At 67.8% G+C, this 43,319-nt stretch carries 40 protein-coding genes and 6 pseudogenes; 23 read left to right on the top strand and 23 right to left on the bottom strand.

Annotated elements, in window-relative coordinates; genetic code table 11:
- Nucleotides 1–86, top strand: a pseudogene (locus tag ACH4DZ_RS43500) (IS5/IS1182 family transposase); the annotation flags it as partial.
- A 160-nt stretch (nucleotides 87–246) separates the two neighbouring features.
- Here the strand turns inward: ACH4DZ_RS43500 and ACH4DZ_RS43495 are convergent.
- The 4 genes and pseudogenes from ACH4DZ_RS43495 to ACH4DZ_RS43480 form a co-directional block, all read right to left on the bottom strand.
- A complete protein-coding gene (locus ACH4DZ_RS43495; RefSeq protein WP_398295183.1) occupies nucleotides 247–969 on the bottom strand; it encodes a TetR/AcrR family transcriptional regulator in 723 nt (240 codons plus the stop codon).
- Between the two features lie 94 nt (nucleotides 970–1,063).
- Nucleotides 1,064–2,521 (bottom strand): annotated as a pseudogene (locus tag ACH4DZ_RS43490) (MFS transporter).
- Between the two features lie 358 nt (nucleotides 2,522–2,879).
- The gene (locus ACH4DZ_RS43485) at nucleotides 2,880–3,638 is read right to left on the bottom strand and encodes an SDR family NAD(P)-dependent oxidoreductase (RefSeq protein WP_398295181.1); all 759 of its coding nucleotides are present in this window, start codon (nucleotides 3,636–3,638) and stop codon (nucleotides 2,880–2,882) included.
- Between the two features lie 121 nt (nucleotides 3,639–3,759).
- Complete coding sequence (locus ACH4DZ_RS43480) at nucleotides 3,760–4,221, bottom strand: ester cyclase (RefSeq protein ID WP_398295179.1); 462 nt, start codon at nucleotides 4,219–4,221, stop codon at nucleotides 3,760–3,762.
- 280 nt (nucleotides 4,222–4,501) lie between these two features.
- Here ACH4DZ_RS43480 and ACH4DZ_RS43475 point away from each other — a divergent pair, with 280 nt between their 5' ends.
- From ACH4DZ_RS43475 to ACH4DZ_RS43465, 3 genes are all read left to right on the top strand, one after another.
- Nucleotides 4,502–4,777 (top strand): hypothetical protein, encoded by a 276-nt coding sequence (locus ACH4DZ_RS43475; protein ID WP_398295177.1) that lies wholly within the window; start codon nucleotides 4,502–4,504, stop codon nucleotides 4,775–4,777.
- Nucleotides 4,778–5,086: 309 nt separating this feature from the next.
- Nucleotides 5,087–6,163, top strand: a complete 1,077-nt coding sequence (locus ACH4DZ_RS43470) for a Kelch repeat-containing protein (RefSeq protein ID WP_398295176.1) — start codon at nucleotides 5,087–5,089, stop codon at nucleotides 6,161–6,163.
- Nucleotides 6,164–6,808: 645 nt separating this feature from the next.
- Nucleotides 6,809–7,204 (top strand): hypothetical protein, encoded by a 396-nt coding sequence (locus tag ACH4DZ_RS43465; protein WP_398295174.1) that lies wholly within the window; start codon nucleotides 6,809–6,811, stop codon nucleotides 7,202–7,204.
- A 190-nt stretch (nucleotides 7,205–7,394) separates the two neighbouring features.
- On the opposite strand, the gene ACH4DZ_RS43460 is transcribed toward ACH4DZ_RS43465, so the two are convergent.
- From ACH4DZ_RS43460 to ACH4DZ_RS43450, 3 genes are all read right to left on the bottom strand, one after another.
- Nucleotides 7,395–8,549, bottom strand: coding sequence for a M20 family metallopeptidase (locus ACH4DZ_RS43460; RefSeq protein WP_398295172.1), 1,155 nt, complete (start codon nucleotides 8,547–8,549; stop codon nucleotides 7,395–7,397).
- Nucleotides 8,546–9,751, bottom strand: a complete 1,206-nt coding sequence (locus tag ACH4DZ_RS43455) for a dipeptidase (protein WP_398295170.1) — start codon at nucleotides 9,749–9,751, stop codon at nucleotides 8,546–8,548. The genes ACH4DZ_RS43460 and ACH4DZ_RS43455 overlap by 4 nt, the downstream gene beginning before the upstream one ends.
- A gap of 411 nt (nucleotides 9,752–10,162) precedes the next feature.
- Complete coding sequence (locus ACH4DZ_RS43450; RefSeq protein ID WP_398295168.1) at nucleotides 10,163–10,987, bottom strand: CapA family protein; 825 nt, start codon at nucleotides 10,985–10,987, stop codon at nucleotides 10,163–10,165.
- Nucleotides 10,988–11,066: 79 nt separating this feature from the next.
- Between ACH4DZ_RS43450 and ACH4DZ_RS43445 the strand changes: the two genes are divergently transcribed.
- The gene (locus tag ACH4DZ_RS43445) at nucleotides 11,067–11,924 is read left to right on the top strand and encodes an IclR family transcriptional regulator (protein WP_398295166.1); all 858 of its coding nucleotides are present in this window, start codon (nucleotides 11,067–11,069) and stop codon (nucleotides 11,922–11,924) included.
- 30 nt (nucleotides 11,925–11,954) lie between these two features.
- Here ACH4DZ_RS43445 and ACH4DZ_RS43440 read toward each other — a convergent pair whose 3' ends face one another.
- Both ACH4DZ_RS43440 and ACH4DZ_RS43435 read right to left on the bottom strand, forming a co-directional pair.
- Nucleotides 11,955–12,899, bottom strand: a complete 945-nt coding sequence (locus ACH4DZ_RS43440; RefSeq protein ID WP_398295164.1) for a polysaccharide deacetylase — start codon at nucleotides 12,897–12,899, stop codon at nucleotides 11,955–11,957.
- Nucleotides 12,899–14,224: an MFS transporter gene (locus tag ACH4DZ_RS43435; protein ID WP_398295162.1), complete on the bottom strand. Its 1,326-nt coding sequence runs from the start codon at nucleotides 14,222–14,224 to the stop codon at nucleotides 12,899–12,901. Before ACH4DZ_RS43435 ends, ACH4DZ_RS43440 begins: the two co-directional genes overlap by 1 nt.
- 382 nt (nucleotides 14,225–14,606) lie before the next feature.
- On the opposite strand from ACH4DZ_RS43435, the gene ACH4DZ_RS43430 reads away from it, so the two are divergent.
- Both ACH4DZ_RS43430 and ACH4DZ_RS43425 read left to right on the top strand, forming a co-directional pair.
- Entirely contained in the window at nucleotides 14,607–15,695 is a 1,089-nt protein-coding gene (locus ACH4DZ_RS43430; RefSeq protein ID WP_398295160.1) for an NADH:flavin oxidoreductase/NADH oxidase, read from the top strand.
- A gap of 40 nt (nucleotides 15,696–15,735) precedes the next feature.
- Nucleotides 15,736–16,536, top strand: coding sequence for an alpha/beta fold hydrolase (locus ACH4DZ_RS43425; protein ID WP_398295158.1), 801 nt, complete (start codon nucleotides 15,736–15,738; stop codon nucleotides 16,534–16,536).
- 31 nt (nucleotides 16,537–16,567) lie between these two features.
- On the opposite strand, the pseudogene ACH4DZ_RS43420 reads toward ACH4DZ_RS43425, so the two are convergent.
- Nucleotides 16,568–17,046 (bottom strand): annotated as a pseudogene (locus tag ACH4DZ_RS43420) (transposase family protein); the annotation flags it as partial.
- Nucleotides 17,047–17,627: 581 nt separating this feature from the next.
- On the opposite strand from ACH4DZ_RS43420, the pseudogene ACH4DZ_RS43415 reads away from it, so the two are divergent.
- Nucleotides 17,628–17,981, top strand: a pseudogene (locus ACH4DZ_RS43415) (VOC family protein); the annotation flags it as partial.
- A 3-nt stretch (nucleotides 17,982–17,984) separates the two neighbouring features.
- Complete coding sequence (locus ACH4DZ_RS43410) at nucleotides 17,985–18,506, top strand: RidA family protein (RefSeq protein ID WP_398295187.1); 522 nt, start codon at nucleotides 17,985–17,987, stop codon at nucleotides 18,504–18,506.
- A 131-nt stretch (nucleotides 18,507–18,637) separates the two neighbouring features.
- Here the strand turns inward: ACH4DZ_RS43410 and ACH4DZ_RS43405 are convergent, their stop codons facing one another.
- Together ACH4DZ_RS43405 and ACH4DZ_RS43400 are read right to left on the bottom strand one after the other, a co-directional pair.
- On the bottom strand, nucleotides 18,638–19,804 hold the full coding sequence (locus ACH4DZ_RS43405; RefSeq protein ID WP_398295156.1) for an acyl-CoA dehydrogenase family protein: 1,167 nt from the start codon (nucleotides 19,802–19,804) through the stop codon (nucleotides 18,638–18,640).
- Nucleotides 19,805–19,835: 31 nt separating this feature from the next.
- A complete protein-coding gene (locus ACH4DZ_RS43400) occupies nucleotides 19,836–21,035 on the bottom strand; it encodes a CaiB/BaiF CoA transferase family protein (RefSeq protein WP_398295154.1) in 1,200 nt (399 codons plus the stop codon).
- Nucleotides 21,036–21,155: 120 nt separating this feature from the next.
- On the opposite strand from ACH4DZ_RS43400, the gene ACH4DZ_RS43395 reads away from it, so the two are divergent.
- The 3 genes from ACH4DZ_RS43395 (at nucleotide 21,156) to ACH4DZ_RS43385 (ending at nucleotide 24,017) form a co-directional block, all read left to right on the top strand.
- On the top strand, nucleotides 21,156–22,088 hold the full coding sequence (locus tag ACH4DZ_RS43395) for a LysR family transcriptional regulator (protein WP_398295153.1): 933 nt from the start codon (nucleotides 21,156–21,158) through the stop codon (nucleotides 22,086–22,088).
- 238 nt (nucleotides 22,089–22,326) lie between these two features.
- Nucleotides 22,327–23,196, top strand: a complete 870-nt coding sequence (locus ACH4DZ_RS43390) for a hypothetical protein (protein ID WP_398295151.1) — start codon at nucleotides 22,327–22,329, stop codon at nucleotides 23,194–23,196.
- Nucleotides 23,193–24,017: an HpcH/HpaI aldolase/citrate lyase family protein gene (locus tag ACH4DZ_RS43385; protein WP_398295149.1), complete on the top strand. Its 825-nt coding sequence runs from the start codon at nucleotides 23,193–23,195 to the stop codon at nucleotides 24,015–24,017. Before ACH4DZ_RS43390 ends, ACH4DZ_RS43385 begins: the two co-directional genes overlap by 4 nt.
- A 177-nt stretch (nucleotides 24,018–24,194) precedes the next feature.
- Here ACH4DZ_RS43385 and ACH4DZ_RS43380 read toward each other — a convergent pair whose 3' ends face one another.
- The 6 genes from ACH4DZ_RS43380 to ACH4DZ_RS43355 form a co-directional block, all read right to left on the bottom strand.
- Complete coding sequence (locus ACH4DZ_RS43380) at nucleotides 24,195–24,893, bottom strand: GntR family transcriptional regulator (protein ID WP_398295147.1); 699 nt, start codon at nucleotides 24,891–24,893, stop codon at nucleotides 24,195–24,197.
- Between the two features lie 62 nt (nucleotides 24,894–24,955).
- A complete protein-coding gene (locus ACH4DZ_RS43375; RefSeq protein ID WP_398295145.1) occupies nucleotides 24,956–25,393 on the bottom strand; it encodes a hypothetical protein in 438 nt (145 codons plus the stop codon).
- Complete coding sequence (locus ACH4DZ_RS43370; protein WP_398295143.1) at nucleotides 25,390–25,563, bottom strand: hypothetical protein; 174 nt, start codon at nucleotides 25,561–25,563, stop codon at nucleotides 25,390–25,392. The genes ACH4DZ_RS43375 and ACH4DZ_RS43370 overlap by 4 nt, the downstream gene beginning before the upstream one ends.
- A gap of 158 nt (nucleotides 25,564–25,721) precedes the next feature.
- The gene (locus tag ACH4DZ_RS43365; protein WP_398295141.1) at nucleotides 25,722–27,005 is read right to left on the bottom strand and encodes a hypothetical protein; all 1,284 of its coding nucleotides are present in this window, start codon (nucleotides 27,003–27,005) and stop codon (nucleotides 25,722–25,724) included.
- 181 nt (nucleotides 27,006–27,186) lie between these two features.
- Complete coding sequence (locus ACH4DZ_RS43360; RefSeq protein ID WP_398295139.1) at nucleotides 27,187–27,405, bottom strand: hypothetical protein; 219 nt, start codon at nucleotides 27,403–27,405, stop codon at nucleotides 27,187–27,189.
- Nucleotides 27,406–27,429: 24 nt separating this feature from the next.
- Entirely contained in the window at nucleotides 27,430–27,597 is a 168-nt protein-coding gene (locus tag ACH4DZ_RS43355) for a hypothetical protein (RefSeq protein WP_398295138.1), read from the bottom strand.
- Between the two features lie 1,005 nt (nucleotides 27,598–28,602).
- On the opposite strand from ACH4DZ_RS43355, the pseudogene ACH4DZ_RS43350 reads away from it, so the two are divergent.
- The 5 genes and pseudogenes from ACH4DZ_RS43350 to ACH4DZ_RS43330 form a co-directional block, all read left to right on the top strand.
- Nucleotides 28,603–28,905: pseudogene (locus ACH4DZ_RS43350) on the top strand (aldo/keto reductase); the annotation flags it as partial.
- Nucleotides 28,906–30,035: 1,130 nt separating this feature from the next.
- Complete coding sequence (locus ACH4DZ_RS43345) at nucleotides 30,036–30,950, top strand: methyltransferase domain-containing protein (protein WP_398295136.1); 915 nt, start codon at nucleotides 30,036–30,038, stop codon at nucleotides 30,948–30,950.
- 9 nt (nucleotides 30,951–30,959) lie between these two features.
- A complete protein-coding gene (locus ACH4DZ_RS43340; protein WP_398295134.1) occupies nucleotides 30,960–34,067 on the top strand; it encodes a LuxR C-terminal-related transcriptional regulator in 3,108 nt (1,035 codons plus the stop codon).
- A 109-nt stretch (nucleotides 34,068–34,176) separates the two neighbouring features.
- Complete coding sequence (queC, locus tag ACH4DZ_RS43335; RefSeq protein WP_398295132.1) at nucleotides 34,177–34,941, top strand: 7-cyano-7-deazaguanine synthase QueC; 765 nt, start codon at nucleotides 34,177–34,179, stop codon at nucleotides 34,939–34,941.
- Entirely contained in the window at nucleotides 34,938–35,717 is a 780-nt protein-coding gene (locus ACH4DZ_RS43330) for an FkbM family methyltransferase (protein ID WP_398295130.1), read from the top strand. Before queC ends, ACH4DZ_RS43330 begins: the two co-directional genes overlap by 4 nt.
- A gap of 78 nt (nucleotides 35,718–35,795) precedes the next feature.
- Here the strand turns inward: ACH4DZ_RS43330 and ACH4DZ_RS43325 are convergent, their stop codons facing one another.
- The 5 genes from ACH4DZ_RS43325 to ACH4DZ_RS43305 are packed head-to-tail and all read right to left on the bottom strand — an operon-like array spanning nucleotide 35,796 to nucleotide 40,042.
- Nucleotides 35,796–37,052, bottom strand: coding sequence for a glycosyltransferase (locus ACH4DZ_RS43325; RefSeq protein ID WP_398295128.1), 1,257 nt, complete (start codon nucleotides 37,050–37,052; stop codon nucleotides 35,796–35,798).
- A gap of 5 nt (nucleotides 37,053–37,057) precedes the next feature.
- The gene (locus ACH4DZ_RS43320; RefSeq protein ID WP_398295126.1) at nucleotides 37,058–38,266 is read right to left on the bottom strand and encodes a glycosyltransferase family 4 protein; all 1,209 of its coding nucleotides are present in this window, start codon (nucleotides 38,264–38,266) and stop codon (nucleotides 37,058–37,060) included.
- Nucleotides 38,267–38,326: 60 nt separating this feature from the next.
- Entirely contained in the window at nucleotides 38,327–38,920 is a 594-nt protein-coding gene (folE, locus tag ACH4DZ_RS43315) for a GTP cyclohydrolase I (RefSeq protein ID WP_398295124.1), read from the bottom strand.
- On the bottom strand, nucleotides 38,917–39,657 hold the full coding sequence (locus tag ACH4DZ_RS43310) for a 7-carboxy-7-deazaguanine synthase QueE (protein ID WP_398295122.1): 741 nt from the start codon (nucleotides 39,655–39,657) through the stop codon (nucleotides 38,917–38,919). Before ACH4DZ_RS43310 ends, folE begins: the two co-directional genes overlap by 4 nt.
- Before the next feature lie 19 nt (nucleotides 39,658–39,676).
- Nucleotides 39,677–40,042, bottom strand: a complete 366-nt coding sequence (locus ACH4DZ_RS43305; protein ID WP_398295120.1) for a 6-pyruvoyl trahydropterin synthase family protein — start codon at nucleotides 40,040–40,042, stop codon at nucleotides 39,677–39,679.
- A gap of 88 nt (nucleotides 40,043–40,130) precedes the next feature.
- Here ACH4DZ_RS43305 and ACH4DZ_RS43300 point away from each other — a divergent pair.
- The 6 genes and pseudogenes from ACH4DZ_RS43300 to ACH4DZ_RS43275 form a co-directional block, all read left to right on the top strand.
- Nucleotides 40,131–40,475: pseudogene (locus ACH4DZ_RS43300) on the top strand (hypothetical protein); the annotation flags it as partial.
- Between the two features lie 40 nt (nucleotides 40,476–40,515).
- The gene (locus ACH4DZ_RS43295; RefSeq protein ID WP_398295189.1) at nucleotides 40,516–40,812 is read left to right on the top strand and encodes an ImmA/IrrE family metallo-endopeptidase; all 297 of its coding nucleotides are present in this window, start codon (nucleotides 40,516–40,518) and stop codon (nucleotides 40,810–40,812) included.
- 174 nt (nucleotides 40,813–40,986) lie between these two features.
- A complete protein-coding gene (locus ACH4DZ_RS43290; RefSeq protein ID WP_161558258.1) occupies nucleotides 40,987–41,259 on the top strand; it encodes a hypothetical protein in 273 nt (90 codons plus the stop codon).
- Nucleotides 41,256–41,657: a hypothetical protein gene (locus tag ACH4DZ_RS43285; protein ID WP_398295185.1), complete on the top strand. Its 402-nt coding sequence runs from the start codon at nucleotides 41,256–41,258 to the stop codon at nucleotides 41,655–41,657. Before ACH4DZ_RS43290 ends, ACH4DZ_RS43285 begins: the two co-directional genes overlap by 4 nt.
- 151 nt (nucleotides 41,658–41,808) lie before the next feature.
- Entirely contained in the window at nucleotides 41,809–42,141 is a 333-nt protein-coding gene (locus ACH4DZ_RS43280; protein ID WP_398295118.1) for a transposase, read from the top strand.
- A 6-nt stretch (nucleotides 42,142–42,147) separates the two neighbouring features.
- Nucleotides 42,148–43,319 (top strand): DDE-type integrase/transposase/recombinase (locus tag ACH4DZ_RS43275; RefSeq protein ID WP_398295116.1); only part of this gene is annotated, 1,172 nt, incomplete at its 3' end.

The following is a 43,319-nucleotide window of genomic DNA, read 5'->3' as shown; positions in this document are numbered from 1 at the left end:
GGCAGATCTTCCGCAGATCCCGCATCAGCCCCAACCGCATGAGCGTCATCACCAAAGCCGTCCTCACCCTGGAGAGGCACCGCTGAAAACGCTCACTGTGCGAGCCCTCGACGACGTCGACGCGGTCGCGGGTGGCGGCATCGAGTCTGTGCGCGTCTCGCACGATGACGCGGACCGGCTCGTCGCGCTTGAGGAGGCGGGTGAGGGTCTGGCTGCCGACCTGGCCGGTGGGGGCGGTGACGACGATCATGTCTGGTTCCGTTCGGAGAGGGGCTGGGCGATGCGGTCGAGCCACTCCTGAAGGAGGGCGCGTTCGGCATCGGTCAAAGCAGTGATCTGCGGAAGCACGGCGCGCAGCGAGACGGCGATGCTGACGGGGCGGGTGCTGTCCTGGGGGGCAGGGGCGTCGGTGGTGATCGCGGCGATCACCGCCTCGCGGGCGGTGGATACCAGGGCCGGGTCGCGTTCTTCCTCGGTCTGCGACAGCAGCTCCAGGGCGACGCCGCGGCCGCTGGCGTGGACCATCTGGGTGGCGAGGGCTTCGCTGACGCGCAGGCGGCCCGCCGCCGCGATTCGGTGGATGGCGTCGGCCAGGATCTTTCCTGCGGTTTCGGCTGCCTCCATGTGGGCCCCGGGGCGTGGCTCGCCGTAGACGAGGGCGTACAGGGCGGGGCTCTGCAGAGCGAAGGAGATGTTGACGTCCCAGCCGGTGCGCAGATAGTCGACTGGGTCGCCCTGGCTGTCCATGGCCAGTTTGGCCGGGATGTGGGCGGCGAAGCCGTGGGCGGCGACGGCGTCGAGGAGCCCCTGCTTGTCGCCGAACAGCCGGTAGATGGTGGGTGCCTGCACGCCGGCTGCGGTGCTCACCGAGCGGGTCGAGACGGCCTCGCGGCCCTGCTCGTTGAGGAGCTGGAGGGCAGCGGCGATGATGCGCTCGCGTACGTCGGTCGTGGAGGCTCGAGTAACCATTTTCCCATGCTAACGGTGGACGCGTATCGGTGATAACTGCAGGACATCGGGCCCGGTGGGCCCAGCCTGGGTCTTCGTCGGTCCGTCAGGCGTATCAGGCGCGGCTGGTCAGCGCGGGCACCTGGGCTGGCGGAGTGGCGTGGCGGCTGGCGGATGCGGCCGGTGTGCCGGGGCGGCTGGAGTCGCTGTCGCGCACGCAGAGGGCTGCGATCAGGGCGGAGAAGGGTGAGTCCGCCGACCGCCCACCAGAAGGCGTGGCTGTAGCCGCTTGTCATGGCCTGGGCCTGGAGCAGTTCGCGGCTGGTGCCGCTGGCCGCACGGTCGGTGAGATAGCTGCTGGTGGCGGAGGCCACGACCGTGTTCAGCAGAGCCGTGCCGATGGTGCCGCCGACCTGCTGCGAGGTGTTGACCATCGCGAAGGCGATGCCCGTCTCGTGGAGAGCGACACCGCGCGTCGCGATCGACATGCCCGGGATAAGCACGGTGCCCAGGCCCAGGCCGAACAGGTACTGCACGGGCAGGATCAGGGTTGGGTAGGAGGAGTCGGGCGACAGCTGGGCCAGCAGCATCATGGCCGCGGCCGCCAGTAGGAGGCCCGGTGCCATCAGCCAGCGCGGCGACATGCGCGTCATCAGCCGGGCCCCGACCTGGCTGGTTCCGTCAACATGCCCGCGGTGACCGGCAGGAAGGCGAGACCGGTCTGCAGGGGACTCAATTCGTTGAAGCCGAGGCCCAGGGAGGCGTACGTGCCGCTGCGGGTGCGGTCGCGCACCACGTGCAGGGGCAACAGCGGGTGCTTGACCAGGGCCTCGATGGCGACGAACGCGGTCAGCAGTACGGCCGCGGCGGCGAACAGGCCCCGGGGTGGTCGCGTCCGACCAGCCTGCGGACTCGGCCCGGGTGAAGCCGTAGACAAGGCTGATCAGGCCGGGGGTCGACAGGAGGACTCCGGGGATGTCGAGGCGCGCGCGGTGAGGGCCCGCGGCCGGGTCACAGATGACGAACAGGGTCCCGGGACGGCGATGACCGCGAAGGGAATGGTGACGAAAAACGTCCAGCACCAGTTCAGGTACTCGGTGAGCAGGCCGCCGAGGATGAGGCCGACGGCACCGCCGCCGCCGACGATCGCCCCTGAGATCCCGAAGGCTTTCGCGCGTTCCTTGCCGTCGGTGAACGTCAGGGCGAGCAGGGAGAGCGCGGCGAGGGCGAGCAGGGCGCCGAACATGCCCTGCAGGGCACGGGCGCCGAACATCATGGCCTCGTTGGTCGCGGCGCCGCCGAGCGCGAAGCCGATCAGTCCGGTCATGAAGGTGTGCTTGCGGCCCCACAGGTCGGCGATGCGGCCGCCGAACAGCAGCAGGCCGCCGAAGGCGAGCGCGTAGGCGGTGATGACCCACTGGCGGTTGGTGTCGGAGATGCCCAGGGCGTGCTGGGCGGAGGGGAGCGCGATGTGCACGATCGTGGCATCGAGCACGACCATCAGCTGCGCGAGGGCGATGTAGACGAGCGCCTTCCGCCACCGCGGGTCGGGCACGGGCACGTCAGTAGCCACCCGGGCTCCAAATCAAGAACAGGTGTGCGGCGGGCGTCGGGTGACAAGGAGTCAGCCAAAGCCCGGGCGGGGTTCGAGGTTTCGAGTGCGGCGCGCTCTGCATGCGCGACGTGGACGCGGACTGCGCCGCAGCGCAGGACTCACGGGAAACGGGAGAGACGGAAGGGGGTGAGACGGGGCCTTCGGGCTGGGGGGGGGTGGGCCTGAAGGCCCCGTCTTCCGGCGCGGCGGACGCGCGGTCATCCACTCCGCGCCCGCCTGCTGTTACCGGGAGCGGGCGGTCCTGTCCGTCCCTGACGGCCCACCCGCCCTGCCAGCCGACCGTCCATTGCGACGGGCCGCCGGCGAATCGTGGAACTCAGCGGTTGGCGGGCATCAGGACGGACTGGCCGCCGTCGACCACGATGTTGGCGCCGGTGACGAAGCCGGCGTCCTCACTGGCCAGGAACAGCGCCACGCGGGCGATGTCCTCCGGGGTGCCGACCCGGCCCAGCGGGGTGCGGTCGGCGTCCTTGTGGGTGATGAACCGGTCGGTCTGGTTGGTGCGGGTCAGGCCGGGGCTGATGGTGTTGACGCGGATCCCGAACGGGCCGCCCTCGACTGCGAGGTGCGGAGCGAAGGAGGCGACCGCGCCCTTGCCGATGCCGTGGGCGCTCAGGTGCGTGCCGTTGGTCTGGTGCGCGGTGACCGACCCGGTGCTGATGATCGAGCCGCCCCGCTCCTTCATGTGACGCCAGACGGCACGCGTGGGGAAGTAGACGACGTCCACCTCGTTGCGTATCGACTCGTACCACTGCTCTGGCGTCTTGGTCTCAAAGGTGCCCGCCGGGCTGAAGCCGGCGTTGTTGTACAGCACGTCGATGCCGCCGAAGTGCGAGGCTGCGGCGTCCACCCAGGCTGTCACCTGCTCGCCGTCGGCCAGGTCGACCGGGGCGGTGGAGAGCATGTCGCCTCCGGCGTCCTTGACCAGGCGGGCGGTCTCGGCCGCCCGCTCGGCGTCGATGTCGCATCCGGCGATCTTGGCGCCCTCGCTGGCGAACAGCAGCGCCGCCGCCCGTCCAATGCCTGATCCGGTGCCGGTGATCAGGACTGTTCTCCCCTGGAGGCGCTCACCCATAGGATCACTTCCTTTCGTCTCCGCCCCTGCACAGGGGCGGACGGCTCCATGGCGCGGAGCCGGTGGGTGGCGTGGGGTGAGGAGAGCACCCCGCCCCACGCCGTTACTGCGGATGCGCAGGTCAGGCGCCGGTGGAGAACTGCGCCCCGAGCTGGCCGAGGAGGGCGAAGAAGTCCTCCAGGTGCCAGGACTGCACGATGCGGCCGTCTTCGAGGTGGTGGAAGTCGAAGGCGCGGTACTCGACCGTGCGGCCGGTGGCGGGGACGCCGAGGATTTCGCCCTTGTGCGTGCCGCGGCTGACCGAGCGGACGGCGACCGCCGTGCCGTCCGCCGAGGCGACGATGTCCTCGTGGCCGATGGTCAGGTCGGGGAAGACGCTGCGCAGCCAGCCGACGGTGGGCGCGAAGCTCTCACGGCCGGGCTGGCCGCCGGGCGCCAGCGGGTTGTTCTGCCAGTTCGGAGCGAGCAGGTCGGACACGACCTCGGCGACGACGGCCGCATCGCCGGTGTTCATCGCCTCGTAGAAGCGCAGAACTATTTTCTCAGCCTCGGCGGCCGCCGCTGTCTGAGTGGCTTCGGACATGGATTCCTCCAGGTGGGAGCTAGCTGTGGGGGTGTCGACCATTAGAGGGGCCAGACCCGGGGAAGACGTTCTCACGCCCGCCTTTCCACTGATAACAATAAACTGTTAGCAGTGGAAATCCAAATCGCCCGCAGTATCACCAACAGCCACCAATGGTGCATATCTCCGAGAGGGTTCCCCCAGACGACGCAGCGGTGCGGCCGGGCCGCGTGGACGCCTGCCGCATCCGGCGCTCCGCGTCGCTGCCCGCACCCAGAGAACCGGAAGGACGGACCAGCTCGTGCCGGCAGTTGCGAGGTGGGTACTGCGCGACCGGGACGGGCGGCAGCGAGCGGCCTACCTCGAACTTCTCTTCGCCCTGCTGTACGTCTACAAAGCCACCCGCCTGCCCCACGCGCTGCTGGGCGATCCGAGCCGGACCGGGGCCCGTATAGGCCGTCATCCTCACGCTCGCCGCCTGGCGGGCCCGGGTCCCCACGACGCGGCTGACCAACTTCTTCGACCTCACCTGTTCGCCCTCGCCGGCCTGGCCGCCCTGATCCCACTGGGCCGTTGAGTATCCCCGCTCGCCCTGGCCACCGCCGCTGCGGGTGCCCTGATGGCTATCTCCGTGACCTACGGCCATGTCGCGCATCTGTTCAGCGGGCCCGGTGGCCCGGCCCGCAGGTGTCCGGTTAGGTACCCCCTTGGATTTATCGACGCTAACGTGATTGAGTTATCGGTGATGTTGGCGCCGTGGTGAGGGCGCGCTGACCGACGAGTCGCGCGCCCTGCGACAGCTCCGCCCAACGTCTTCCTGGTCAGCTGCGGCTCGACGGCCACGGCGGGAGCCAGGCCCCAAGCCAGCGAAGAAGGAGAGGGACACATGCGGAAATACGTACGCGCCACTGTCGTTACGGCAGCTATCGCGGGAAACGTGGTGCTCGCCGGCCTGGGCCTGACGCCCACGGTCGCCGCCGCACACGCGGTGAACGCCACAGCCGGTACCCAGGCTGCCTGGCAGGACAGGGCACCGAGCCCGGACAAGCGTGCCGAAGTGGGCGTGGCCGCCCTGGGCGGCGACGTGTACGTGGTGGGAGGCACGCTGCAGCACGACGCCGGGCCGACCGCCTGGGCGACCACCTCGGTCACCAGTTACAACCCGCACCGCGACCGGTGGTCGCAGCATGCGCCGCTACCCCGGGCTCTGACCCACGTCGGCGTCGCCGCGCTGGGCGGAAAGCTGTACGCCTTCGGCGGGTTCACCAGTCCTGTGCACATGAACCCGCAGTCCGTCGCCTACGTCTACGACCCCCGGCTCGACCGCTGGGACCAGCTGCCCGACATGCCCGAGAACCTCGGATCGGTCACCGTCGCAGCCGTGGACGGAAAGCTCCACCTCCTCGGTGGACGCGACTCACACCAGATCGTGACGCCGCCCGGCTCCCCCTTCTCCATGGGATTCGGCACCGTCCGCACCCACCTGGTCTACGACCCTGCCCACCGCGGCTGGTCCACGGCCCAGCCGCTACCGGCCGCGGCCCGTGACCACGCCGGAGTCGCCGTTATCGGCCACCGCATTCACGTCTTCGGCGGCCGGGTCGCCGACGTGGGCGACAACCTGAACCGCCACGACGTCTACGACACCCGCACCGGACGGTGGACCCAGGCCGCACCCCTGCCCGTACCCCGCTCCTCCGGAGCCTCCGTGGTACTCAACGGCCAGATCGTGTACGCCGGAGGGGAATGCAGGCCGGGCAGCGACACCGACGCCTTCAACGACGTGACGGTGTACAACCCCCGCACCAACCGGTGGACCACCACCGCACCCCTGCCGCAGGCCAGGCACGCATTCGGTGCCGCCCGCGTCGGCAACCGGGCCTACTTCATCGGAGGCGCGCCCACGTGCGGCGGCGGCGCGAGCAGCGACACCCTGCAACTGACCCTTCGCCAGACGCACTGATCACGAACCTTGTCGGCACGCAGAAAACCAGCGAGGAGTGACGACCATGACTACCCGCGATCTTCGCGTCTACTTCCGATCGACACCACACGTTCGACGAAGACCTCCAAGTCGATGACATCGACGTCACGATGGATTCCACCGTGACAGTGCCGCAGATTTTCAAGAGGGTGATCCGCAGGAACGAGTTCGACGTCGCAGAACTGGGACTCACCTTCCACGTGCGGCTCCTGTAGAGCGGACTGCCCTGAGTAGCGATCCCCGACTTCCCCAACCGGGTCTTCCGGCACTCGTGCATCTTCGTCACACCCACAGCGGCATCACGGAAACGGGCGGCCTCGCAGGAAAGGTCATCGGCAAGTTCGGCACCCACGGGCAGGACTCCGGTGTCTGGGCCGAGGGGATCCTGATGGATGAGTACGGGTTCAGGCCCCAAAGGAGCCGATGGGTGATCGGTGGCCTCGAACGCCCCGCACCGCCCTTCGAGTTCATTCCGCGCCCTCACCCGGCAGATGTCGACGTGACCCTCGCGCCGCAAGGCCAGACGCTCAACGCGATGCTCGATGCAGGCGAGATCGACGCCTTGTTCACGGCCAACGTTCCACAGGGGGTGCGTCCGAGGCTCCCTGCCCGGAGTACAGGCCCGTGCTGGCCAACCAGATGTGGAAGGATCCGAAGGCGCGCCGTATCGGCAAGTGGGGCGAGCAGTACGACTTCCGCTGCCCCAGCCGGGACTGCGGGCACCTGCAGCTTTCACCACTGGCCCGCCCGGTCGGCGACGTCATCGACTGGGACCTTCTGGGTCAGCGGGTGGGCGACGGCCGGCCGGACCGCAAGAAGTTCACCGCGTGCGCGGACGCGACCCGCGCTCGCATCGCGGTGGGACTCGACGAGCGCTACGGCCCCGACCCCTACGTCGTGATGCTCCGCAATCACGGCGCCCGCTACACCCCAAACGGCCCTGGCTGGGCAGGAGGGGCTATCCGGCTGCACCGTCGCAACGGCCCGGAAGCTCGCCTGCGCTATGACGGCACGGAGTGAACCTCCAGGCCGTCACCGGGCTGACCGCGTCATACCGTATGTGAGCACCTGAAGATCCCCGTCCTGGCTGAACAGTCCCACCTCACGCGGATCCTTGACGGGCGGCATGTGTCGCGAGGACCTGGTGTATGTCACCTGACGTTGGTGACCGCACCGATGACTCAATAGGCAGGCATGCGCACGTTCTTCTTCAGGAGGATCGCTGCAGCAGACGAGCGCGAACCGACTCGGACTGTGCGACGTCCGCGATGGTGAGCGCCATGGCCAGGCCGGCATCGCGAACGAACCGGTCGCCCTCCGGGCCGCCGGCGGCGGCTGCGAAAGCGGCGGTGTGGTTCCCGTCCTCGGGCGGAAGGTTGAACGACAGCATGGGGTGCAGTGCGGGGATCCGCAGCGAAACGTTCCCCATGTCGGTTGAACCGAACATCTTGTCCGGATAGTCCGGAAACGTCCTCCCGACGGCTCGGGCGTTCTTTTCAAAAAGGGGAGCCAGGTCCTGGTCGTGGCGGAACTCGCGGTAGATGGAGGGCAAACACTCGTATCCCACGCTGGTGCCGGTGGCGACGGCTCCGGCGTCGAAGCACAGCTTCACCCGCTCCCACACCTCATCGACTTCGGCGATGGTGTCGCAGCGAATCATGCAGTCGGCCACGGCGTGGTCCGCGATGACGTTGACTGCCGAACCAGCCTCCCGCACGACGTGATGCACCCTGATGCCGTCGCGCAGCTGCTGTCGCAGCAGTCCGATGCCAGTCTGGGCGAGCACCGTCGCATCGGCGGCATTGAGCGCGCTCCACGGCCGGGACGCGTGCCCACCACGGCCTGTGTAGGTGACCCGCCAGGACCGCGAAGCACGCAGTTGCGGGATGACAACGTCCTTCACCTGCGGATGAACCATCATGGCCGCGTGTGTCCGGTCGAAGACGCCACGGTTCACCATGACTTCCTTGCCCGTTCCGCTCTCCTCGGCGGGGGTACCGAAGACCTGCACGGTCAGCCCCAGCTCGTCGGCGAACGGGGCCAGCGCCAGCGCGGCACCCACCGCGGCTGCAGCGATGACGTTGTGGCCGCAACCGTGACCGATGTCGGGGAGCGCATCCATCTCCGCGCAGAGGCCGAACGCCAGGTCACCGGAGCCCGCCGACGCCACGAACGCCGTCTCCAGTCCGGCTATCCCCCTTTCCGCCGTGAAGCCGCTGCCCTCAAGAACGCCAAGGATCGACGCGGACGTCTCGTACTCCTCGAAGGCCAGTTCAGGCGTGGCATGGATCGCGTGCGAGAGCCCCGTGACCTGATCCAGGTTCTTGTCGAATTCGCGCGTGATGCGCTCGGTGATATCACTCATCGCCCTACCCCATTCAGCAGTCGAAGGATGTTGCCGCTTAGCACGGCCTGGATGTCGCTGTCTCTGTAGCCGTGCTCGACGAGCCATCCGGCGACGTTGCGGAAGCTCTCACTCGGGTTTTCCATCCCATCGACATGAGCAATCCGGTCGTACCTGAGCTCTCCGGCGTTCGTCAGGGCCGACAAGCCGAGGTTCGCGCTCGTTGCGTGGTGGAAGCCCACGTGATCGCTGTAGAAGCCATCCGGCCCGAAGGCCACGTGCTCGATGCCCATCAGATCGACGGCGTACTGGAGGTGGTCCATCACGGACTCGATCGTGTGCGTCGTATGGTCGTGGGAGACCGTGGTGTGGGGGGCCTCGATACCGAGGACTCCGCCATGCCCAGCGCATGCCTTGAGTACGTCGTCGGGCTTCATTCGCGGGGTTGGCCAGACCGCGCGGGCGCCGGCGTGAGTGATGGCGATGGGCTTGGAGGACGCCTCGATCGCATCCAAAGAGGTCTGGTTGCTGGCATGTGACACGTCGATGAGGATGCCCAGTGCGTTCATGCGCTCCACTGCGCGGCGCCCGAACGTCGTCAAACCCGCGTCACGTGGCTCCTTTTGTCCGCTTCCCAGCGTGTTGGAGTCAGCGTCGACGAAGCCCATCTGACGGATGCCGAGTCCGTAAAGAACGTCGATGCGGTCGAACTCGTTCTCGATGGCTCCTGCGGATTCGATGCCCATGATGAACGCGATGTGACCATCACGCTTGGCGTCGAGGATGTCCTTGCCCGCTCGAGCTACCACGGCCCCATCCTGATGGGCCGGGTCCGCGAGACGCATACCGAGCGTCGTGGTCAGGTCATCCCACCTCCACCCCGACCATGTGGTTGCCCCGATAGCACCGAACAATTTGTCGAACAGGGCCGTCAAGCCGGCCCCTCGCAGCTCGGTAAAGGCGGTGAACTCATGCTTGGTCCGTACGTACGTGAAAGTCTCGGCCGGGTCCGACGGGAGCAGCTGCGGGTGATCGTGGAAGCTGATGATCACGTTCTCTGCGAACAGCCGCTCGACCCGTGCCGCCCGCTCCTCGTCCAGCACGGCGGCATAGGTGCTCCGCCGGTGGCTGGGGTCGGACAGCTCGACGCCTGGAAAGTCGACTCCGCGCTCCACATAGGGAAACGACTCGTAGCCGGACGGCCTGGCGACAGGGCTGGGCATGGGAAGCGACCCTTCTCAGGATGCACGTAGCTGCGATCTGGCTGATCTGCACCTTGTCTGTGCCGTAGATTAGCACGACGTTCCGCAATGTGATACGACATGCTGGGGCAGGGCTGTGATCTACTCATGGCGTTCAGTTGCCCGCGGGCTTCGATTGCGCAGTTCTTTTGCGCCCTAACCTTCAGTTCATTGCTCCCTGGCGCCGTACAGATCCGTCGACGTCCACCGTGATGGACGGGTCCAGCTCCCTTGACGCCTCCGAGAACCGGGCAAGTATCGATTGCGCCACCTCGGACCGAGGCATGATCGGCTGGCTGTCCGAGTCGAGCTCGATGGGATCAAGGCGCAGGTTGGGTCCATCGACCCCACCCAACTCCACGTGGAACACCGCGCTCTCGAACCACGGGCCTTTCAGCAGTGCCGCCTGACAAAGTTTCCCGTCGAATACAGAATCAGACCGCTCTTGTAAAACTCCACGGGATGAAGGCAGTGCGGGTGGCTCCCGATGATGAGGTCCGCTCCTGCGTCGACCAACCGCCACGCCAGTGGCCGCTGATACTGCGCGAGCGGTCCCTGCGTAGCAGGCAGGTAGCAAAATGGCACGCCCCAGTGCAGTGCGACGACAACGACGTCGTTGTGCTTCTTGGCCTCACGGATCAGGGCTTCGGCTGCCCGGACATCCGGCTCATGCGCACTCGAATGCACAAAGGGGGGTGTGCCGGGCGTCTCATCCAGGAAGGTACTGTCGAACTCGAAGCTCTGGCGTACACGAATCGCACCGATTCCCGCCCGGTCCGCGGTGGCGTTGTAGCCCAGCGGAAGGGCAGAGCAGAAGCTGAAGAAGGCCAGTGTGCTCTCGCCGACGGACACCACCCGCGGACGCGTCGCTTGGGCGACAGACTCTCCGAATCCAGCGTGCAGGACTCCTGCGGCGTCCAGCGCGCGTACCGTGTCGCGCATGCCGTCGGCCCCGTAGTCCATGGCGTGGTTCATGGCCAGCGACACCAGATCGAAGCCGAATTCCGCCAGTTCTGCAGCGCCTGACAGCGGCGCCCGCATCGCAACCAGCTTCTCGGCGCGCTCCCCGGATTCCGTGAGCGGTACCTCCAGGTTGCCGATCGTCAGATCGCCGCCCTTGAGAAGCCCGAACGCCGATTCGCCCGGGCCGGCGGGCTCCACCGTCGGACGCCGCGGCAGCCCCGATACAACTACATCGCCCACTACGGTCAGGTCCATAGCAATCCGTTCCGCTAGACGGTACGCCGTGCCGCAATGTAGTCCACAGCCTGCGTTGCAGCAAGGAGACTGTGCCGCCATGCGAGATGACCGGCGCGCCGAGTGGTACGCTCCGGTCGTATATTCGGAGATCGGGGAGGGCGGCGGAGACGTGACCGGGCAGGACAAGCCGGACAGCGGCATTAGGTCGATGAACAGCGTTCTCAGCACACTTCGCGTCCTTGAGGAAGTCGCCACGCGACAGCCGATCGGCGTCTCGGACCTGGCGCGCGCGACGGGAATTCCGAAGAGTTCGGTTCAGCGATGCCTTGTCACGCTTCAGCAGGCCGGCTGGTTGAGGGTCGTAGACCGTGATCACGCACGGTGGGGCGTGACGATGAAGGCTCTCGCCATCGGGCTACGGGGTGCTGGTGAGCAAGACCTTCGGGATCTGGCAGCGCCCGTCATCAAACGCCTCGCCGCAGAGACCGATGAAACGGTTCAACTTGGCCTGCCCGACGGGGACGAGTACGTCATCGTCGCGACAGAAGACAGCACGCAAGTGGTCCGTGTCTACCTCGAAGTCGGCACACGTGTGCCCCTTCGGGCCACTTCGGCGGGCGTAGCGATCATGTCACGCCTTGAACCTGCTGATGTGGACGATCTGCTGAAGTACGATCTCAAGGAGTTCGCGCATTCCCCCGTGCCGAGTTCCGCCGAGCTCCGCGAGGAGATCGAGCGGACCGCCGGGCGCGGATACGCACTCAACGTGTCCGGATGGTTTCGTCCGCACGTCGCTTCGATCGCCGCAGCCATCACGGACTCGTCCGGACGACCCATTGCAGGGCTCACGCTGTCCATCCCTCAGATGCGCTACGACAGCGCACAAGAAGGGGCCCTGGCACAGCTGGTCGTCGCGGCCGTGGACGAGATCAGCATGCTGATCTCGTCCACCTGAGCGCCTCACTGACCGCCGGCCGGACCCTGGTCAGACGTGGCTTTCCGGATACTGGCCGGCATTTCGCCACACATAGTCGGCGATCTCACCGTGTGTGGCGTACCACACGTTCTCGTGCGCCTTCATGTGCTCGACCAACCCGCGCAACGCCAGCATCCTTGAGCGATGCCCGATGATGTGCGGATGGCACACCAGCTGGAAGACCGCTCCGTCGGCATAGGCTGAGTCGAACTCGTCCTTCATGATCTCGACCCAGGCTCGGGGCGGGGTGTAGGGCCGGAAGGGGCCGTAGCGCGTCATCATGAAATAGGGTGCGTCGTCGCGGATCCACTCCATGGGCACCTCTACGATCCCCGTGGAGTGCCCGTTCGAGAGAATCTCGTAGGGCATGTCGTCGGCCATGAGCGACGAGTCGTATCTGAACCCGAGGTCTTGCAGGGTCTGCAGGGTCGAGTCGGAGAAGTCGGCACTCGGTGTTCTGATCCCGACCGGCCGCTGACCGACGAGATTCTCCAGGACATCCATACTGCGGCGGTTGAGATCGAGCTCGTCCTCCACCCTCAACAGCGCGTTCCGCTCGTGGATCCAGCCGTGCGCACCGATCTCATGACCCGCCGCGGCGTAGTCCTTGGCCTCCTGCGGGTGCAGCAGTGCGGACACCGCAGGAATGAAGAACGTGGCCGGGATCTGGAACTCCTCCAGAAGCCGCAGAATCCGACGGGATCCCACGCGCGACCCGAACTCGCCCCTGCTCATCGCACCGGGCGACGTCTCCCCTTCGCGAAGCGAGAGCGTCTCGTGGTCGGCGTCGAATGAGAGTGCTACGGCCATACGAGCGCCCCCCGGCCACACCCGCGGCGTCAGGTCGCGCCCCGCACGGACGCGCTCGGCGTGTCCCCGCCATGTGGCCTCGTCCCACTGCCACGGCTCCTGTTCGGTCGATACCTCTTGTCCCGAACCATGTGCTGCACTCATCAGTCGAGTGCTCCCTTCTTCGCGCCGTCGGGCATCGTCATGATCGTGACCATGCCGATCGCAGCCGAGGCAACGATGTAGATCCAGATTTTGTCCTGCTGCCCGATGCTGGCCAGCCAGGTGGTGAAGTACGGTGCGGTGCCGCCGAACAACGCGACTGCCGTCGCGTAGGGAAGTCCGGTCCCCGTCGTCCGTACAGAGGTGGGGAAGAGCTCGGCGTAGATGGCGGCCACATTCGCCGAGTTGCCGACGAGCAGAACCACCCCGGCTATTTCGACCAGTAGCAGCGTCCAGAAGCCGCCGCCGTCTAGCAAGCGGTAGGCCGGCCAGGAGAACAGCGCGAAACCGATCAGGAAGAACATGAAGGTGGAGCGCCTGCCCAGGCGGTCCGACAGGATCCCGCCGAACGGAAGCAACAGCATGAACAGGACGACCGCGAGGGAGTTTGCGAGAAGTGCCCTGTCCAGGTCGAGGCCGGACGTCGTACTGGCGTAGCCAGGCATGCTGGTGATCCACAGGTAGTAGATGATTGATCCGGGGACCGTGATCCCGACGACGCGGAGCATGCTCAGTTTGTGTTCGGCGAACAGCGTCGTGACCGGCTTGTGCGGCTTACCGGACAGTTCCGCGTTGTCGAAGTGCTGGCTCTCCTGCGTGCGGACGCGCAGCCACAGGACGATCAGCCCCAGGGCGGCGGCGACCGCGAAGGCGATCCGCCATCCGAACGCATGCATCTGCTCATCATTGAGAACCGAAGTCACGGCAAGCGCGAACAGCGAGCCGAGCAGCATCCCGCCCGCCGTCGACACCTGCTGGAACGACCCGGCGAATGCCCTCCTTCCCGGCGCCGCGCTCTCGATGATGTACGACACAGAGCTCGGCCACTCCCCGCCCGCGGAGAACGCCTGCACCAGCCTGGCCAACAGCAGCAGCAAGGGCGAGAACACGGCGATCTGGTCGTAGGTCGGGCACACCGCGATGGCCAGACCTCCGAACGACATCAAGCCGATGGTCAGCGTCAATGCCTTCTTGCGGCCGTATCGGTCGGCGTAGGCGCCCAGGACCAGGCCGCCGAGCGGACGCACGAAGAATCCGACAGCGAAGATCGCCAGTGTCGACAGCAACGCGGCGGTGGAATCGCCTTCCGGGAAGAACTGACTCGCGAAGACCGGAGCCAGGGACGCGTAGATGCCCCAGTCCAGGTACTCGACCGCATTCCCGAGCGATCCGGCGAAGATCGCCTTCTTCTGCCTGCGGGTCATCCTGGTCGGAGGCACCTTGCTGTCGGCGCATTCGACCACGACTGTGTGCTCTTCTGCTGACACGACTTTCTCCTTCAAATCGGAGTGAGGGAAAGAGTTCCGTCGTCAAGCCGGGACAAAGCCGGTTGCCCCTGCGGGCGCGATGTCGAGGCCGCGGAAGCAGCTGGCCCACGCTGCTCTACCGAGGAGGCAAGGGCGCTCGGCGAACCTGGTGATCCTGCCGAGGGATGTCGGTGCCGCGCCGCAGCCATCTGTCAGGCCTGCGGTCCGTGTTATGCCGGCCGCCCGTCGCGACGCATTCACGTCCGACTCGTTACGTGCCTTTCCCTCTCTTACCGGACCACTGCCGGACCGCATGTTGGCACGGAGTATCGTCTTGCGGTACGCTCGCTGTCAACCTCTTGTATTACCGGCATATGCATGGTGTGAGAAAGTGAGTCCAGCTGTGTCCAGCACAGAGTTCGCGGGCCCGGAAGTTACCCCGTTGCGGCTACGGGAGGTCACGATCCCCAACCGCGTATGGATGTCCCCCATGGCCCAGTACGCCGCCGGAACCGACGGGAAGCCGACCGACTGGCACCTCGTGCACTACGGTGCGCGCGCGGTCGGCGGGGTGGGCCTGGTCATGGTCGAGTCCAATGCCGTCGGTCCCCTGCACCGGACCACCTCGGCGGACCTCGGAATCTGGAACGAGGACCAGGCCGCCGCGCACCGGCGCCTGACCTCGTTCATCGCCGAGCGCGGCGCGGTTCCCGCGATTCAGCTGCTGGCTGCGGGCAGGAAGGGGTCACACCAGGTCCCCTGGGAAGGCGAGGGACAAAACAGCCCCGTGAGCGTGGCCGACGGCGGCTGGGAGCTGATCGCGCCGTCAGCGACCCCGTTCGGCGACCTGAGCGTTCCCCGGGAAGCCTCCCAGGCCGACATCGACGAGGTCGTCGAGGCATTCGTCCAGGCGGCCCGGATGGCCCATCTGGCGGGGTACGAGGTCGTCGAGATCCACGCCGCGCACGGATACATCCTGCACCAGTTCCTCTCCCCCTTGGCCAACCGCCGGACAGACGAATATGGGGGGAGCCTGCAGAACCGGATGCGTCTTCCGCTGCGCGTGGTCCGCGCTGTCCGGGAAGCCTTCCCGGCGGAGAAGCCCGTCTTCGTCCGCGTCACCGCTACGGACTGGGCCGAGGGCGGCATCACCATCGACGAAGCGGCGACGTTCGCCAAGGAACTGGCGGCCGTGGGCATCGACCTCCTCGACGTCACGTCCGGTGTGCTGACACGGGACCTGGCGGCCCGCCCGCCGCAGCAGGACGGAGTCAATGTCGGGTTCGCGAACACCCTCAAGAAGGCATCGGGACTCGCAGTCGCCCCGGTCGGACAGATCGGCGACCTGTCACTGGCCGGCAAGGTCCTGGCCGAGGGTCAGGCGGACGCGGTGCTGATGGGGCGCGCCTTGCTGCGCGATCCGTACCTCGCCCTGCGCAACCGGTCCAGCGACCCGGCGGCTTGGCCGACCCAATACCACCGGGCGCTGTAAAAGCCGGCTCCGCCCTTTGAGAACACGAGAAGAAACTGGGATGACGATGACGAACAGGATTGTGGCCAACCGCGAGATTCAGCGCGCGAACGACACGACGATCCGGTATACGATCAGCGGTCCGGCCGACGGTCCGACCGTGGCTTGCATCCACGGCTGGGGTTGCAACCGTACCGATTTCGACGCGATCACCGGCTTTCTCCCCGAGCACTACCGCGTCCTCACGATCGATCTCGCCGAGCACGGCGAGTCCCGGTCCACCCGAGACGTCTGGACGATGGAGGAGTTCGCCCGCGACGTTACGGCCGTGCTCGAAGCCGAGTCGGTGGACAACTGTGTCGTGGCCGGGCACTCCCTCGGCGGGGCGGTGGCCGTCGAAGTCGGCCGGGTTCTTCCCGACGTGGTCTCGCATGTGGTCGCGTTCGACGCCCTGCATTACCTCGCGCTGTTCCCCGCTCCGGACGAGCAGTTGGCCAACGCGATACTGCAGCCGTTCCACGAAGACTTCGCCGCAGCGACGCGAGGTCTGGTCGAGGGCGGATCGCTGAAGGACACCGATCCGGCGCTGACGGATGCCTATTTCGAGAAGATGGTGGCTGTGCGGCAACCCGCGGGCCTGCGATCGATCGAGGGTCTGGTGTACTGGGACATGGACGCCGCACTGCGCGAGGTCAAGCAGCCGATCACGGTGTTCGCGGTGCGCGCGATCCTCACGCAGGAGGCCATCGACCGCTATGGCGACCGCATCCGCTTCGTGCCGGTCGACCTGGGAAGCCACCATTTTCCCGTCGAGTCGCCCGAAGGCACCGCCAAGCTGCTGGCCGATGTGGTGTCCGTCTGAAGCGTGTTGCGGAAGGCTGTGACAGGCAGCTTCAGTTGGGTTGTCGGTGCGTCTGGTGGAGGTCGTCGCCGCGCTGCCGGCAGTCACGGAGGATCTTGTAGTTCTTCATCCGGCCGATCACGTGCTCGACCCGAGCACGGACCTTGCGGTGCTCGGTGTTGTCTTCTTCGCCCTTGAGCAGGGGGCCGTCAGGGCGTTTGCGCTGCGGGACGATCAGGTCGGTGTTGAGGTGGACGCCGTCGCCGAGCAAAAGTAACGCCCTGGCAGTGGGCGGGACGGGGCACCACCAGCCGGGTGTCTGGGTCCACGATGACCTGCACGTTCGCCGAGAGCGGGTAGTTGCCCGAGGCGGTGCCCACGCTCCGGTCATGGACCGGGATCGCAGTGCGCAAGCAGCGGCCCCAGCCGTTGGATGCCCAGGCACACAGCTGAGGAGGACACCCCGAACAGCGGGCCCAGGTGCCGCATGGTCAGGTTCGTGCGGTAGTACACCGCCACCACCCACACCCGCCCACCCCCTAAAACCCAGCCATGACAGGGAGATGCCCAGATCAGCGCCTTATACAAGATGTATTTCGGTGTGCAGGTGACGGATGCTCATGACACTAGGTCTTGGGCCCTCTGTCGTGGGCGTCGTCGATGACCTGCCCCTCGAATTCGACGTCACTCTTCAGCCGGGCCCGTAGGTGCTGATCGCCACGGCTGTAGATACCGCGTATGGCCATCCGTCCGGCGGAGACAAGTGGTACCGGGCCGCAACCGACCACCGTGGGGACGCGGGACCGTGGTGTCCGGCGCTGCGGGCGACCACTGCTGGTGCCTCAGTCCGACGCGTGGCCTCGGAGAACTGGGCACCGAGGGACGTGCGGGGCAACAGGACGGGAAGGCCGGCCTCACCGGCCCGCGCACAGCACGGGACTTGCCTGCACCCGGCGCGTCTCGACGTAAAGAGTGTTCGGTGACCACGAGCACCTCATGTCGGATCCTGGAGGGTCTCGACGAGGTCATCGAGGCATTCGAACCCACGAAGACGAATTCTTCGCATCGCGAAGCTGAAGCCGACTCAGCCAACTCATAGGAAGTTGCACGTCATGCGTGTGGATCACTTTGATCACATTGTTCTGGTTGTGCGTGACCTTGACGTCACGACGGACTTCTACACCCGCGTCCTCGGGATGGAGTCCGTGACGTTCGGCGGCGGGCGGCGTGCCCTCGTCTTCGGCTCCAGCAAGATCAACCTGCATCAGGCAGGCAATGAATTCGAGCCCAAGGCCCACCGGCCCACACCCGGCAGTGCTGATGTCTGCCTGATCGTGAGTCAGCCGATCGACGACGTCGTGACGGAGCTCAGGCAACGGGGCGTGGATGTCGAAGAAGGGCCGGTACGGAGAACAGGGGCCAACGGACCCATCACCAGCGTCTACCTTCGTGACCCTGACGGCAACCTCGTGGAGCTCAGTACGTACAACGGTGTCGGCGCAGCAGAGGAAAGGATCGCGGCACTGGGCCTGAAGCTGCCTGAGGTTGTGCCGCCGCTGGCCACATACCAACCCGCCGTCCGCTCGGGTGCGTATGTCTTCACTTCCGGCCAGTTGCCCATGGTCGATGGCGTGCTGCCCGTCACCGGCAAGGTCGGCATCGAGGTCAGTGCGGAGCAGGCCAAGGAACTCGCGGCGGTCAGCGTGCTCAACGCGCTCGCCGCCGTGAAGTCTGTCGTCGGTGACCTCGACAGAATTGTGCGGGTGGTGAAGGTAGTCGGTTTCGTAGCCTCCGCGTCGGACTTCACCGGCCAGCCGGGCGTCGTCAACGGCGCGAGTGAACTACTCGGGAAGGTGCTGGGCGAAAGCGGCGTACACGCCCGCTCCGCGGTCGGTGTGGCCGTGCTGCCTCTCGACGCCCCGGTGGAAATCGAGGTCCAAGTCGAGGTTCGGGACCATGAGCTGTCCGACGGTTCGCCCTCGCATCCCTAGCCGGATCGAGGCGGGAGTGCTCGTTCCCGCGCACAACGCCGGCACGCGCCACCTTTGCCGAGCATGACCATCCCCGCCGATCTGCGGATCGCCTCGGCCCATCGGCCATGTACTTCACACACCTGCGATGTTCACGTCTCCAGCCCTCCTCGCTTGACCAGCTGACTCGCGATGACGTTGCGCTGGATCTCGTTGGTGCCCTCTCCGACGATCATCAACGGGGCGTCACGGAAGTAGCGTTCGACGTCGAACTCGGTGGAGTAGCCGTAACCGCCATGGATGCGGACGGCGTTGAGGGTGATCTGCATGGCCGTCTCGGAGGCGAACAGCTTCGCCATCCCCGCCTCCATGTCCACTCGCCGCCCGGCGTCCGCCTCGCGCGCCGCGTACAGGGTCAGCTGCCGGGCAGCTGTCAGTGAAGTCGCCATGTCCGCCAGGTAGTTACCGATCGACTGGTGCTGCCAGATCGGCTTGCCGAACGACTCCCGCTCCTGGGCGTAGATCAGCGCGTCCTCCAGCGCCGCACGGCCGACCCCAAGCGCGCGGGCTGCGACCTGCAACCGCCCGGTCTCCAGGCCCTTCATCATCTGCCCGAAGCCCTTGCCCTCCACGCCGCCGAGCAGGGCGTCGGCCGGTGCCCGATAGTCCTTGAAGGACAGTTCGCAGCTTTCCACACCTTTGTAGCCGAGCTTGGGCAGGTCACGGGAGACTGTCAGCCCCGGCCCGTGCTCGACCAGGAGGATGGAGATGCCCCGGTGTGCGGGAGCGGCCTCGGGGTCCGTCTTACACAGCAGGGCGATCAGCTGCGAGCGGCGGGAGTTAGTGATCCACGTCTTGGCCCCGTTGACGACATAACCGTCGCCGTCCCTGCGGGCGACCGTACGCATCGCCTGCAGATCCGAGCCGCCGCCCGGCTCCGTCAGGGCCATGGTCGCCCGGATCTCGCCGGTGGCCATCCTGGGCAGGTACCGCCGCTTCTGCTCTTCGGTGCCGAAATGGAGCAGCAGCTTGGACACGACCGTGTGGCCGCCCATCGCGCCGGCCAGGCTCATCCACCCGCGGGCCAGTTCCTCGGTGATCAGCACGTAGCAGGGGCCGGAGACAGGGGTGCCGCCATACTGCTCGGGGACGGCGAGGCCGAAGATACCGAGCTGCTTCAACTGCTCGATCAGGGCTACGGGGTAGGTGTTGGCGTGCTCCAGCTCCTGGACGACCGGTTTGACCTCGTTGTCCACGAAGTCGTGCACCGTGCGGACGATGAACCGCTCGTCCTCGGACAGGGTGTCGAGAGTGCTCATGTTGTGTCGCTCCTGAAAGTGGGGGCCGACGTCAAAGGACGCGGTCGGCTCGTAGGTCCTGGATCTCGGCCGGGCCGTATCCCAGTTCGGCGAGGAGAGGCGCGGTGTGCTCGCCGGTGGCAGGCACGGCGTCCATGCGGGGTGTCACGCCTGCCAGGTCGGCCGGGGGAAGCAGGGCCGGCACCGTCATTCCCCCAGGAATCGGCACGTCCCGCCAGCGGCCGCGTGCGGTGAGCACCGGGTGGGCGAGGAAGTCCTCGATGCCGTTGACTCCGGCGTTGGCGATGGCGGACTCGTCCAGCAGTCTCATCGCTTCGGCGCTGTCCGTCGCCGCGAACCGTTCGGCCACGATCGCGTTCAGTTCCTCGCGGTGGGTGACGCGTGCCGAGCCGGTGGCGAAGCGCGGTTCGTCGACCAGGCCGGGGGCGTCGAGGAAGCGCTCGCACAGCGCGGCCCACTCGCGTTCGGTCTGGACGGAAACCAGGACGTCCTTGCCGTCGGCGCAGGTGTAGGCGCCATAGGGGGCGATGGTGGCGTGCTGGTTACCGACCCGCGGGGGCTGAGTGCCGCCGAAGCGGGTGTAGTACGCGGGCTGGCCCAACCACTCCGCCAGCGCCTCGAACAGCGACACCTCCACAGGTCGGACGGCACCCGTGGTGGCCCTGGTGAACAGAGCCGTGAGGATGCCCGAGTAGGCGTACATGCCGGCCGCGATGTCGGCGATGGAGATGCCCACCCTGGCGGGCGCCTCCGGGCTTCCAGTGAGGGTGACGAGTCCGGTCTGGCACTGCACCAGCAGGTCATACGCCTTGCGTTCGGCCCAGGGTCCGGTGGCGCCGTAGCCGGAGATCGAGCAGGGGATCAGTGTCGGGAAACGCTCGCGCAACGCGTCTGCTTCCAGACCCATCCTCGCGGCCGCTCCGGGCGTCAGATTCTGTACAAACACATCGGCCCGGGCGAGGAGTTGTCCCAAAATGTCTCGTCCCCGCCCGGACTTCAGGTCGAGAGTCAGGGATTCCTTCGAGCGGTTGAGCCAGACGAAATAGCTGGACTCACCGTGCACGCTTGTGTCGTACCGGCGGGCGAAGTCACCTCCTCCCGGGCGCTCCACCTTGATCACCCGAGCACCGAGGTCGGCGAGTTGTCGCGTGGCGAAGGGGGCCGCCACCGCCTGCTCGACACTGACGACGGTGACACCGGACAAGGGAAGGGTTTCGGGGTAATGGGGCATGCGTTGGCCTCCGGTAGTGGACTCGACCCGCCGAAGTACCATCATGAGCACTCATGACAGCAGGAGTGAAATAGCAAACCATGATGGCACCATGCCGGGTGCGGATGGTGAGGGAGAGTCGTGGACGTCAAACAACTCAAAGCGCTCGTCACGGTCGCCGAGGTAGGAAGCGTGACCCGGGCTGCGGAGCTGCTGCACCTGGTGCAGCCGGCCGTAACCCGGCAGATCCGCACCCTGGAGCAGGAGCTCGGCGTCCCACTCTTCGAGCGGACCCGACTGGGCATGCGCCCCACTGAGGCCGGCTCGATCATGGTGGACCGGGCACGGCGGGCGCTGAACGAGCTGGAGCGGGCCCGCGTCGAGGTGCGGCCCGCACCCGACGCTGTCACGGGCATCGTCAACGTCGGCCTACTCGACAGCACGACCGATCTGCTGGCCGAACCACTGGTCTCCACCCTCACCAGGGAGTACCCCGGTATCGAACTGCGCCTGATGACGGCCTACTCGGGGCACCTGCAGCGATGGCTCGACGACGGGGACCTGGACCTGACGCTCCTGTACAACCTGGACAGCACCCCGTCGCTCAACACCCGGCCGCTGGTGCGCGAACACCTGTGGGTGGCAGCCCCGCCCTCCGCCGGCCTGAATGCCGATCATCCCGTCCCCTTTGCCGAGGTGGCCGACCATCCAATGGTCCTGCCTGCCTCCGGCCATGCCCTGCGCGCACTGATCGACGCCGCTGCGGCGCGCGCGCAGGCCGACATGGATGTCGTCGTCCAGACCAACTCCATGCGGGTGCAGAAACAGCTCGTACTGGCCGAGCACGGCTGGACCGTGCTGCCCGGGGTCGGCATCGCCGAGGACGTCGCGAACGGCACGCTGAGCGCCGCGCCGCTCACCGACCCGGCTGTGTGGCGTTCAATCGTCCTCGCGACCCCGAGATCCGGCCGGACGCCACCCGCCGTGGAAGTCGTCGCTCGGGAACTTGTGCGACAGATCAGCGTGGCCGTGCATGAGGGCCGATGGCCGTCGGCGCAGCTCCAGGGCGAGTGACGTTGTCCAGCCCCGTGCCAGTCCCGGACCGGACAACGTCCCCCTGCTGGCCGTGCAGTCATACAGGCCGGGCATACCAGCATCATGCCTTTCTATTGTTCAGCCCCATCCAGCAGCACTCATGATCTATGGCATGAACGACACACCCGCTCCCGCGCCACCCTCCCGGGCGGCACCTGCCCCCACCGGTACGGCCGCCGCGCGCCGACCCTGCAGGTCACCCCGATAAGAGGAAACCATGCCCCTGCCCGCACCCCTCGCCTCCTTTGTGGAGTCCTGGCATCCCGAACCGGTGACTGACAAGGACCTCCTGCCGCCCGTCCCGGCGGCGGCCCTGTCGAACCTGCTGGACCTCCCCGGCACCGCCGCCGAGTCAGGCGATCCGCTGCCCCCTCTGTGGCAGTGGCTCTACTTCCTGCAGTGGGCTCCCCAGCAGGGCCTCGGCCCCGACGGACACCTGCGCGACGCCCGCAATCTGCCGCCCATTCCGGACCGCCGGCGCATGTTCGCCGGTGGACGCTGTGAGATCACCGAGCCCCTGCGTCTCGGCGATCCGGCCGAACGCACCAGCAGCCTGGCCGCCGTCACCCCCAAGCACGGCCGCAGCGGCGAGCTGCTGGTCATCACCGAGCGCCAGGAGTTCCGGCAGCACGGCCGCCTCTGCGTGGTGGAGGAGCAGGACATCGTCTACCGCTCGGGCGACGGCAACGCGCCCCGGCACCCGGCCACGCTCGACTTCTCGGCTGTACCAGAGGCGGAGGGGGCGTGGCAGCTGCGGCTCCGGCCGGCCGAGACCTTGCTGTTCCGGTTCAGCGCGCTCACCGCGAACGCCCACCGCATCCACTACGACACTCCGTACGCGCGAGATGTGGAGGGTTATCCGCGTCTCGTCGTCCACGGCCCGCTGCTGGCCCTGCTGATGCTGGAACTCGCGCGCAGAAACGCCCCGGAGCGGCAAGTACGGTCGCTTTCCTACCGGCTGCACCGGCCGGCGTTCGTCGGCGAGCACCTCCTCGCCGACGGCACGCCCACCGAAGGACAGGCACGGCTGCACGTCGCCACCTACCGCGAGGCCCGGCACGCCACCGCCCAGGTGACCTTCGCATGAGCCACCCGGACCGCATCACCGCCGCGCGAACCCTGCTTTTCGTTCCGGGCAACCGGCCCGACCGTTTCGACAAGGCAGCCTCATCCGGCACCAACCTCGTCATCATCGATCTGGAGGACGCCGTCGCCCCGGACGACAAGGACAGTGCCCGCGACAACGCGAGCGCCTGGCCGGCCGTCGGCACCACAGCCGTCGTACGCATCAATCCGCCCGGCACCCCCTGGTTCGAGGCGGACTTGGCACAAGCGGCCGCCCACGGCTGCCCTGTCATGGTGCCCAAGTCCGAGGACCCGTACATCCTGGCAGAGATCGCCGACCGTGCGGCCGGACGCTGTCCGCTGATCCCGCTGGTCGAGACGGCTCTCGGCATCGAGCGGGCCCATGAGGTGTGCTCCGTCCCCGGAGTCGTGCGCGTCGCCTTCGGCAACATCGATCTGGCCGCTCAACTGGGTGTGGCCCCAGATGACCATGTCGCCCTCACCCATGCCCGTTCCCGACTGGTGCTCGCCTCCGCGGCGGCCGGCCTCCACCCGCCCGTCGACGGTGTCACCACCGCCGTACGAGATGCCGGTGCGCTCGATGCCGACATCGCGCACGCCCGGCGCCTGGGCTTCACCGGCAAGCTGTGCGTCCACCCTGCTCAGGTGCGGCCCATCGCCGACGGGTTCGCTCCCACCGCCGACGAACTGCGCTGGGCACGCAGTGTCCTGGGCGTCGGCGATTCGGTCGCCGTGGTCGACGGACAGATGGTCGACCGGCCGGTACGAGAACGGGCAAGGGGCGTCCTGGCCCGCGCGGAGGAAGCGCACACCGCACCTTGACACCGACCCCGGCGAGCCCGGGTCCGCCGGGCACGTGCGCCGTGATGCGAGGATCGGGGCAGGCGGTGACTGAGGAAGTCCCGGAGCCGATCGGATGACGCTCGATCGAGCCTGGCCGTGCTGGAACACTCATGGGCAGTCGAGCGGAAGACCGGGACGGTGATGGGTCCGACTTGGTCAGCCGACGTCGGTTCTCTGGCGCTCGGACCGCTGTGCGGCGAGCTGGGCCAGTGCGGTCGCCGCGGCATTGCGGACATGGATCTCGCACGCTGCACGAGCGGCACCGGCATCACCGCGCACGACCGCGGCATCGTAGATGGCGGTAAGTTCCCGAACAGTCTCCGGTTCCCGCCCCTCAGCCTGCATGGACAGCCCACGCAACATCTGCACGCGTGCGTGGATGCCGCGAAGGGTCGAATCAATGATCGGATTCCCCGCCCCGGCAGTGAGGATGTCGTAGAACTCGTCCTTCATCGCGAGCCGCTCGCTCAGGTCGGCTTTGCTGTAGGTGCGTGAGAAACGGCGAACCAACTCACCCATCTGCTCACGCTGTTCGGGGGTGGCCCGCTCGACGAAAAGGGCCCCGGCCAGACCTTCCAGCGCGCATCGCACCTCGTAGAGCGCCTTGGCGTCGAAGACCGTCAGTTCGGTGATGACCGGACCGCGGTTCGCCACCGTGGTCACAAGTCCTTCGGACTCAAGCTGTCGCAAGACCTCACGAATCACAGTCCGGGAGACCTCGTACCGTGCGCACAGCCGCGCCTCGACCAGCCGCTCCCCGGGCGTGAACTCCGCTGCCAGGATGTCTTGACGGAGCAGTTCGAGCACCTGCAACCGCAGTGGCGCGGCCACACGCTGTGCTCGTTGCCCTGCCACGCGGCCGCCTCCTTCTCGTCACCGATTCTAACTATAGTACCGTAATACAATGGTCCGCGAAGCTAGGGGACCGGAGGGCTGTCTTCAAGGTGCTTGACCGCTTCGCGGTAGTGGTCCTCAACTTCGGTCACCAAACCTCGCGCGTACGCCGCGATGCCTGGCCCGGAGCTGGTTCCGGCGGCTTCGGTGCGCTCGGTCAGCGACTCCAGGGCTTCGGCGGCGGTGCCGTGCTCCCCGCACCGGACGGCCGCCTGCACCGGTTCGGGCAGGGTTAACCCGATGAGGTAGAGGTCGCTGCGCGCGATGACCCGCCGGGCCGCGGCCAGTGCGGCCGGGTACTCGACCAGGCCGTTGTGCAGCACGGCCGCCGCCCAGTGAGCGTCGGCGATCTGTTGCCCGGCACCACTTGGGGTCACTGTCGCGGTGGCTGTCTCGAACAGGTCCAGGGCCTCTTGGCGGCGGCCGCGCAGCGCGGCCAGGTGCAGCCGGTGGTAGGTCACCGGGGCCCGCCGATGGCGTCGGCGATGGCCTCCTCTTCGATGATCGCCGCCACCGCCGACTTGAGGTCGCCGGACAGTGCGCTGCCAGTCGCCGTCTGGGCCAGGCCCATACGCAGCAGAAGGGGAGAGCCCGATGTGCTGCCGGTCTTCATCAGCCACTTGGTGATCATCGTGTGAGTGTGCGGGTCCCCAGTTCGGAGGCGAGCACGGCGGCAAGCGCGGGCCGGCTCGTCCATAACGGACTCACGTCGCCGTCGAGGACTTCACGTATCAGGGGGCCGCGGCCCGGTGCCCTTCCTTGATCAACAGGTTCAGGGCGTCCAGAGCGTCAGGTAAGCGCGGTGCGCGTGCCGCGGAGCGTGCCGCCGTCAGGACGGTGCCCACCACCCCGGTCGCCTGGCCGACGACCAGGCTCATCGAGCGCGTCCAGGAAGCAGGCGCGGGACCAGCGCGGGTCGGGTGCGCCGAGGCGCCGTGCGGCACGCAGCATGTACTTCGGTCCGTCGCCGTCGTTGTGCCGTACGAAGGCGATCTGCTCGCGCAGCAGGTCGGCCCGGGCATGCTGGCGTTCGTCCAGTGCCGCGTTCTCGACAGTCGCCAGGAGTTGTGCCGCGGTGTCTCGGTGGCGCCCTCGTCGAGCTGGGCCTGTGCGGCGGTCAGGGGCCGTTCGATCCGCCTGTTGGTGTCCAGCGACAGGGCCGCCGCGCGTTCGAGGAAAGCCGCAGCAGCCACTACACCGCCGCGCGAGTGGGCCGCACTGCTGTGAACGCTCCAGTTCGGCGGCGACCTCCTCGTCGGGTCCCGTAGCGGCCTGGGCCCGGTGCCAGGCGCGCCGGTCGGGATCCACCGCCGGATCGGTGACGGCGGCCAGCGCCCAGTGTGCCGCCCGACGCCGGGCCGGGGTGGCGGCCCGGTAGACGGTGGAGCGCGCAAGCGGATGGCAGAAACGCACCCGGGTGGCGAACTCCACCAGCCCTGTGGCGGCCGCGTGCGCCTCCGCCACGTCGATGCCCAGCAGCCGCGTGACCGGCCACAGCAGACCGGGATCACCGGTCGGCTCCGCGCTCGCCACGGTCAGCAACAGCCGCGCCAGATCAGGCAGTGAGGCCAGCCGGGAGCGGAAGCCGTGCTCGATCCGGGTCGGCACGGACGACGTGTCCGGCGGCGCGAACCCGCCCGCCCCGGGCAGCTCCGGCAGCGCCAGGAGATTTCCCCGCGCCTCGGCCATGAGACGTCGGCGCACCTGGCCGTCCAGCGTCACATAGCTCTTCGCCGACAGCAGCGCCAGCGCGTCGATGTCGCCCGGACCGCCGACGAACAGACCCGGCAACTCGTCCAGTTCACCCACCGCCTGCTGCGGCCGGGCCGCGAACGCCATGGCAACCGGTTCACAGCCCACCCACCGTGCGAGGAAGGTCACGACCTCCGACGACGCCGCGCCCAGCCACTGGGCGTGGTCGACGAGGCACAGCATCGGACGCTTCCGGACCGCGCAGGACGGGTCCCTCGCCCGCCTCGCCGCAGCGATCATCGCGGCGATCTGCCCGGAGCTGAGCTCCTGGTAGCCGGGGTGAGCGCTGCGCAGTTCGGTGACGGTGACGGTGGGGACCACGAGCTTGGAAGTCGGCCAGGTACCCGCTCTCGATGGTTTTGGCGTGCGAGTAGGTGGTGCGCAGGCGGGGCCGAAGACCTACGGCTGGTCCATGGGCCGGGCGCCCGCAGGGATCGGTAGTCCCGGGCCGGTGCGGTGGCGGTGGTGCGCTTGGGCTGCGCCCCGGTGGTGGGCGGCCCGGTCAGGCGGAGGGCTTCCCACACATACGGCGTGGCGGTGAGGTAGAGGGGTCGCTCGGCCGGATGCGCTCGTTGTCGTGCAGCGCTGTCCAGTTCTTCTCCCAGGTTCCGGCCGGGGCGTGGGCTTCGTCCACGATCAGCAGGCCGAAGACAGGGGCGGGGAGGATCGCGGAGTGCTGGGCCCCTTCGATCTTGGACAGCGAGTCGTAGGTGATGAACACCGTCGCTTCGGGTCGGCGGCCCAGTCAGTAGGCCAGGTACTCCCCCGCGTTGGCCGAGTCGACCTCGGCCTCGGCGAGGAGCGGGTGGGATTCGGCGCGCGGCGAGGAGACGGTGATCATCGGCTCGCGGCGGCCGTCCGCGCGGGCGGCCGCCGCCCACCGCACGACCAGGTCGAGACCGGGCACCGCCAACGAGCGCCGCCAGGGCGCGATGGGATTGTCACCCGACGGACCCTGGGAAGCGGTACGGCCGGGCCCTCGTCGCCGTCTTCGAGCCGCCCCGGCCGACCGCAGCGGTGTACGCGGCGTGCGCTCTGGCTTCAGGGGGCGATCACATTGCTGCTGGGACCTGGCGGTGTCAACGGTCCCTCACGACCCTCACAGGACAGCGTATCTACCTGGAGGAACGGTCAATGGTCCTCACAGGCTCGGGCCGACGTGACGCCAGGTGCGTGACATCGGGGCCCGATGCCAGTGAATCTGGACCGTTTGCCATCGAAGTTGGATCAGAGGCTGCGGTTCGCCGCAGTCGCGGCCAGCTTTCTCCCGTTTCTTGATCGGGGATGCTTCGTTGGTCTGTTCGGTGACTCAGCTGCCAACTGAGTAGCTCAGTCCGTCCACGGCGGCGTGGCTGCTCTCCCCACCGCCGACGAGGAAAAGGAGACCCTGCCATGCGTCGGATCCATTCGCTCGCCGTCGCCGCGGCCGCCTTGGTCACGGCCTTCGGAGCGGTACCCGCCGCGACTGCCGCCCCCGCCGCGGCCCCACGGTGATCAGCAGCCGAGCTGCCTACAACCTGCAGGGCAGCTATCAGATCCGTTCCTTCAAGCCTCAGTAGGGAATCCGGCAGGACCGTAGGGCGCCTCCGTAGAGGTGCCCTACCCGAGTTCTCCACATCGGTCCTTCGCAGACAACGGCAGTTGTCACCAGATCGGCGTGGTACTTGTCGCCATCAGCGCAGGAAGCGTTGCTGTTGTCACCGGCTCCGGCGATCCGTCGGTCACCTGCGCTGCACGGCGTCCCTGTCCGGCAGCCCTGTGCGACCTGCTCGGCAAGCCCCTCATCAGGATCGCCTCCGGGGGGCATCGTCGCACGCGTCCGCCGCACGCGGCGCCGAACCTCCGGAGACCGAGTCTCGGACCGTCCGCCACAACGGCTCTTGACCTGGAGCGCCCTCCAGATCCGAGAGCTGGCGGCATGAACACCACTGACCCCCAGATCGTCCTCGGAACGATGGACTTCGGCACCCGCGTCGATCCCGATCGGGCCTTCGCGATCCTCGATTCCTTCGTCGCCGGCGGCGGTGTCTGGCTCGACACCGCGAACTGCTACTCGTTCTGGGCCGATCCCAGTGGCGTCGGCGGGGCCAGCGAGCGTCTCATCGGTGCGTGGCTGCGGGCCCGTCCGGGCGCGCGCGACTCGGTGCGGATCGCGACGAAGGTCCGGCAGAACCCGCTCGTTCGGCACTCCTGGCCGAAAAGCGCCGAAGGACTCTCCTCCACGCCGGCGTGGAGGAGAGCCTGTGACGTCAGGGCGGAGTTGGCAAAGACGAAGGCCGCGATCGGCAGGGCCATGTGGACCCGGCCCGTCAAGCCGCCCATCTGTTCCAGTGGCGTCTGCTCCGGCGCAAGATTCGGAATGCCGTCGGAGCCGGTCGACGCGGGATGTGCAGCATATGTTTGCGTTCAGTCATATGCGATCAACTCACAAATGATTGTTCGAATGGGCAGGAAGCAGGGGAACGCTCAAGCCATTTAGGCTGGGCGACCTATGGTCTCGGTCGCACAGTAGAGCTGTTTCCCTAGTCCCACAGATTCATTCCAGAGCACCCATAAGGATAATTTCGCGGCCGTGGCCAGCGATGCCCTACGTCCCGGAATTCATAGCCCAGCTATGCAGGCGCGGGTCACGGTTCGGTTGGGCTTCTGCGTCCAGACGGTCTTTGATGACGAATGCGGTACTTGTCGTGAGAGAACGCAATTACTGGCCACGCTGCCGTAGGTCTTTTGTGCTGGCGTCGGCAATCACCTGCAGGACACCGGCCATCACCATTTGGGCGAACATCACCGATGCGAGGACCTTCGACTGTGTGTATCTGTCACTCAGGGTCCCCTGCAAGGCCCCGGGGAGAGTCGTGTTCGCCGGTTTTGATCACGGGATGCCGTAGAGAGTGAGGACGGCTTCGGGGTGGGTGTGAAGACGAACACCCTGGTCGGATGGCTTGCAGGCCGGTCGGCGCGGGCGGCCGTCCTGACTTGCTTGGAGTAGTGACCCGGTGCGGGCGGTCCGGAAGCGCAGATGCCGACGAGTGATTCAGGCCAGAGTCACGTCAAGCGCAGCGATGTGATCTGCTCGAACCTGGTCAGACGAGACTATTGGTACAATTTTTTGGTCAAGCCTTGATCTCCCCTCTGGACTCCAAGATTCCGATGGCGTCTAATATTCAGTGTTCAATAATCAACCGTCGGCAATGAACAGCAACGCCACTATCCGCGTGAGACCGCTCGATGGAGCGCGAGTCAACGCGAGCCTCCCTCTATTTCCTTTTCTCGTTCAGGTGAGGCACGACCGCATCACCCGTCCTTGGCACACCCTTTCCTGTCGACTGCTCTATGGATACGGAGTCATTTATGAGTACGACGGACACAACCGCGACCACTGATGTCCTTTCGGCCGCGGATTTCGCCGCTCATCCGTTTCTCGGTCCCCTGGATCGCAGGCCCGCCCACTACCGCGGTCCTCACCGGCTCAGCCACAGCGGATGGCTCAACTTCGCCGACCGCTTGGAACGCCGGGAGGAGATGGCCGCGATTCTCGCCGCCGTCGCCACCAGTCGCCGGGTGCTGGATGTCGGCGGCGGCACCGGCGAACTCACCCGCGCGGTAGCCGCACAGGTCGGTCGCTGTGTCACGGTGGAGCCGCATGCCCGTCGTGTCGAGGCTCTTCAGACCGCCGGTGCTGTCTCGTCCGGCAACGTTCCGCACGTGTTCGAGGCCACCGGCACCGCCGAGATCGAGGTCTTACCCGGACACGCAGAGGCACTGCCCTTCCCGGACGCCGCCTTCGATGCCGTGCTGGCCTGTTGGGTGCTGCCCTACGCCGACGACCCTGACCGTGCCGTCAGGGAGATGGCCCGGGTCTGTGAACGCGGCACGCCCGGCAGCCGCGTGGTGCTGATCGGCGGAGCTCCGGACAACGAACTGGTCAGCCTCCTCAACGAGGTGTGCGTACCGCTTGCCGGAGAGCCGCACGACCACCAGGGTCACCTGCTCGCTGACGCCGCCCGCACCCTTGGCGAGTCGGGCTTCCCGGTCATTTCGCTGCACCGCACCGAAGCCGCGCTGCATTTCCCTGAAATCGATCTTGAGCAGCGCATCACCATCGCCGCCGCCACCCTGACCGACTTCTGGTACGAGGACCATCCGCGCGCGGCCGACATGCGGGAGGCACTGCGGCCGGCGCTCCGCCGGCACTTCGCCCGCCGTCCACACGCCATCGGGGACCAGGGCATCGTCCTGATGGCCCTGTGCGAGTCCCTGAGCTGATCCGGAGCCGTGGCCGCAACCCGATGGAGGGAACTGGTGGGAGTGAGTCGACCGGACACCGGCAGAGGGAAATACGTCGGCCGTTACGATCTGCTTCGGACACTGTCCCGAGCACTCGACGACACTGCCGAGCAAGGCGTGGTGCGTTGCGTGGTCTCGGGTGAGGCCGGTATCGGACGCACCATGTTGCTCGGCGCCTTCCTCAGCGGATGTCAGGCCCGTGGCATCCCCGTGATCGCAGTGGCCGACCAGGTGCGGATGGCACGCGAGCTCCGCCGACCAGCCGACGGTCATCGCCCGACAGGCCCGGCGTCGAGACACGCCGTGCGGGGAAGCGGGACGGTCCTGGTAGCCGGGTCCGCGCTCGCCGGCCAAGAGGCGAGCCCGGCCGAGGCCTCGAAGCAGTCGTACGAGCCCACAGCAGCTGGAGCAAGAAACCTCCTGGTGGCGCTGCGCGGAAGGGGACCGATGGTCCTGGCCGTGGACGACGCCAACCTGGCCGATACCGCCCGCCTCCAGCAGACGCTGCACATCCTGGCGGAGACAGCGGGGCTGCCGCTGCTCGTGCTGCTCACGGAGCGCGCGGGCGAACCACCGTGCGCGCCCGCCGAGTACAGGGAACTGACCCTCGCAGCACGGAGGCTGACGCTCGAAGGACTGACACTCCGGGAGACCGGCGAAATGCTGCGCCCGCTTCTCGGCAGGCGCCCCGGTGGCGACGTCCCCGCCGCATGCCACCGGCTGACCGCGGGAAACCCGTACCTGCTGGCCTCGCTCGCGGCCCAGCTGCGCGGCGCGCGCCCCTGGCCCGGTCCCCAGGAGTGGGATGCTGTGACCCTTCCGGCGGCCACCGACCTGCTCGTCGGACGAGCCGCCCGGCAGCACCCACACGCTGCGCGCCTCGCCGCGACCGTCGCGGTGGCCGGAGACTCCGGCGGCGCCGACCCCGCTCTGATCGCGCACCTCAGCGGTCTCGGCCTGGTGGAGACCCTGGAAGGGCTCGACGTGCTGGCACGCCACAGGCTGATCGCCGACGGTGAGCAGCTGGTGCTCCGGCATCCGCTGCTCGCACATACCTTGCTCGGCTCCATGACACAGCTGGCCCGCGACGCTGTTCATCTCTCCGCCGCCTCCTACCTGTACGAGCGGCATGCGCCCGTGCGACGCGTGGCCGATCACCTCAGTGCCTCCACCGTCCCTCACCACGAAGACTGGCCGACCGACGTGATGCTGCGCGCGGCAGGCACCGCGCGGCAGGCGGGCCATGAGGGCACCGCGCGCCGCTATCTGGAGAACGTCGTGGCCGTCGGCACCGGCGACGAGCGGCACCAGGCAGTCCTCGAACTCGCCGACCTCCACGTGCGTCTTGATCCCGACGGCGGCGCACAGGCGTTGGTCACCCTGCTCCGCCGTGCCGGCGACAATACGGCGCGGAGCGGCCTGCTCGCCCGTCTGGGCCAGGTGCTTTCGACACCTCGTCACGACCCCGGCGACACCGCAGCCGTACTCGACGCAGCCGGTGTGGAACTGCGCGGCACCGTGTTCGCAGACTGGCCTCAACTGCACCGACTGGCCGCCCGGCTCGACAAGGTGCCGCCGGCCGAAGCGATGAGTCTCTTCCGCAGCCTGCCGCCGCAACTGCGCCCGGGCGCCCGGACAGCGCGGGGAGACATGAGCACTGATCCGGCCGAGGCACCTGATGACTGGCTCTTACAAACCGTCGTCGAGGCTGTCGCCGCCTACTACGCATACCTTGTGGACGACAGCCCCCGCCGCTCGGTCGACCAGGCCCGTGCCGTGCTCGCCCGCGGCACCCGCTGGTCCGAAGTGTGTCCGGCAGCACTCGCTGCCGCGCTGACCGTGTTGGCTGACAGCGGCCATCCCACCGAGGCCGCCGCCCACCTCGACCGGATCTCCGAGAGCACGGCCGAACCGTCCGCCGCCCATCCCTACGGCGGAGATGCGGACCCGCTTGGCGCGTACGGCGGACGCGCGGACCTGCTTCACGTCGCGGGACGAATAGCCTCTGTCCGGGGAGACCTCGACCTTTCGTGCCGACTGCTCACCGCCGGCCTCGCGGTCCTCGCCCGCCCCGATGCCACAGCCTGCTCGCCGGCCCTGCGCGCGACTACTGCGGGCCAACTCGCCAACGTCCTGATCAGTCAAGGAAAACTCGACGAGGCCCAGGCCATGCTGCGCAACGGTGGCTGGCTCGGTCGTCTGCCCACCGACCACTGGCATCAGGACCTGCTGCTGGCGCGAGCCCGGTGCGCCGCGGGACACGGCGCGTTGACGGAGGCCGCCCGCGACCTCGCGGAACTGCGGGCCCGCGCTCATGCATCCGGACTGCGTCACACCGGAACGGCCATGTGGCGAGCGCACGGTGTCGAACTCCTCGACCAGATCGGTGCAGCCGACGAGGCCCGCACCCTGGCGGAACGACAGGTCCGGTTCGCTCGTGCCAGTCGATCCGCCTGCGAACTGGGTGGTGCCCTGCGTGTCCTCGCCCGGGTCGACACCCGGAACGCCGAGGCGCTGCTCAGCGAAGCCGTCGCACTCCTGGCACCCGAGAACGCCCCGCTGAGCCGTGCCGCAGCCCTCACCGACCTGGCCGATCTCTATGCGCGGCAAGACCGCGGAAAGGAGTCGATCGCCGCCCTTAACCACGCGGTGGAGCTCGCCGAACGCTGCGGTGCCGGAGAACTCGCGCTCCGCGCCGGCCAGCGCATCCTTGCCCTCAGCGGCGACATGGCCCTGCACGCCTCACTGAGCGGGGTGCTCGCGCTCACACCGCGCGAGCGCGAGATCCTGGTGGACGCCATGCGGGGCCTGACCAACAGGCACATCTCCCAGAAGCGGGCCATTACCCGCCGCACCGTCGAACTCCACCTCTCCAGTGCCTACCGCAAGCTCGGCGTCTCCGGACGCCCCGGCTTTCCCACCCTGTTCCGCGCCCCTGGTCTGTGGACCCTGCTCACCAGCACCCCCACCGTCCGCCGCACCGACAACGGACGGCCCAGCGGCGCGGCCTGTGAACCTTCCCCTTCGGTGGGCACGGGCGCCGCCTTCGGACCCGACCGTGATGTGCCACGGCACCGTCTCCGTCCAGAATGCTGACACGCGAGGGGCTGACCGGCTTCTCCACCTGAGCGGGGCGGTTTCCATTTCCTGCCGAATGCCGTACCGGTCCGCCCGGCCGCCGCGGCAGATCCGAGAAAGGCACACGATGATCGCAGGTTCCGCAGCCCAGGACGCGGCCGAAAACGAGGACGCACCGGACCCCTTCCACACCGTCGTCGTCCTGTCCGGCGGCATGGACTCCACTACCTTGATGGCCCACTACACGGCTTTGCGGCACCGGCTGCTGGCACTCACCGTCGACTACGGCCAGCGCCACCGCAGGGAGATCGAGTCGGCCCGCCGGGTCGCCGAGCACTACAACGCCACACACCATGTACTCGACCTCACCGGCCTCGGAGCGCTTCTGGGCGGCTCCGCCCTCACCGACGACAGCGTCGACGTACCCACCGGCCACTACGCCGAGCAGTCCATGCGGGCCACTGTGGTACCCAACCGCAACGCGGTCCTCGCCAACGCCGCCGTGTCTGTCGCCATCGCCCACAGAGCCGGAACCGTCGCGCTCGGCATGCACGCCGGTGACCACTTCATCTACCCCGACTGCCGCCCGGCCTTCGTCACCGCCTTGCGGGAACTTGTCACCGTTGCCAACGAGGGATTCCCGACGCCACGGGTGGAGACACCCTTCATGAGCTGGACGAAGGGCCAGATCGCTGAACACGGCACGCGACTCGGTGCGCCGCTGGAGGTCAGCTGGTCCTGTTACAGGGGCGGAGAGACACACTGCGGCACCTGCGGCACCTGCTACGAGCGCCGCGAGGCGTTCCAGCAGGCCCGGATCCCCGACCCCACGCACTACTTGGACAGCACCACCCTCTTCACCCCGCCGTCGGCGTCGGTGTCGGCCCGGTGAGCGGTCCCTCAGCCGGTACCGGACTGCAGAAGATCCAACTGGCCACCGACACCTGGTTCTGGGTCACTTACGAGCCCGAGGCCCGCTGGCAGTACAGGGAGATGTTCCAAGAGGGCTGCTACGACGATGTGCGCCTGCCGGACGACGCACTCGTCCTGGACGTCGGAGCCAACATCGGCCTCTTCAGCTACTTCGTACGTCAAGTCAACCCCACCGCACGGGTCCTCGCCTTCGAGCCCATGCCGCTCACACTGGTCGCGCTGCGCCGCAACCTCGACCTGCACGGCATGGCGCAGACGGTGACGGTGCAGGAGTGCGCGCTCGGCGCCCGGACGGAGAAGGCCGTGCCCTTCGTCTACTACCCGAGAGCTCCCGGCAACTCCACCCGCTATCCCGAGCAGAAGGAACTCCAGATCGACGTGCTCTCACGCGAGGGCCCGCGCGACTACATCCGCTCGCACTACACCGGCACCCAGGTCTCCGTGCACGTCGAGCGCCTTTCCGTGTTCCTCGCCCGTGGCGAGCGGGTCGCACTGCTGAAGATCGACGTCGAGGGTGCCGAACTCGACGTACTGCAGGGCATCGATGCTGCTCACTGGCGGCTCGTCGGCCAAGTCGTGCTGGAGGTGCAGGACCTGGACGGCCGACTCGACGCCATCATCGCCCTGCTGGAACTACGCGGCTTGACCGTCGCCGTTCGTCCCGCTCCCCTTATCCCCGCCGACGTCCGCACGTACGTCGTGCACGCGGTCCGCGCGCGGACCGGGACCGGCTGACCGCAGCTGCGCCCGGCGACGTACGTCACCGGGCGCGGCGATCGGGCCGGTATCGGGTACCGGCCCGAAGTCGTCCAGCTACCAAGCGGTCGAGTGCAGGAACGGAACCTCCACCCGAGCCCCCAGCCGATGTCCCTCCGCCACTATGTGCTCCTGCCACCGCTCCCACAGACCCGCGAGCCGGGATGTCACCAGGATCCGGTCCACGGACCCGTCGGCGCAGGGCAGACGGACACCGAGAGCATGCTCCACCCGCCCTCCCGGTGCGGCGGCCCCCGCGAGGCGGCCGTCGAAGTCGAACCACCGGACACCGGCGGTACGGCCGGCGGGCAGATCGGCGCCGCAGCCCAGGACCGCGACCCGCTGATCTGCGGGGAACCCGTGCAGCGCGGCGAGTTCGGCGCGCACGTCGGTCCCACGCGCCCGCTCGGCGGCCGCCAGAACGAGGCGGTACTCGTCCTCGACGTTCCACTCATGGTGGATCTCGAACCGGTCGGCGGGCCGGGCGAAAAAAGCCCACAGCAGTTCCGTCACCGGTTCGGGATGCTTGTCGGCGAGCATCGCGATGTTGGCTGCGTTGCTGGCCAGGTCGTCGCCAGGAGATCGCTGGTGCGGAGTGTCAAGCGCCCAGGCCACCCGGCTGACCGTGAAGGCGGTGCCGCCCCGGTGCAGCCGGTACCCGAGGTCGAGGTCTTCGCCACCCCAGCTGCGGAAGTCCTCGTCGAAGCCGTTCGCGGCCCGGAAGTCCGCACTGCGCACCGAGCAGTTGACGGACCAGAACCACTGCCACGGGACGACCGTGGCCGCCAGGTCGTATCCGAACCGTTCGAACGCCGGCTGCCGGACGTCACGCAGCGCGTCCGAGCTACCGTGCCGGCGCACTTCCTCGGCAGGGTCGAGATCCTGCCGGACAGCGGCGAGGGCGTCCGGCACGCTCACGTCCGGCCGGTATCCATAGGTGTAGCCGACCACTGCGCGCGGTCCGGCGCACTGGGCGTCCAGGTGCGCGCGGACGAAGTCCGGACCTGGCCGGACTCCCGCGTCAAGGAAGATCAGCACCGGTGCCGAGGCGAGCCGGGCACCGGCGTTGCGCGCGGCGGCGGCCCGGAAGCCGAGGTCCTCCTGGAAGCAGTACCGCACGGTCAGCCGGCCGCCGAACTCCTGGACCACCGCCCGGGTATGGTCGGTCGATCCGTCGTCGGCCACCACCACCTCGAATGCGCCACCGCCGGGCGGCCGATTGGCAGCCAGCGCCGTCAAGGTGCCGCGCAGTAGTTCCGCGCGGTTGTAGGCCGGTATGACGACGGTGGCCGAGAAGCCGCCGGGGTCCGCCATCACGCCTACTCTCCGCCCGACGTGGCGACGGGCTGCTGCGAGCCGGTCGTGAGCCGCAGGAACTCGGCCGCCACGGCCGCGGGAGCGAGCGGCGCGACCTGACGGCGGGTCTGCCGTGAGGCGGCTAGGTAGGCGTCCGGATCGGCCAGCAGATCGATGGTGGCCCGCCAGAGATGACTGGCGCCGGCGGTGAAGTCGTTGGTCTCCAGGGTGCGGCCGGTAAGTGCCGGTAGGTGTCCGAAGCCGTGCACCACGTCGAGATCCACCAGCCGTCCCGCCTCGCCGACCAGTAGCGGCAAGTGCCCGAAGCCGTAGCCGACGACCGGCGTGCCGGCCGACAGGGACTCGGCGGCCACGTTGCCGAACGTCTCCGGGCTCGTGGAAGGGACCAGGGTGACGGCCGCCCCGGCCAGGAAGGGCTGCACCTCCCGCCACGCGATGGCGGGCAACACCTCGACCCCGGGCAGGCCTGCGGCCCGCGACCGGGCAGCTTCGATCATGTCGGCCTGCATGCCCGGCCACAGCTCGAACCCTGCCTCGGCGATGACGATCTGGACCGGCCTGTTCAGGTCTGCGGGACAGGCGTCCAGCAGCTCCGTGATGCCCTTGGACGGATCAGCACGGGTGACGATCCGTACCGGGCCGGTCCGGCGTAGCCGTTCACGCTCCGGACCTTCCGGCACGGTGCCGTGCGCGGCCGCTGCGCCGGACACCGCGTTGGGCAGCGTGCGCCAGTTCGTGACGTCCAGCCCTGCGCGCGCCGCCTCGTCGAGCATGAAGGGACTGACCGGGAGCACCACGTCCGGACGGTGTGCCAGCGCACGCTGCATGTGATCGTCCACACGCAGGAAGTGCACCATGAGCGCGGTCTGTACGTGGGACGGTGCGGGGCTGAGGAAGCCGAGGCCCACCACGGCGTCGGCCCAGCAGACGACATCGGCATCGAACCGGCCGAGAATGTGCAGAACCTCGCGCCGCACCGGCCCGGGTTCCTCGAAGAGTTGCGGCAGTTCGTCGAAGAGCAGTGGGCGCGGAAGAGTGACCGAGTCGAGTCGGCACACGTCCGGTCCGTCCCCGGCACGTGGCGGTCCGGCCGCGATGATCAGCACGTTGTGACCGGTCGAGCGCAGGCCCTCCACGAGCGAGTCGACGGCCCGCTCGACCCCCGCTGGTTCGTCGGCGGCATGGGTGAGCAGGACGAAGGCGATGTTCATCTCACACTCCTCACGTGTGGACGAGGCCGTCGGCCGGAGTGCCGTCGGCAGTTCGTGCGGTCAGCCGGGAAAGGCGATGGCAACGAGCTCCTGGCGGGCCGGGCCGTACTCCTCGAAGACACCCCGGAAGACTGATGAGGTCATTCGCGCCGAGGTGCGGATACCGCGCATACTCATGCACAGGTGCTCGCCCTGAGCGATCACCGCGACGTCCGGCGAACCGGTCACGGCCCCGACCTCGTCGGCGATGTTCTGCACGAGCCGCTCCTGCACCTGGAGCCGGTGCGCGTGGCGATGCGCGATGCGGGCGAACTTCGACAGGCCTAGTATCTCGTCGAGCGGCCGGTAGGCGATGGTGAGCGAACAGTTGAACGGCAGTAGATGGTGCTCGCACAGCGACCACAGCCGTATGTCTCCCACGATGACTACCTGACCGCTGGTGGAGATCGGGAAGCTGGTGCTGGTGTTGCCGGCGTCGTACTGGCTGAACTCCCGCCACCAGCGGGCGAAGCGTGCCGGAGTCTCCTTCAGCCCGTCACGGTCCGGGTCCTCACCGATCTCCACCAACAGCTGTCGCGCGATGTCCTCCAAGGGGTCACGGCTCTCCCGCGGCTCGTCGGCCGCGCCGGTGCGTTCGTCATGCGTAGCAGTCATGTACCTCTCCGGTCACCCCACACAGAGATGTGCAGCCGTGTCGTCAGATTCCACCCACGGGCCACTACAGCGTCGCCGAGGGAACAAAGGCGGCGGTCCAGCTCGTCACGTGACCGCGCCGCGGGCATGATCCACACGGCAGCCTCGCCGATGTGCGTCGTGAGTTCCGCGACCTCGTCGAGGTCCTCGGGGCCTCGGCAGACGAACTTGAACGCCGTGTCCGGCAGTGCCGCCAGCGCGGCCAGCGCCTTCGGCACGATGCGCCGTACTTCCGGCTCACCGGAGTGAGCAAGCTTGGGGGAAACGTTGAAGCGAGCCATCGCCGACACTTCGGGCGCGGGCACCACGGTGCCGTTCGTCTCGATCTCCACCGCGTGCCCGCTCGCCGTCAGGTCGCGCAGCAGGGGCACCAGACGCCGCTGCTGATTCAACGGCTCCCCACCGGACACCACGATCAGGGGCACCGCGAAGGCCCGCAGCCGCTGCGCGACCTCCCGCCACGGCATCGCGTGCAACTCCGCTCGTGGATCCCACGCCCTCCCCGAGTCGCCACTGCCGGTCCAGTCCCAGGTGTACGGCGTATCGCACCACGAACATCCCAGGTTGCAGCCGCCGAGCCGGACGAAGGCGCAGCTCCGCCCCAGGGACGGTCCTTCTCCCTGTACAGCCCTCAAGTGGGGCCGAAAATCTCGTTCACGACGAGCTTCGGGTCCACGACGGCACCACCTTCTTTCCACCGGTCGGTCGACGCCGCGGTCACGGCCGGTACTCCGCCCACGTCTTGGGCGTCTCCACGACCCGGACCGCCACCAGTTCCGGGTAGCGTCCGAGCCAGCGCTCGTAAAGCCAGCGCGCGAGGTTCTCGGCGGTCGGGTTGCGGTCCCCTACGACCTTGTTGAGGTGCTGGTGGTCCACCTCGGCGTCCAGCCATACGCTGAAGTCCTTGAGATCGCCGTAGTCGCGCACGAAGCCGGTGTCGTCCAGGCCGTCCGTGGGTGCGGACAGTTCCAGCGACACCACGTAGTTGTGGCCGTGCAGTCGGCCGCACGGATGGTCGGCCGGCAGCCCGTCGAGCTGGTGACTCGCGGAGAAGTGGAACTCCTTGCTGATGCGATAGGTCATCGTTGGCCTCCTGCCACCACACTGGACGACCCGACCAGCCGGCACATCACGGGCCGGTACCGAGAGACTCCGACCTGAGAACCGAAGCGTGGCATTCTCACCGAGCCCGAGCCCGGCTCACTTCGGCCTTCGAAGCCTGCAAACCCCCCTCCGGCCGGGCAGCCGGGGAGTCGCGGGAGGAACGGCGGTTCAGCCGGCCAGGGTTTCCCCGAACGCGACGTGCATCACCTTCCACCACCGGACCATCAAGGCACAGGTTTACGCGGAAGGCCTGGAACGGCTCGCGGCGAAGCTGCGGGCAGACCAGCCCGAGACCTACCCGACGCAGGTGTGGGCGGACCGGCTGTGCGGCGAACACGCCCCCGGACACCGGCGGAAAGTCCTCGACTCCTTCGGAACCACCGCGCAGCGGGCCGTGCTTTCGAACTGTCGCGTTTTGGGCGAGGGCGTCGATATCCGCAGCGTGGATTCGGTTGCCCTCATGGACCCCAAGGGGCCTGACCTTCATCGACGGCACCCGTCGCGACGACGACGCCACCCTCGAAGGAGACCGCAGCGAAGACGAAGCAGATGCCTTCGCCGCAGACACCCTCATCCCGCCCGCAAACACTGCTGCCTACCGGCAACTCGCCCAGCGCCCTACGCCCTTCACCAAAATCGAGTTCTTCGCGCGCCAAGCAGGAATCGCGCCGGGCATCGTCGTCGGACGCCTCCGACACGACAAAACCCTGGACTGGAAGCACGGCCACAAACTCAAGCGCAGCATCTAGATCACCCTCTCCGGCGACCTCGAAACCGGATAGCAGACCCGCGCACGGCGCAGGATCCGTGAGTCGCTTCGAGGAGACCCCGACACGGATGCTCGCAGCCCGGTCGCCATGACGAAACGAGACCGGTGCGCATGTTCCTCTACCGGGGGTAGAGGAACACGATAGAGTCGGGTCATGGCGGATGAGACGAGCATCAAGGTAAGCGCGGCAGCGCGGGACCGGCTGGCGCAGCTGGCCGCCGAGCACGGCACGACGATCCGGAGCCTGGTGGAGGAGCTGGCGCAGGACACTCCCACCAGGGCCGAGTACGCCGAGCGTGCGGAGCTGGCCCGCTCGGAACTCGCCTCCGCGTTGGGGCAGGTACCCAGCGCGGAGGCCGAGGCGAAGGCCCGTGCGCTGTTGGAGCGTCTGGGCGGGGCGCAGCACGGCTCGCAGACGGCTGCCTGAAGGCGGTGATCTCGGTCGTGCTGGACCACACCGCCGCCACCGCCCTGTACGACCCGAAGGACCCCTACAACGAGGCGGTCGCCGCTTTCTACGTGCAGGCCTCCGACGGACTCGGAGACCTGTACGCACCGGTGCTGTCGCTGACCGCCGGTGACGTCGGGCGGCCCGGCCTGCTGGGCTACATCAAAGGGCTGCGGTTTATCCGCCTCGAAGCCTTCGACACCGACGCCGCGGTCACCGCCACCGAACTGCTGCGGTTCGGGCACTCCTGGGCCGCTGTCCACGCCATCCACGCCGCCCGCCCTTCAGCCGCCCACCCCGCCGGACGATTCCTCCTCACACTCACCCCCAAGGCGTACGCGGGCACCGGCGTCCAGGCAGTCCACCCCGGCCACTAACTGGGCGCATCCAGTGCCGGGCCTCCGCCTGCCTAAAGGCGTGATGGAAGCGTCCGCACGCTCCTGAGTGGTCTTCTCGGGGCGGGGACCTTGATGCCTGATCCTGGACACACGCGACACTGGATCCGCAGAATCTGAGAACGGACATCTCGTGGCCACGAGGCACCACCCGCCGGAGTTCAAGGCGGACGCGGTCGCGCTGTACCAGTCGCGGCCGGAGGCGACGATTCGGCAGGTCGCTGCCAGTCTGGGCATCGACTGGGAAATCCCGCGGAACTGGGTCCGGGCGGTCGGTACGAGCCGCCCGCCCGGACGCCGTACGAAGACACCCACCGGGCCGCCCACGCCGCTGGAAGCGGAGAACGCCACGCTGCGGACTCGATCGGCCGCGACTTCACCGCGGCCAGGCGCATACCAAGGCACGTCGGCGACATCACCTACCTTCCCCTGGCCGACGGGAAGTTCCGCTGTCTTGCGACCGTGATCGACCTTGCCTCGCGGCGTCTCGCGGCGCCTGGCGGGGTGGGCAGCCGCCGACCACATGCGGGCCGACGTCGTCATCGACGCCCTGCATGCGGCCGAACGGACCCGCGGCAGCCTCGCCGGCACCGTTTTCCACAGCGATCACGGGGCCAGTACCGCAGTCGGGTCTTCAACCGACGCCTGCCGCGAAGCGGGCGTCACCCAGTCCATGAGCGCGATCGGCTCCAGCGCGGACAACGCACTCGCCGAGTCGCTCCACGCGACCTGCAAACGGAAGACCCTCCAGGGCCGCCGGGTCTGGGACACCGAGCACGAGGTTCACCTGGACTCTTCCGCTGGCTGCATCGCTACCACACAGTCCGACGCCACTCCCGCCTCGGCCACCGCAGCCCAACCACCTATGAGCGAGCACTCCAAACACCATTGCCTACGTGGCCGAAGCCGCACAGCCCGTGTCCAAGATCAAGGGTCAGGGCCCCAGCGAGACCTCCACCGTCCAGGTGGGCCCGCAGCAGTTGCCGGCCGACAGCTTCACCGACTCCGATCTCGTAAGGACCGCAGCGGTATGTTCGGCCGCATCCAACGCACGTCGCCTCCATCATTACGCGCAGATGGTGAGCAGTTACCGAGCCCAAGCGGGCAATTACGTGCGGCGAGTGCGGATGCGCAGGCGAATGACTCATTGATGAGGGAGGCGGTGATTGCCGAGCGGATGCGTGGGACGAGATGGGAGGTCATCGCAGAGGTCGTCGGTGTGACGGCGGAGGAAGCTGAGAGGAGATGGGGAGACGCCGAAGAGCGGTGGCGTCGCGAAACCCCGGTCACCAAGCGGTCACCGGAAGGACCCGGGGCATTACGCGGCGGTAGCCGACCGGTTCATCCTCACGGGCGCGATGAGCCTCTTCGGCATTGGCACAGGTCTGCCGTTGTCAGCTTCGCTGGACGCCCCCACTGCCCGCGACGGACGACCCGACCTCCCGATATCGGCACCAGCCCCAATTACCCTGATCATGCTGCGGCTTATGGGTCTTTTCAGCAAGAAGGGCAAGCAGCCGCAGTCGGGCGAGCAGCGGGAGATGAGGTCCGGCCGCGAGGAACTGGACTCGCTGAGGCCGTTTGTCGTGCCACCCGACCGGATCCCGCCCGGGGCGGCCGAAGGTGCGCCCGTCGCCCTGCCTG

The sequence above is a fragment of the Streptomyces sp. NPDC017991 genome, from assembly GCF_044328075.1.
GTDB lineage: Bacteria > Actinomycetota > Actinomycetes > Streptomycetales > Streptomycetaceae > Streptomyces.
Note: the sequence above shows the minus strand (reverse complement) of the source record. Positions and strands in the feature narration are given on the sequence as shown.

Bases quoted from the DNA above. Each gene is read 5' to 3' on its own strand.
- ACH4DZ_RS43405 (WP_398295156.1), bottom strand. From the start codon at position 19,804: ATGAGCACTCTCGACACCCTGTCCGAGGACGAGCGGTTCATCGTCCGC.
- ACH4DZ_RS43320 (WP_398295126.1), bottom strand. From the start codon at position 38,266: ATGAACATCGCCTTCGTCCTGCTCACCCATGCCGCCGACGAACCAGCG.
- queC (WP_398295132.1), top strand. From the start codon at position 34,177: ATGATCGCAGGTTCCGCAGCCCAGGACGCGGCCGAAAACGAGGACGCA.
- ACH4DZ_RS43400 (WP_398295154.1), bottom strand. From the start codon at position 21,035: ATGCCCCATTACCCCGAAACCCTTCCCTTGTCCGGTGTCACCGTCGTC.
- ACH4DZ_RS43480 (WP_398295179.1), bottom strand. From the start codon at position 4,221: ATGTCCGAAGCCACTCAGACAGCGGCGGCCGCCGAGGCTGAGAAAATA.
- ACH4DZ_RS43440 (WP_398295164.1), bottom strand. From the start codon at position 12,899: ATGAGTGCAGCACATGGTTCGGGACAAGAGGTATCGACCGAACAGGAG.
- ACH4DZ_RS43345 (WP_398295136.1), top strand. From the start codon at position 30,036: ATGAGTACGACGGACACAACCGCGACCACTGATGTCCTTTCGGCCGCG.
- ACH4DZ_RS43460 (WP_398295172.1), bottom strand. From the start codon at position 8,549: ATGAGTGATATCACCGAGCGCATCACGCGCGAATTCGACAAGAACCTG.
- ACH4DZ_RS43370 (WP_398295143.1), bottom strand. From the start codon at position 25,563: ATGATCACCAAGTGGCTGATGAAGACCGGCAGCACATCGGGCTCTCCC.
- folE (WP_398295124.1), bottom strand. From the start codon at position 38,920: ATGACTGCTACGCATGACGAACGCACCGGCGCGGCCGACGAGCCGCGG.
- ACH4DZ_RS43470 (WP_398295176.1), top strand. From the start codon at position 5,087: ATGCGGAAATACGTACGCGCCACTGTCGTTACGGCAGCTATCGCGGGA.
- ACH4DZ_RS43385 (WP_398295149.1), top strand. From the start codon at position 23,193: ATGAGCCACCCGGACCGCATCACCGCCGCGCGAACCCTGCTTTTCGTT.
- ACH4DZ_RS43305 (WP_398295120.1), bottom strand. From the start codon at position 40,042: ATGACCTATCGCATCAGCAAGGAGTTCCACTTCTCCGCGAGTCACCAG.
- ACH4DZ_RS43325 (WP_398295128.1), bottom strand. From the start codon at position 37,052: ATGGCGGACCCCGGCGGCTTCTCGGCCACCGTCGTCATACCGGCCTAC.
- ACH4DZ_RS43450 (WP_398295168.1), bottom strand. From the start codon at position 10,987: ATGGACCTGACCGTAGTGGGCGATGTAGTTGTATCGGGGCTGCCGCGG.
- ACH4DZ_RS43445 (WP_398295166.1), top strand. From the start codon at position 11,067: ATGCGAGATGACCGGCGCGCCGAGTGGTACGCTCCGGTCGTATATTCG.
- ACH4DZ_RS43425 (WP_398295158.1), top strand. From the start codon at position 15,736: ATGACGATGACGAACAGGATTGTGGCCAACCGCGAGATTCAGCGCGCG.
- ACH4DZ_RS43390 (WP_398295151.1), top strand. From the start codon at position 22,327: ATGCCCCTGCCCGCACCCCTCGCCTCCTTTGTGGAGTCCTGGCATCCC.
- ACH4DZ_RS43495 (WP_398295183.1), bottom strand. From the start codon at position 969: ATGGTTACTCGAGCCTCCACGACCGACGTACGCGAGCGCATCATCGCC.
- ACH4DZ_RS43455 (WP_398295170.1), bottom strand. From the start codon at position 9,751: ATGCCCAGCCCTGTCGCCAGGCCGTCCGGCTACGAGTCGTTTCCCTAT.
- ACH4DZ_RS43485 (WP_398295181.1), bottom strand. From the start codon at position 3,638: ATGGGTGAGCGCCTCCAGGGGAGAACAGTCCTGATCACCGGCACCGGA.
- ACH4DZ_RS43290 (WP_161558258.1), top strand. From the start codon at position 40,987: ATGGCGGATGAGACGAGCATCAAGGTAAGCGCGGCAGCGCGGGACCGG.